Source organism: Desertimonas flava, assembly GCF_003426815.1.
GTDB classification, from domain to species: domain Bacteria; phylum Actinomycetota; class Acidimicrobiia; order Acidimicrobiales; family Ilumatobacteraceae; genus Desertimonas; species Desertimonas flava.
In genome coordinates this window covers 1-52,565 of the sequence record NZ_QKYK01000038.1, presented here as the reverse complement: position 1 = coordinate 52,565, position 52,565 = coordinate 1, and the positions used below count along the sequence as shown (strand labels likewise).

General features: G+C 70.8%; 53 protein-coding genes, 1 tRNA gene and 1 pseudogene. 19 read left to right on the top strand and 36 right to left on the bottom strand.

Annotated features, from left to right (window positions below; genetic code table 11):
- The 15 genes from DN771_RS29860 to DN771_RS26090 all read right to left on the bottom strand — a co-directional run.
- Positions 1–538: hypothetical protein (locus DN771_RS29860; RefSeq protein ID WP_162942429.1), on the bottom strand; the 538-nt coding region annotated here is incomplete at its 3' end.
- 85 nt (positions 539–623) lie between these two features.
- Positions 624–1,502, bottom strand: coding sequence for an NAD(P)-dependent oxidoreductase (locus DN771_RS26155; protein ID WP_162942428.1), 879 nt, complete (start codon positions 1,500–1,502; stop codon positions 624–626).
- A 15-nt stretch (positions 1,503–1,517) separates the two neighbouring features.
- Complete coding sequence (locus DN771_RS26150) at positions 1,518–3,188, bottom strand: hypothetical protein (protein ID WP_117000516.1); 1,671 nt, start codon at positions 3,186–3,188, stop codon at positions 1,518–1,520.
- Positions 3,185–3,463 carry a hypothetical protein gene (locus DN771_RS26145; protein WP_117000515.1) on the bottom strand — a complete coding sequence of 93 codons (279 nt, stop codon included), beginning with the start codon at positions 3,461–3,463 and terminating at the stop codon, positions 3,185–3,187. The genes DN771_RS26150 and DN771_RS26145 overlap by 4 nt, the downstream gene beginning before the upstream one ends.
- A gap of 84 nt (positions 3,464–3,547) precedes the next feature.
- Positions 3,548–4,639 carry a GNAT family N-acetyltransferase gene (locus tag DN771_RS29855; RefSeq protein WP_162942427.1) on the bottom strand — a complete coding sequence of 364 codons (1,092 nt, stop codon included), beginning with the start codon at positions 4,637–4,639 and terminating at the stop codon, positions 3,548–3,550.
- Positions 4,636–6,225 carry an ABC transporter permease gene (locus tag DN771_RS26135; protein WP_117000514.1) on the bottom strand — a complete coding sequence of 530 codons (1,590 nt, stop codon included), beginning with the start codon at positions 6,223–6,225 and terminating at the stop codon, positions 4,636–4,638. The genes DN771_RS29855 and DN771_RS26135 overlap by 4 nt, the downstream gene beginning before the upstream one ends.
- Complete coding sequence (locus tag DN771_RS26130) at positions 6,222–7,304, bottom strand: thiamine ABC transporter substrate-binding protein (RefSeq protein WP_117000513.1); 1,083 nt, start codon at positions 7,302–7,304, stop codon at positions 6,222–6,224. The genes DN771_RS26135 and DN771_RS26130 overlap by 4 nt, the downstream gene beginning before the upstream one ends.
- Positions 7,304–7,969 (bottom strand): thiamine diphosphokinase, encoded by a 666-nt coding sequence (locus DN771_RS26125; protein WP_117000512.1) that lies wholly within the window; start codon positions 7,967–7,969, stop codon positions 7,304–7,306. Before DN771_RS26125 ends, DN771_RS26130 begins: the two co-directional genes overlap by 1 nt.
- Positions 7,970–8,112: 143 nt before the next feature.
- Positions 8,113–9,090, bottom strand: a complete 978-nt coding sequence (locus DN771_RS26120; RefSeq protein WP_162942426.1) for a DMT family transporter — start codon at positions 9,088–9,090, stop codon at positions 8,113–8,115.
- 43 nt (positions 9,091–9,133) lie between these two features.
- Positions 9,134–10,051, bottom strand: coding sequence for a cation diffusion facilitator family transporter (locus DN771_RS26115; protein ID WP_117000510.1), 918 nt, complete (start codon positions 10,049–10,051; stop codon positions 9,134–9,136).
- A 122-nt stretch (positions 10,052–10,173) separates the two neighbouring features.
- The gene (locus DN771_RS26110; protein WP_162942425.1) at positions 10,174–10,827 is read right to left on the bottom strand and encodes a NifU family protein; all 654 of its coding nucleotides are present in this window, start codon (positions 10,825–10,827) and stop codon (positions 10,174–10,176) included.
- A 47-nt stretch (positions 10,828–10,874) separates the two neighbouring features.
- A complete protein-coding gene (locus tag DN771_RS26105) occupies positions 10,875–11,540 on the bottom strand; it encodes a hypothetical protein (RefSeq protein WP_117000508.1) in 666 nt (221 codons plus the stop codon).
- 81 nt (positions 11,541–11,621) lie between these two features.
- Entirely contained in the window at positions 11,622–12,695 is a 1,074-nt protein-coding gene (locus DN771_RS26100) for an LLM class flavin-dependent oxidoreductase (protein ID WP_117000507.1), read from the bottom strand.
- A gap of 16 nt (positions 12,696–12,711) precedes the next feature.
- On the bottom strand, positions 12,712–14,691 hold the full coding sequence (locus DN771_RS26095; protein ID WP_117000506.1) for a 1-deoxy-D-xylulose-5-phosphate synthase: 1,980 nt from the start codon (positions 14,689–14,691) through the stop codon (positions 12,712–12,714).
- Entirely contained in the window at positions 14,669–15,643 is a 975-nt protein-coding gene (locus DN771_RS26090) for a phosphatase PAP2 family protein (protein ID WP_117000505.1), read from the bottom strand. The genes DN771_RS26095 and DN771_RS26090 overlap by 23 nt, the downstream gene beginning before the upstream one ends.
- 131 nt (positions 15,644–15,774) lie before the next feature.
- On the opposite strand from DN771_RS26090, the gene DN771_RS26085 reads away from it, so the two are divergent.
- The gene (locus DN771_RS26085) at positions 15,775–16,230 is read left to right on the top strand and encodes an SRPBCC family protein (protein ID WP_117000504.1); all 456 of its coding nucleotides are present in this window, start codon (positions 15,775–15,777) and stop codon (positions 16,228–16,230) included.
- Positions 16,231–16,246: 16 nt separating this feature from the next.
- Here the strand turns inward: DN771_RS26085 and DN771_RS26080 are convergent, their stop codons facing one another.
- Both DN771_RS26080 and DN771_RS26075 read right to left on the bottom strand, forming a co-directional pair.
- Positions 16,247–16,867 carry a mycothiol-dependent nitroreductase Rv2466c family protein gene (locus tag DN771_RS26080; protein ID WP_117000503.1) on the bottom strand — a complete coding sequence of 207 codons (621 nt, stop codon included), beginning with the start codon at positions 16,865–16,867 and terminating at the stop codon, positions 16,247–16,249.
- A 46-nt stretch (positions 16,868–16,913) separates the two neighbouring features.
- Complete coding sequence (locus DN771_RS26075; protein ID WP_205528783.1) at positions 16,914–17,303, bottom strand: thioesterase family protein; 390 nt, start codon at positions 17,301–17,303, stop codon at positions 16,914–16,916.
- 246 nt (positions 17,304–17,549) lie between these two features.
- Here DN771_RS26075 and DN771_RS26070 point away from each other — a divergent pair, with 246 nt between their 5' ends.
- From DN771_RS26070 to DN771_RS26055, 4 genes are all read left to right on the top strand, one after another.
- Positions 17,550–18,965 (top strand): TldD/PmbA family protein, encoded by a 1,416-nt coding sequence (locus tag DN771_RS26070; protein WP_117000501.1) that lies wholly within the window; start codon positions 17,550–17,552, stop codon positions 18,963–18,965.
- Positions 18,966–19,053: 88 nt separating this feature from the next.
- On the top strand, positions 19,054–20,394 hold the full coding sequence (locus DN771_RS26065) for a TldD/PmbA family protein (RefSeq protein WP_117000500.1): 1,341 nt from the start codon (positions 19,054–19,056) through the stop codon (positions 20,392–20,394).
- Between the two features lie 28 nt (positions 20,395–20,422).
- Positions 20,423–21,256, top strand: a complete 834-nt coding sequence (locus DN771_RS26060; RefSeq protein WP_117000499.1) for an undecaprenyl-diphosphate phosphatase — start codon at positions 20,423–20,425, stop codon at positions 21,254–21,256.
- 49 nt (positions 21,257–21,305) lie between these two features.
- A complete protein-coding gene (locus DN771_RS26055; protein WP_117000498.1) occupies positions 21,306–21,884 on the top strand; it encodes a CpaB family protein in 579 nt (192 codons plus the stop codon).
- A 10-nt stretch (positions 21,885–21,894) separates the two neighbouring features.
- Here DN771_RS26055 and DN771_RS26050 read toward each other — a convergent pair whose 3' ends face one another.
- Positions 21,895–22,236: an FmdB family zinc ribbon protein gene (locus DN771_RS26050; protein ID WP_117000521.1), complete on the bottom strand. Its 342-nt coding sequence runs from the start codon at positions 22,234–22,236 to the stop codon at positions 21,895–21,897.
- Between the two features lie 77 nt (positions 22,237–22,313).
- Here DN771_RS26050 and DN771_RS26045 point away from each other — a divergent pair, with 77 nt between their 5' ends.
- A complete protein-coding gene (locus DN771_RS26045; RefSeq protein ID WP_162942424.1) occupies positions 22,314–23,195 on the top strand; it encodes a UTP--glucose-1-phosphate uridylyltransferase in 882 nt (293 codons plus the stop codon).
- Here DN771_RS26045 and DN771_RS26040 read toward each other — a convergent pair.
- Positions 23,158–23,742, bottom strand: a complete 585-nt coding sequence (locus DN771_RS26040; protein ID WP_117000520.1) for a putative glycolipid-binding domain-containing protein — start codon at positions 23,740–23,742, stop codon at positions 23,158–23,160. The two genes, DN771_RS26045 and DN771_RS26040, sit on opposite strands and share 38 nt — an antisense overlap.
- A gap of 41 nt (positions 23,743–23,783) precedes the next feature.
- Here DN771_RS26040 and DN771_RS26035 point away from each other — a divergent pair, with 41 nt between their 5' ends.
- The 6 genes from DN771_RS26035 to DN771_RS26010 all read left to right on the top strand — a co-directional run bounded on the left by DN771_RS26035 (position 23,784) and on the right by DN771_RS26010 (position 28,630).
- Positions 23,784–25,004, top strand: a complete 1,221-nt coding sequence (locus tag DN771_RS26035) for a molybdopterin molybdotransferase MoeA (RefSeq protein WP_117000496.1) — start codon at positions 23,784–23,786, stop codon at positions 25,002–25,004.
- A 10-nt stretch (positions 25,005–25,014) separates the two neighbouring features.
- A complete protein-coding gene (gene moaA / locus DN771_RS26030) occupies positions 25,015–26,013 on the top strand; it encodes a GTP 3',8-cyclase MoaA (RefSeq protein WP_193615417.1) in 999 nt (332 codons plus the stop codon).
- A gap of 47 nt (positions 26,014–26,060) precedes the next feature.
- Positions 26,061–26,600 (top strand): cyclic pyranopterin monophosphate synthase MoaC, encoded by a 540-nt coding sequence (gene moaC / locus DN771_RS26025; RefSeq protein ID WP_117000519.1) that lies wholly within the window; start codon positions 26,061–26,063, stop codon positions 26,598–26,600.
- Between the two features lie 248 nt (positions 26,601–26,848).
- Positions 26,849–27,946, top strand: coding sequence for a hypothetical protein (locus tag DN771_RS26020; protein ID WP_117000494.1), 1,098 nt, complete (start codon positions 26,849–26,851; stop codon positions 27,944–27,946).
- A gap of 70 nt (positions 27,947–28,016) precedes the next feature.
- Positions 28,017–28,089 (top strand) — tRNA-Ala (locus DN771_RS26015).
- A 121-nt stretch (positions 28,090–28,210) separates the two neighbouring features.
- Positions 28,211–28,630 carry a TroA family protein gene (locus DN771_RS26010; protein WP_162942423.1) on the top strand — a complete coding sequence of 140 codons (420 nt, stop codon included), beginning with the start codon at positions 28,211–28,213 and terminating at the stop codon, positions 28,628–28,630.
- 183 nt (positions 28,631–28,813) lie between these two features.
- On the opposite strand, the gene DN771_RS29850 is transcribed toward DN771_RS26010, so the two are convergent.
- Positions 28,814–29,110, bottom strand: coding sequence for a hypothetical protein (locus tag DN771_RS29850; RefSeq protein ID WP_162942422.1), 297 nt, complete (start codon positions 29,108–29,110; stop codon positions 28,814–28,816).
- A gap of 100 nt (positions 29,111–29,210) precedes the next feature.
- Here DN771_RS29850 and DN771_RS26000 point away from each other — a divergent pair, with 100 nt between their 5' ends.
- Positions 29,211–29,438, top strand: coding sequence for a hypothetical protein (locus tag DN771_RS26000; protein WP_117000492.1), 228 nt, complete (start codon positions 29,211–29,213; stop codon positions 29,436–29,438).
- A gap of 36 nt (positions 29,439–29,474) precedes the next feature.
- Here the strand turns inward: DN771_RS26000 and DN771_RS25995 are convergent, their stop codons facing one another.
- Positions 29,475–29,738, bottom strand: a complete 264-nt coding sequence (locus DN771_RS25995) for a DUF2510 domain-containing protein (RefSeq protein WP_162942421.1) — start codon at positions 29,736–29,738, stop codon at positions 29,475–29,477.
- Positions 29,739–29,800: 62 nt separating this feature from the next.
- Here DN771_RS25995 and DN771_RS25990 point away from each other — a divergent pair, with 62 nt between their 5' ends.
- Entirely contained in the window at positions 29,801–30,490 is a 690-nt protein-coding gene (locus tag DN771_RS25990) for an alpha/beta fold hydrolase (protein WP_117000490.1), read from the top strand.
- On the opposite strand, the gene DN771_RS25985 is transcribed toward DN771_RS25990, so the two are convergent.
- The 3 genes from DN771_RS25985 to DN771_RS25975 form a co-directional block, all read right to left on the bottom strand.
- A complete protein-coding gene (locus DN771_RS25985) occupies positions 30,487–31,605 on the bottom strand; it encodes a peptidoglycan-binding domain-containing protein (protein WP_117000489.1) in 1,119 nt (372 codons plus the stop codon). The genes DN771_RS25990 and DN771_RS25985 overlap by 4 nt on opposite strands.
- A gap of 70 nt (positions 31,606–31,675) precedes the next feature.
- Complete coding sequence (locus DN771_RS25980) at positions 31,676–32,626, bottom strand: hypothetical protein (protein ID WP_162942420.1); 951 nt, start codon at positions 32,624–32,626, stop codon at positions 31,676–31,678.
- Positions 32,627–32,669: 43 nt separating this feature from the next.
- Positions 32,670–35,219 carry a M1 family metallopeptidase gene (locus DN771_RS25975; RefSeq protein ID WP_117000487.1) on the bottom strand — a complete coding sequence of 850 codons (2,550 nt, stop codon included), beginning with the start codon at positions 35,217–35,219 and terminating at the stop codon, positions 32,670–32,672.
- A gap of 79 nt (positions 35,220–35,298) precedes the next feature.
- Between DN771_RS25975 and DN771_RS25970 the strand changes: the two genes are divergently transcribed.
- Positions 35,299–36,291, top strand: a complete 993-nt coding sequence (locus DN771_RS25970) for an adenosine kinase (RefSeq protein ID WP_193615419.1) — start codon at positions 35,299–35,301, stop codon at positions 36,289–36,291.
- Positions 36,288–37,886 carry a phospho-sugar mutase gene (locus DN771_RS25965; RefSeq protein ID WP_117000486.1) on the top strand — a complete coding sequence of 533 codons (1,599 nt, stop codon included), beginning with the start codon at positions 36,288–36,290 and terminating at the stop codon, positions 37,884–37,886. Before DN771_RS25970 ends, DN771_RS25965 begins: the two co-directional genes overlap by 4 nt.
- Here DN771_RS25965 and upp read toward each other — a convergent pair.
- The 6 genes from upp to DN771_RS25935 form a co-directional block, all read right to left on the bottom strand.
- Positions 37,883–38,518: a uracil phosphoribosyltransferase gene (upp, locus tag DN771_RS25960; protein ID WP_117000485.1), complete on the bottom strand. Its 636-nt coding sequence runs from the start codon at positions 38,516–38,518 to the stop codon at positions 37,883–37,885. The two genes, DN771_RS25965 and upp, sit on opposite strands and share 4 nt — an antisense overlap.
- Positions 38,519–39,574: an adenosine deaminase gene (locus tag DN771_RS25955; protein WP_193615418.1), complete on the bottom strand. Its 1,056-nt coding sequence runs from the start codon at positions 39,572–39,574 to the stop codon at positions 38,519–38,521.
- Between the two features lie 82 nt (positions 39,575–39,656).
- On the bottom strand, positions 39,657–40,997 hold the full coding sequence (locus DN771_RS25950; protein ID WP_117000483.1) for an ABC transporter permease: 1,341 nt from the start codon (positions 40,995–40,997) through the stop codon (positions 39,657–39,659).
- On the bottom strand, positions 40,994–42,148 hold the full coding sequence (locus tag DN771_RS25945; RefSeq protein WP_117000482.1) for an ABC transporter permease: 1,155 nt from the start codon (positions 42,146–42,148) through the stop codon (positions 40,994–40,996). Before DN771_RS25945 ends, DN771_RS25950 begins: the two co-directional genes overlap by 4 nt.
- Positions 42,145–43,719 (bottom strand): ABC transporter ATP-binding protein, encoded by a 1,575-nt coding sequence (locus tag DN771_RS25940; RefSeq protein ID WP_117000481.1) that lies wholly within the window; start codon positions 43,717–43,719, stop codon positions 42,145–42,147. The genes DN771_RS25945 and DN771_RS25940 overlap by 4 nt, the downstream gene beginning before the upstream one ends.
- Positions 43,720–43,850: 131 nt before the next feature.
- The gene (locus DN771_RS25935) at positions 43,851–45,077 is read right to left on the bottom strand and encodes a BMP family ABC transporter substrate-binding protein (protein ID WP_117000480.1); all 1,227 of its coding nucleotides are present in this window, start codon (positions 45,075–45,077) and stop codon (positions 43,851–43,853) included.
- 121 nt (positions 45,078–45,198) lie between these two features.
- On the opposite strand from DN771_RS25935, the gene DN771_RS25930 reads away from it, so the two are divergent.
- Together DN771_RS25930 and DN771_RS25925 are read left to right on the top strand one after the other, a co-directional pair.
- Complete coding sequence (locus tag DN771_RS25930) at positions 45,199–46,206, top strand: SGNH/GDSL hydrolase family protein (RefSeq protein ID WP_162942419.1); 1,008 nt, start codon at positions 45,199–45,201, stop codon at positions 46,204–46,206.
- A 6-nt stretch (positions 46,207–46,212) separates the two neighbouring features.
- Positions 46,213–47,169, top strand: coding sequence for a lysophospholipid acyltransferase family protein (locus DN771_RS25925; protein WP_117000478.1), 957 nt, complete (start codon positions 46,213–46,215; stop codon positions 47,167–47,169).
- Positions 47,170–47,199: 30 nt separating this feature from the next.
- Here DN771_RS25925 and DN771_RS25920 read toward each other — a convergent pair whose 3' ends face one another.
- From DN771_RS25920 to DN771_RS25910, 3 genes are read right to left on the bottom strand one after another with little or no spacing between them, the layout of a single operon-like run.
- Positions 47,200–48,150 carry a fasciclin domain-containing protein gene (locus DN771_RS25920; protein ID WP_117000477.1) on the bottom strand — a complete coding sequence of 317 codons (951 nt, stop codon included), beginning with the start codon at positions 48,148–48,150 and terminating at the stop codon, positions 47,200–47,202.
- A gap of 25 nt (positions 48,151–48,175) precedes the next feature.
- Positions 48,176–49,147, bottom strand: coding sequence for a heme/hemin ABC transporter substrate-binding protein (locus DN771_RS25915; RefSeq protein WP_162942418.1), 972 nt, complete (start codon positions 49,145–49,147; stop codon positions 48,176–48,178).
- A 14-nt stretch (positions 49,148–49,161) separates the two neighbouring features.
- On the bottom strand, positions 49,162–49,704 hold the full coding sequence (locus DN771_RS25910) for a YbaK/EbsC family protein (protein WP_227462486.1): 543 nt from the start codon (positions 49,702–49,704) through the stop codon (positions 49,162–49,164).
- A gap of 52 nt (positions 49,705–49,756) precedes the next feature.
- Between DN771_RS25910 and DN771_RS25905 the strand changes: the two genes are divergently transcribed.
- Positions 49,757–51,115 carry a M20/M25/M40 family metallo-hydrolase gene (locus tag DN771_RS25905; RefSeq protein ID WP_227462485.1) on the top strand — a complete coding sequence of 453 codons (1,359 nt, stop codon included), beginning with the start codon at positions 49,757–49,759 and terminating at the stop codon, positions 51,113–51,115.
- Between the two features lies 1 nt (position 51,116).
- On the opposite strand, the gene DN771_RS25900 is transcribed toward DN771_RS25905, so the two are convergent.
- The 3 genes and pseudogenes from DN771_RS25900 to DN771_RS25890 form a co-directional block, all read right to left on the bottom strand.
- Positions 51,117–51,629 carry an NUDIX domain-containing protein gene (locus tag DN771_RS25900; RefSeq protein WP_117000473.1) on the bottom strand — a complete coding sequence of 171 codons (513 nt, stop codon included), beginning with the start codon at positions 51,627–51,629 and terminating at the stop codon, positions 51,117–51,119.
- Entirely contained in the window at positions 51,622–51,909 is a 288-nt protein-coding gene (locus tag DN771_RS25895; protein ID WP_162942417.1) for a DUF3039 domain-containing protein, read from the bottom strand. The genes DN771_RS25900 and DN771_RS25895 overlap by 8 nt, the downstream gene beginning before the upstream one ends.
- A 315-nt stretch (positions 51,910–52,224) precedes the next feature.
- Positions 52,225–52,565, bottom strand: a pseudogene (locus DN771_RS25890) (HNH endonuclease signature motif containing protein); the annotation flags it as partial.

Genomic DNA, 52,565 nt, shown 5'->3' with positions numbered 1-52,565 from the left:
CGTCGACGAGGCCGCGGACGTGGACCCGGAAGCTGTGCAGATCGTTGCCCAGGGCGTGGGTGGTGAGGTCGTTGCGGTAGCGCTGGTAGAACGCGGTTCGTTCGTCGGGTGAGAGGCGACTGGTGGCGTTGCTGACGGTGTCGGCGTAGGCGCCGGAGAGGTCACCGCGGCGGGTGGCGTCGCCGAGTGCGGGTAGCTGGTCGAACAGGTCGGAGCGTGATGAATCGCGTTCGGGTTGGCGGTTGGGGCGTTGTCCTCGGGGGTCGAGGGAGCGGCTGGGTGGGGGTGGGATGGTGCCGGCGGGTGGGCGGAGGTCGCGTTCTTTGCGGGCGAGGTCGGCGCGGATGCCGTCGATCATGTTGGCCGCGCGTGTCACTTCGAGGCTGGCGTGTTTGAGGGTGTCGGTGGTGAACGTTTCGACGGCGAGGTCGGCGAACGCGGTGCCGAGGGCGTCGACGGCAGCGTGGAGCTGGTCGAGGTCTGGGCGGTCGCCGGGAGGCCATGACGAAACGCTAGTCGACTGCGCTCCGCTGTGCAACAGGTGTTCGGCTATTTTCTCGTGATTGTTCTGTCTGTCCGCACAAATCGGCAGGATCGGCACGATGTGCGCGGACAGGATGACGTCAGTCCGGCGCGTCGCTGGCGATCGCCAATCCGTGACGTGCCATCCGGTCCAGTGTCCGCGGGAACGAGACCCCCGCCGCCGCGGCGACGGCATCCATGTGTGCGACGTCCTTCGACAGCAGTTCGGCCCCACGTCTGCGGCCGTCCGAGTGGCGGGGGAAGGGGTGCGCGCATCCGCCGGCGACGAACATCTCGGTCGCACGGGAGCCGCCCGTCGATGCGGCCAGTGCGGTGGCCGCCTGCTCCACGTCGAGCTCCAGCGCCGCGCACAACTCGACCAGGTCGGCGAGGACCCCGACCTGGGCGGTGAACGCGTAGTTGTTGACCAACTTCAGAATCTGCCCGGTGCCGATGCCGCCGGCGTGGACGACGAGGGCGCTGAACGCGTCGATCACGGGTCGAGCGGCGTCGACTGCCGGAGTCTCGCCGCCCACCATCGTGGTCAGTGTGCCCGTCGCTGCTCGAGCTCGACCCCCCGAGACCGGCGCGTCGACCACGGCGACCCCCGAGCGAGCGGCTGAGGCTCCGATTCGCCGGCAGGTCTCGGGGTGCACCGTGCTGTGGAGGGCCAGGATCGATCCCGGCCGGAGGTGGGGCAGTGCGGCGTCGGCGACCTCCACGACGTCCGCATCGTTGCCGACGCAAACGCCGACGAGGTCGCTCCGGGCCGCGAGCTCGGCGACCGACTCGACGACGGTGGCTCCGGCGGCACGTGCCGTGTCCGTCTGGGCGATCCGTCTGGCGAAGACGGCCAGATCGAAGCCGGCTCGTGCGATGCGCACGGCCATCGGCTCGCCCTGATCGCCGAGGCCGATGAAACCGACTGTCGTGACCGGCGAGACGGTGATCGGACTCGCGATGCTCGAAAGTGTCGCCATGCCTAGCGACATTAGTTAATTGGGCGAGGTGTCGTCCCACGACACGGTGCCGCCGCCGGCTTCACCGCTCCCGGAACCGTCGACGGGCAGGCCGGACGCCCCCCGCACGCTGTCGATCACGGCGTCGAGATCGTTCTGCGAGTACATCTCACCATGAGGGCTCTTGTGGAACGTCGCGACGTTCCGGCCCTGGCTCACGGAGTAGCTGGACTCCACCTCGACGGCCCCGCCGTCGGTGGTCTCGCCCACCGTCTCGGACGAGACCACGTCGATGGTGATCGTGATGTCGGCGTCGTCGTACAGCGCCTCGATCGCGTTCACCGGCAGCTCGCCCGAGAGCACGCCCTCGATCATCTCGCCGGCGTTGCCGGCGGTGTCGTGGTCGATCGGCACGGTGACGGTGGTGGTGACCACGGTCGATCGCGTCGCGCTGGACGACACGTCGACCCCGCTCCCCGTCACCGGCGCGATGCTCGACGACACGCCACCTCCGCCCCGGGCGGCGATGGTGACCGTCACGAACTCCTCACCGGTCGACAGCTCGCGGTGCACATCGACGACGGCGGATGCGCTCCCCGTGGCGGTCGACCCGTCCTCGGTGACCGACCCGCTGATGGAGCCGGCGACCCTCACACCCTGCCGCGTGGCGTTGCCGTCGGCATCGGTCGAGGTGTACACGCCGGCTTCGAGGGCGGCGTCCCCGCTGATCGCGAGCGCGCCGCTGATCTCGCCGTGGGCGCTGACGTACACACCCACCTCGTCGGTGTCCTCCACACCGTGGTCGTCCCACAGCTGGTCGACCTTCTTCTGCACGTCGGTCCTCCAGTCGTCGAAGAGCATGCCGTTCGCGATCCGTCGGCCCTGGTCGGCCAACGAGACGTTGGAGGCGGCGATCAGGGTGTCCACGGCCTGCTGTGCCTCCTCCTCGTCGGCGAACACCAGCCGTTGGCCGGCGACGACGTAGACGCCGGCACCGATCTCGATCTCGCCGGCGTCGACGACCAACCCGAGCGAGTCCTTCTGGGTCACGACCGCCTCCACCGTGCCGTCGCTCATGTAGGAGAGGCGTAGCTCGGAGCTCGAACCGAGGTCGATGGCGATCCATCGGACCCCGACCTCCACGCCGAACGTGGCCAGGAACGTCTCGCTGAACTCGGCGAAGCCGTTGGCCCGCTCGAGCTCGTCCAGCTGCTCGGCGGTGAGCACGTTGCCGTGCCGGAGCATGTAGGCCATCACCACGTCGGGTTGGTTGACGAGCAGCCATTCCTGCTGCCACGGGGACAGGGCACCCCACTCGGTCCCGGTGGTCGTCGCCGGCATGTCGGGACGAAGGGTGGCGGTCAGGTCGCTGTGATCCTCGTCGAGGTACCCCTCCGACGGCGGATCGTCGGTCGCCGGCCTGTCGCTCTCGGCGCTCGCCGATGCCACGAGCTGGTCCCACGGCGTCGGGGGCGGCCCTGGCTCGGCAGCACTCCACCCGATCATCGACTGGTCGCCCGTGACGCGAGCGATCGCCGGCATCCACAGCGTCTCCAACTCGAAGCGGACGTGGCCGATCCTCGTCAGGGCAGCAAGCGCAGCGAGGTCGGCGGTGCGGACGCCTCGGAGATGCTCCACCGCCGCGGCGGTGTGGATCGACAGCGTCGTGACGCGGGCCGGGTCGAAGCCGACGAAGCGACCACTCACGGCACGACCTCGGCCGCGGCGGCGATCAGATCGGCTTCCCTGGCGTCGGCCCGCCGCTCCAGCAGGAGCGCCTGATCACGCAGGTCCGCGGCGGCGCGGTCGAGGTCGTGTTCGAACTCGACCAGCCGTTCCCGGTAGGCGTCGGCGGCGTCGCACACCCACGTGTCGGTTCCCGCCATCGACCGGAGCGACCGGAGGGGCGCGGTATCGAGCTCGGTGGCCAGGCGTCGCAGGTCGGCGGCACGCGCTCTCAGGTTGTGCACGATCGGGTCCACGAGTCCCTCTCCACGTCCGGCGGGTCCAACGGAGCCGCTCACACCCCAAGAGCGCGGCGGCGGACCGAAAACGGAAAGGAAAGTTCAGCGCTCGTGCAGGACGCGGTGGTGGGGAAGACCGGTGTCGGAGGTGACGAAGCCGTCGCCGACGACGGCGAAGCCGTGCCCCGTGTAGAAGCCGAGGGCGCCGTCCCGCGCGTTGGCCCACACCAGATCGATCTGCCGGGCCGCGGCGAGATCGAGCCCGGCCTCCAGCAGCACCACTCCGAGGCCGCGGCCCTGCCAGGCGTCGTCGACGGCCATGCCGCGCAGTTGCAGGGCGCGCCGGCCGGGACGGTCGGGGCACTCCTGCTCGCTCCACGTGGACGTGGCGATCACCTCGCCCGACCGGTCACGCACGGCAAGATGCCGGGTGCGCGGATCGTCGTCTCCTGCGAAGTCGACATTGTCGCTCGGTGTGCCCCGACGAAGCACGCGCCGCCTCAGGTTGTGGACGTCGGCGACGGGGACCGGCGCGGCGACGAACTCGTGGGCCGCGCCCGTGACGTCGCCGATCGTCACGATGCGGTCGGCGATCGTGGCCGCCTCGTCGCGGTCGTGCGTGACGAGCAGCGACGACGTGTGCTCCTCGCGCAGGATCCGCGCGAGGTCGGTCGCCAACCGGTCGTGGAGCTCGCGATCGAGGCCGGTGAGGGGCTCGTCGAGCAGCAGCACCCGTGGGCGGGGCGCGAGCGATCGGGCAAGGGCGACGCGTTTGGCCTCGCCACCGCTCAACGTGGTGACGTCCCGATGCCCGCTCCCGGCGAGGCCGACGAGCTCGAGCAGCTCGGCGACGCGCTCGCTCCGTGCCCGGGCCGGCATCCCTGCCATCTTCAGGCCGTAGCCGATGTTGGCCGCCACGTCGAGGTGGTCGAAGAGCTGCTCGTCCTGGAACACCATGCCCACGCCCCGCCGGTGCGTCGGCAGCCGCGTCACATCGGTGCCGTCGATCGAGACCGTCCCGCTGTCGGGGCGCAGCAGGCCGGCGATCACGCGCAGGAGCGTGCTCTTGCCGCTGCCCGACGGGCCGAGCAGGGCGACCACCTCGGCGGCGCCGAGTTCGAGGTCGGCGCCAGCCAGCACCTCGACGGCGTCGAAGGCGACCGACACGTCGACGACGGCGAGCCGGGGCGTCACGAGGCCCGCCGGGCGGTCACGTCGAGCGCCATCACCACGGCGATCGTGGCGACGGCGAGGATCACCGAGAGCGCATATCCCTGCGCCTGGAGCACCGCGCCGGGCCGTCCGAGCAACTGCTCGATGGCGATCGGCATCGTCTGCCGACCGGTGCGGGACAGGAAGCTGGTGGCGCCGAACTCGCCGAGCGAGATCGCCGCCGAGAGCCCGGCCGCGGCGATCACGGGCCGGCGCAGGTGCGACGAGACGACCGTCGCCCACGCGCGCAGCGGCGACGCCCCGAGCGTTGCCGCCGCCTCCAGGCGACGTTGGTCGATGCCACGCAGCACGGGCAGCACGGTACGCACCACGAACGGGATGGCGACGAGCGCGTGGCCCACCGGCACGAGCCACGGCTCGGCCCGCCAGTCGACCGGTGGGACGTCGAACGTGATCAGCATGCCGAAGCCGATCGTGATCGCCGAGGTCGCCACGGGCAGCATCATCGCCGTGTCCAACACCCGCGCGCCGCGCCGCGCCGTGGCGATGGCGACGGCCGCCAACGTCCCGACGACGACGGCGATGGCCGTCGCCGCCAGCATCGTGCGCAGCGAGACGCCGAGCGATGCCAGCGGATCGATGCCGAGCGAGATACCCGGCCGGATCTCCGTGGAGCCGAGCGTGCGCCACGCGTGCAACGAGTGACCGTCGCTCGTGCGCAGCGAGCGTTCGACCAGGGCGACGAGCGGCGTGACCACCACCGCCGCGGTGAGCAGCGCCGTCACGACGACCAGGGCCCGCTGGCGTGGGAAGGCGGGACGGCGGCGCGTCGCGTCGACGCGCAGGCCCAGCGACCGGCTTCCACGCCGCTGCAGGACGACGGTGACCCCCACGGCGCACGCCACGACGACGAGCTGGATCACGGTGAGCGTGGCCGCCGAGCCGATGTCGCCGAACTGCGTCGCCTGCCGCCAGATCTCCACCTCGATCGTCGATCGGTGGACGCCGCCGAGCAGGCGCACCACGCCGAACGACGTGAACGTGAAGACGAACACGATGGCTGCGGCGGCGAGGAGCGCCGGGCGGATCGCCGGCAGCGTCACGGTGACGAAGACGCGCCATGGAGCAGCGCCGAGCGTGGCCGCCGCGGCCTCGCGATCACGCGGCACCGTCGCCAGCACAGCCCCGACCGTCCGCACGACGACCGCGAGGTTGAACGTCACGTGGGCGGCGAGGATCGCCACGACCCCTCTGTCGAGCGACGTGGGCAGCACGGCCATCATCGCCGCCGCCATCACGACGGTCGGCAGGACGAAGACAGCCGCGAGCAGGCCGTCCAGTGCCCGTCGCCCGACGAAGTGGTAGCGGGCCATCACGTAGGCCGGGGCGATCCCGACGAGCAGGGTCAGCACCGTCGACGCCACCGCCTGCCACAACGTGAACCAGGCGACCCGCCAGGTGAGGCCGTCGGCCATCGTGTCGGCGAGCGCCGCTGCCGACAGGCCGCGAGCCAGCAGCGTGGCGAACGGCCAGGCGTAGAAGACGACGAGGACCACGGCGGGGCCGGCGGCGAGCGCCGGCACGAACCACCGGGGGAGACGGTTCACCGCTGCACGGTGTCGGTCCACACCTCGATCCACTCTTCACGATTGGCCGTGATCTCGTCGGGTTCGAGCGTGTACGGCTCGTCGGGCACGACCGAGAACTCCTCGATCTCCGCCGGCAGGGCGACGGCGTCGTTGACCGGGTAGACGAACAGGTTGAGGGCGATCTCGGCCTGGAAGTCGGCCCCGATCATCCAGTCGACGAGCTGGCGGGCTTCGGCCGGCGCGTCCGTCCCGGCCAGGACCCCGGCGAACTCGATCTGGCGGAAGCACGTGTCGGCGAGCACGCCCGTCGAGGGCTGCTCGACCGGCTCCTCGGCGTAGATCACCTCGAAGGGCGGGCTGCTGCCATAGCTGACCACGAGCGGCTTGGGGCCGTCGCTGGCGCCGCTGAACCGCTCGTAGTAGGCGCCCGTCCAGTCGTCCACGACCTCGACGCCGTTGGCGTCGAGGTCGGCCCAGAACTCGGGCCAGTCGCCACCGAACTCGGCGACCGTCGCCATCAGGAACGCCAGGCCTGGCGACGACGTCGCCGGGTTCTCGACGACGAGCAGGTCCTCGTACGCCGGGTCGGTCAGCGATCGCAGGTCGGCGGGAGGTTCCAGGTCGTGCTCGTCGAACCAGTCGATGTCGTAGTTGACGCACACGTCGCCGTAGTCGACCGGGGTGACGAGCGGGCCGTCGGCGTCGCTGGGTGCCGCCTCGAGGAACTCGGCGAGAACGGCCTCGAGCCCGGAAGCCTCGTAGGGCTCGAACACACCACCTTCGACGGCTCGTGAGACGTACGTGTTGTCGACGCCGAAGAGCACGTCGCCCTCGGGGTTGCCGGCCGTGAGGATCGCCTTCGACACCATCGTGCCGGTGTCGCCGGCGACGAGGATCTCGACCTCGATGCCGGTCTCGGCGGTGAACCGATCGAGCGACTGGTTGAGGGTCGTGTCAGCGGTGGGGAACGAGTCGTACGTCAGGAGCGTGACCGTGGCCTGCTCGTCGGCCGTGACGGCGGTGGCGGCCGCCGTGGCGGCGAACGGCGCCACCCCGGCGAGGGCGGCGATCGGGACGAGAACGGAGCGGGGCTTCATCAACGGGGACCTCTCGAGATCGTGACGGTGAGCACACCGTCGGCGACGGCGATGGAGACGGGGGATGTGGCGACCTCGTTGGACACGCCGAGGCCGACGACCGGGCCGAGGTCGGCGCCGGCGAGCGGCCAGCGGGCACCGCTGACGTCGACGCCGGTGCACGGTCCGTGCAGGGCGAGCACCGAGAACGTCGTACCCGGCGCGGCGTCGAACGACACCGGGCGGTCCGGGCGCACCACGAGGAGCTCTTGCCCGCCCCACCACCCGCCCACGCGGGGTACGGCGGAGGTCGTCGGGCTCCCGAGGGCCCCGATGGCGGCGATCGTGTGGTCGACCCGATCGCCCGATCCGGCGAGCATCAGCAGGCGCCGCGGCCGTCTCGATGCCGCGTGGGCGACGGCGAGCTCGGTGTCGGTGGCGGCTTTGTCGGCGGGGTGGGTGACGATCTCGGCGTTGGCTTCGGCCCAGGCCCGCCCCTCCGCCGACACCGAGTCGAGGTCGCCGATCAGGACGTCGGGGGTCAGGCCGGCGGCGAGCGCGTGGTCGAGGCCGCCGTCGGCGGCGACGACGATCGCGTCGACCGGGATCGCGTCGATGGCGGCGCGAGCGAGGCGGGCCGCGCCGGTGACGATCACCACGCAGTCTTCGTCGCGCTCGTCGTCCACGGCTTCCTCCGCCGGCATTACCCGGATCAGGTTCTCGGGTCGGCGCTCGGCGATCGCCCTCTCAGCCCACCGTTCCCGTGAGCTCCCCGTCGTTCCCCACCGACTCTACTGCCGGACGAGCCGGAAGCAGCCCTCGCCGGTGGTCAGTCGGCCGCGCTGGGCACGGCGGCGATGCCGTTCGGCGGAGTGTCGGCCGGCTCGCACAGCGACGCCGGCGGCGCCGGTGCCGTGCGTCGCTGGAGCACCGTGAAGCCCACGAGCCCAGCGATCACGAGGAACATGCCGGGAATCTGGGCGGCCACGATCGTCTCGCCGAGCACGAAGTACGCCCAGCAGACAGCGGCGGCCGGTTGGGCGACCTGCATCACCGAGATCGTGCCCACCTCGAGCAGGCGCTGGGCCGTGGCGATGAGGGCGTGGCCGACCATCCCGGTGGTGACCGACAAGATGGCCACGGCGACCCACGCCCGGCCGTCGAGGGGCCAGAGCTTCCCGCCGGCATCGAGCATCGCCGCGGGGGTGGCGACGAGCAACCCGATCGGCATCACCGTCGACATGAAGTCGACGACACCGACGGTCGCTCGGGCCCGGCGGCTGAAGACGAGGTAGCCGACCCAGCAGCACACCGCCATGCCGGCCATCAGATCGCCGCGCACGGTGGCGGTGCCACTGCTGCTGCCGGCGAAGATCACGATGCCGAGCCCGGCGAGGGTGACGAGCCCGAACGGGAGGGCCCTGGGGTTGGGGCGTTCGCGGAAGGCGACGACCGCGATCGGCAGGAGGACGAGCGGTGTGAGCGCACCGATGAACTCGGCGTGGGCCACGCTCGTCTCGTTGACCGCGGCGAAGAAGATCGCCAGGTCGAGCCCGAAGAACACGCCGGCCGGGCCGACCGCCCGCCACGTTTCCTTGGACGGAAACGGCGTGCCGCGCCGGCGTCGGCGGACGAGCAACACCACCCACCACGCGAGGCTGGCACCGACGAGCCGCCAGGCGGCGATCACCGTGCCCGGAGCCTCGCCCCACTTGACCACCGTCGAGCCCGACGACAGCGTGACGATCGAGGCGACCATCACGGCGATACCTCTCCCGTGGCGATGCTGGGGCGCGGGGGAGGTCACCAAGGGATCAAAGCAGACGTCACCTGTCGGCTCCTCGTCGGAATCAATCGATGCTGTGACGGACGTCGGGCTCGATGAACACGAGGCGCGCCGCGGGCACCGCCGCCCGCAGCCGGGCCTCGGCACCGTCGATGCGCTCGGCGAGCGTCGCCAGGGTGGCGCCGGGGTCGAACTCGAGCTTGGCGGCGACGAGGAGATCCTCCGGGGAGATGTGTTCGGTCCGCATGTGGATCACGCTCCGGACGCCGGGCGCGGCGGCCAGCGCAGCGGTGATGTCGGCCAACGTGTCCTCGTCGGCGGCCTCGCCGATGAGCAGCCCCTTCATCTCGACGGCGAGTGTCATGGCGATCACGACGAGCAGCATGCCGATGGCGATCGAGCCCACGGCGTCCCAGCGGGGCTCGCCGGTGACGTGGGCCATCAGCACGCCGAACAGGGCGAGCAGGAGACCGATCTCGGCCCCGACGTCCTCGAGCAGGACGACGGGGAGCTCGGGCGTCTTCTCCTTGCGGATGAACCGCAGCCACGAGTCGCCGGGCTTCTTGTGGGCGCGGGCCTCGCGCACCGCCGTGCGCAACGACATGCCCTCGAGGCACGCGGCGAACACGAGGATGCCGATGGCAACCGGAAGGTTGTCCACCTCGTGGGGGTTCCTGAGCTTGGAGATGCCCTCGTAGAGGGCGAAGAGCCCACCCATGGAGAACAGCACGAGCGCCACGACGAAGGCCCAGAAGAACCGCTCGCGCCCGTAGCCGAACGGATGCTCCGCGTCGGGCTGTCGGCGGGCTCGGCGGTTTCCGAGCATCAGCAGGCCCTGGTTGCCCGTGTCGGCCAGGGAGTGGATCGACTCGGCCAGTAGGCCGGCCGATCGCGTGATGAGGAAACCGACGAACTTGGCGATGGCGATGCCGAGGTTGGCGAGGAACGCGGCGAGTATCGCCCGCTTGGATCCCTCGGTCACGCGACGAAACTAGCTCGGCAGTTCAGCGAGCGCAGCGAGCGTCCCGAGGTCCGAGGGGATAGGCACCCGGAACGCTAGCGGAGGGTGCCGGCGCGTCGGCCTGCGTGGCCGGGGAACGCAGACTATTGGTAGTAGGGGTTGGCGCCGGTGGTGTGGTCGGTGAGGTCCTTCACGGCGGTGACACCGGGAACGGCCTCGACGAGCATCGTCTGGACCCCGTCGAGCATCGTCATGCGGCTCATGGAGCAGCCGTGGCACCCGCCGCCCATGGTCATGAACGCCGTGCCGTCACTGTCGTGGCCCATGTACGTGACGAACCCGCCGTGCGACGACAGCGCGGGATTCACCTCGGCGGCGAGCACCGCTTCGATCTCGGCGGACAGCTCGTCGTCGGTGATCAACCCTTCGATCGTCGGCGCCGCGGGACGGTTCGGGTTGCGGATGACCAGACCCTGGGACTCGGTGAAGTCGAGGGTCGCGCCGCGGAGCTGGTCGAGATCCTTCGCCGGGACCATCACCTTGATCGACCGCTCGCCGGCCCCATGGGTGCGGACCTCGTCGGTGAGGGGCGCCGACACGAACTCCTCGAAGCCGAGCTCGTAGCGGAAGTCCTCGCCTGGAGCCGACGCGATCTCGAGACGGAGGCCGAGCTGATCGGCATCCGGTTCCTCGTTGCGGAGCTCGACGAGTTTCGCCAGCGCGGCGTCGGTGATGTCGATGATCGGCTCGCTCGTCCCCAGCGAGGTCGCCCCGGCAAGATCCTCCAGCGGGCTCATGTCGATCACGCTATCGCCACACGTCACGGGCCGGCCGGATCGGAGCGTCAGGCGACGGCGGCGACCGATTCCAGGAGCTCGGCGACCGCCGACGCGGCGACCAGCCGGCAGATGACCTCATCGAGCAGCACCATCAGCTGGGCCGGCGCGGTCTGTTGGGGATGGGCGGCCCGGTCCACTTCGACATGCACGACCGAGATGCCGAGCAGGTCGTCGCGCACGAGGCGAGCCTGCACGGACTCGAGCAGCGAGTCGGGGGCGTCGCCGGCGTCGGCGTCGACCTCCTCCAGCACGGCCCCGAGATCGGACGGGGCCAGCAGCGACGGCATGGCCCACACCAGGCGCCCGGCGCACTGGGTGCGAACCGCACCGAATCCGAGCAGGCGGCCGGGCCGGGCGATGGCCCAGTCGATCTCGAGGTCGCTGACGTGGTGCCCGGCGAGGGCGACGCGCTGGCCGCTCCGGTGGTCGTTCCACGCCTTGGCGACGGCGATGCGGAACCCGCAGCTGTCGAGCACGGGGCCAGCGGTCATGTCGGCGGTGGGCAGGCCGGTCGCCGGCTCGTGGTGCGCCCCTGCCGGGAGCACCGTCGCCAGGACCCTGCCCGCCGAGCGCAGGCGGATCGTGATGCCTCCGATCGTGTGGGCCATCGCCGCGGCTCGGCGGAGCGCGATGATGTCGGCCTCACGGAGGACTGCTGAGTCGGCTCCCATGCCGACGCATGTTAGGAAGCCCTAACGCTTGCTGCAAGTTCCCCCGCTCGCGGCAGGCGCTGGGGCGCAGGATGTGATCGGTCAGGCCACCCGCTCCGGCAACACCTCGCTCACGATGCGCAAGGTGTCGATGCGCTGGTCGAGGCCATAGGCCATCGTCGATACCATCAGCTCGTCGGCCTCGGTGCGGGCGGCGAGCTCCATCAGCTGCTGGGCCACGGTGTCGGGGCCGCCGACCACACGGTTGGACGGCATCGACCGGGCGGTCTCGACGTCGGGGTGGGCGGCGGCATCCTCGGGCGACAGCAACCCCATGCGGCGGCCGGTGCGCAGGGCGAGGATCGCCAGCTGGGCCGGGGCGGCGAGATAGCGGGCCCGCTCGTCGGACTCGGCAGCGAGCACTCCCGCCGTCACGATGGTGTACGGCTCGTCGAGCACCGCCGACGGACGGAACGACTCCCGATACAGAGCAACGGCGTCGAGGGTGCTGATCGCCGTGCCGACGTCGAAGTGGTGGGCGAAGGCGTAACGGAGGCCGAGCAGGCCGGCGAGTTGCCCCGAGTAGCCGCTCGAACCCAGGAGCACCACCTCCGGGGTCGAGCCGAGCACCGGCGTCGCCCGGAAGCGGTCCCACGCGCCGCGGTCGCGGCGCCGGTCACCCAGCATGCCCATCAGGTCGAGGAGCTCGCCCGGGAAGTCCTCGGCGCCGAGTCCGCTCGGATCGCGCCGCAGGGCCGCAGCGGTCGCTCCGTCGGTGCCGGGCGCTCGTCCGATGCCGAGATCGATGCGGCCGGGGTGCAGTGCCTCGAGCATGGCGAACTGCTCGGCCACCACGAGCGACGGGTGATTGGGCAGCATCACACCGCCCGACCCGATGCGGATCCGCGACGTCGACGCGGCGAGGTGGGCCATCAACACCGGGGGCGACGTGCTGGCGATCGTCGGCATGTTGTGGTGCTCGGCGACCCAGAACCGCTCGTAGCCGAGCTCCTCGGCGCGACGGGCCAGCTCGGTCGTCTCTCGCAGGGCGTCGCCCGACGACGAGCCGTCGGGCACCATCGACAGGTCGAGGACCGACCGGTGCAGCCGCCGCCCTCCGGTATGGGCGGAGGTCGTGGTGTCGTCGGCGGTCGTGTCGTTCGCGGTCGCAGTCATACGACCGGGGAAAACGTCAGGGCGCGCTCAACAATTCCCGGACGGCGGTGGCGAGGCCGGCGGCATCGAGCTCGAACTTGGCGAGCAGCTCGTCGGGAGTGCCGGCGTGGCTGATGAACTGGGTCGGCAGGCCGAGCACCGACACGCCAACGCCGGGCGACGCCGTCCCGACGCATTCGGCGATCGTCATCCCGATGCCCCCGGTGCGAACCCCGTCCTCCGCCGTCACCACGGCGCGGTGAGCCGCGGCGTCGGCGAGCATCTCGGGGTCGAGCGGACAGCAGCAGCGAGCGTCCCAGACGGTCACGTCGATGCCCTCGGCCGCCAGCTCCTCGGCCGCCTTCTGGGCGGTGGCGACGAGCTTGCCGATGGCGATGATGCACGCCGCCGAGGCCGGGTCGGCGGCGGTGCGGACCTTGCGGCCCGCCAGTCCGCTGCCGACCTCCAGCTCGTCCACCTGATGCGCCCGGCCGCGGGGGTAGCGAATGGCCACCGGGCCCGAGTCGGCGAGGACCATCGCGTCGCTCAGCATCACCTCGAGCTCCTGGGCACTGGACGGCGCGAGCACACGCATGCCCGGAACGCGGGCGAGCATCGCCATGTCGTAGACGCCGTGGTGGCTGGCGCCGTCGGGACCGGTGATGCCGGCGCGGTCGAGACAGAACACGACCGGAAGGCGGTGCAGGGCGACGTCGTACACCACTTGATCCCACGCCCGGTTGAGGAACGTCGAGTAGATGGCCACGAACGGGCGCATCCCGCCCATCGCCATGCCGGCGGCACCCGTGACGGCGTGCTGCTCGGCGATGCCGACGTCGAAGAAGCGGTCGGGGAACCGCTCCTGGAACGGCAGCAGGCCGGTGGGGCCGGGCATCGCCGCGGTGACCGCCACCACACGGGGGTCGGCCTCGGCCAGCTTGATGATCGACTCGGCGAACGTCTGCGTGTATCCCGTGGGCACCGCCTTCGGCGGGCCGACCATCGGGTCGAAGACCGGAGCGTCGTGGAGGTTCTTCTCGTCGTCATCCTCGGCCGGCGGATAGCCGCGGCCCTTCTGCGTGAGAACGTGGACGACGATCGGCCCTTCGGCCGAGAGCTCGACGGCGTTGCGCAGCGCCGGCTCGAGTTCGGCGATGTCGTGGCCGTCGACCGGGCCGACGTAGCGCACGCCGAGCGCTTCGAAGAACGCCGGAGGCTGCAGGAACTCACGGGCCGCCGCCTTGATGGCCTCGACGGCCTTCTCGGCCGGGGTGCCGACGAGGGGGACGTCGCGCACGAACTCCTCGAGCTTGCGCTGGCGCCGCACGTACGTCGGGTTGAGGCGGATCTCGGTGAGCGTGTGGGACAGCCAGTCGCCGATGCGGCTGACGAGCGGGGGTGTGTCGGACGCCTCGGACTCGTCGGTACGGAGCGTCCCGTGGGCCGTCGGCCGTTTCGCTGTCAGGTTGGAGATCGTCGGCGCGTAGCTGCGGCCGTTGTCGTTGAGGATGATGATGACGCGCTTGCCGCTGTGGCCGAGGTTGTTGAGCGCCTCGTACGCCATCCCGCCCGTCATCGACCCGTCGCCGATGACGGCGACGATGTGGCGGTGGTCGTCCACGCCGAGGTCGCGGGCCACCGCGAGGCCGTAGGCGTAGCTGAGGATCGTGGACGCGTGCGAGTTCTCGACGAAGTCGTGCCGGCTCTCCTCACGCGACGGATAGCCCGACAGTCCACCGGTCTGGCGCAGCTGCGAGAAGCCGGCGCGGCGCCCCGTGACCAGCTTGTGCACGTACGCCTGGTGACCGGTGTCCCAGAGCAGGGCATCGGTGGGGGAGTCGAAGACCCGGTGCAGGGCGAGCGTCAGCTCGACGGCGCCGAGGTTCGAGCCGAGATGCCCGGCGTTCTCGGCGACGGCGGCGACGATGAAGTCGCGGATCTCACCCGCGAGCGCGGCCAGGTCCTCGTAACTCAGGTCGTCGAGGTCACCCGGCTCACGGATCCGTTCCAGCCACATCCCTCGCGACGCTATCTGACGCGTCCCGGTGGCCGCCGACCGCGGCCGGTTCGGCGCCCCGCTCGGTGGCGTCGGTCAAGGCGGCGACGGGAGTACTCGCCGGTGGGACGACGGGGAGCGTCAGACCGTGCCGGCGAAGCTCACGGCGGTCGAGCCGGTCCTGGTTCCAGCGATGGAGCCCCCAGCCGGCCAGGAGCCCGAGGAAGAACACCAGCAGCCCGCCGGCGCCGTCGAGCCAGAAGTGATTCGCCGTGACGATGATGCAGAACAGCGTGAGCAGCGGATACGCCAGCACGGCGACGCGCTGCCAGCGCCGGCGCAGCAGCGGCCACATCGCAACGGCGCACCACGTGGACCACCCGATGTGCAGGCTCGGCATCGCCGCGTACTGGTTCGAGACCGCAGCCATGCCGCCCGAGTCGAACGACCAGAGGCCGCCGTGGACCTTGAGCGTGTCGACGAACCCGAACGAGCCATCGTGGAGGCACGCCGCTCCGAAGTCCTCGCACGGCACGTCGAGGAGCCGCGGTGGCATCAGCGGGAAGAGGGCGAAGCCGGCGATGGCCAGACCGGTCATCACCGCGAGGGTGTTGCGCCACTGGGGGAACACGGCCGGCCGCTTGATGAACAGGAGGGCGAACACGGCGATCGTCACCACGAAGTGGGCGGTGCCGTAATAGATGTTCATCGCCCGGATGAACGTCGGCCAGCGCAGGAAGAACTCCTGGATCCGCTGCTCGTGGAAGAGCCCGAGCAGCTCCTCGAGCCGGATGACCCGCTTGGCGTTGGTGAAGGCCTGTACCGCGCGGTCGGTCTCGTCCATGCCTGCGGAACCGAAGCGATTGCGGATCCACGAGTACACGACGTAGAAGGCAGCCGCGAACAGCGCCTCCTTCCACCAGTACAGGCGGGGCCGGCGTGTCGCGACGGCGGGGTCCGTCGCAGCCTGCATGTCCGCCAGGCTAGAGCCTCGCAGCAGTTGGGACGGGCTACGTAGTTGGACCGGGCAGCTCATGGCGACGTGATGAGACGTACGACGCGTCGCCGGCGTTCGCGATCAGCGCCGTCTGGGAGAGTTGACGGATGTCATCGAGTGACGAGCAACGTGTGGTGTCGGCATCCGCGGAGGTTCACGCGCCCGCCGCGACGATCTTCGAACTGATCGCCGATCCGGCCCGCCAGCCCGAGTGGGACGGCAACGACAACCTGGCCCGGGCCGAGGAGACGAGGCGGGTGACCGGCGTCGGCGACGTGTTCTCCATGCTGCTCACCATGGGCGCCGTCCGGGAGAACCACGTCGTGGAGTTCGAGGAGGGGCGGCGGATCGCCTGGAAGCCGGCCGAGCCGGGCACGCCGCCCGTCGGGCACCTGTGGCGCTGGGAGCTCGAGCCGCTCGACGATGCCCGGACGCTCGTGACTCACACCTACGACTGGAGCGACCTGCACGACGAGAACCGCTACCCGCGGGCGCGAGCCACCACGCCCGAACGCTTGAGCGCCTCGCTCGCCCGCCTCGCCGCCCTGGCGGAAGCCGGCTGACACGGCTCCAGCACCGTCAATCGAACGTCGGCTGGCGGGTGCGTGTGCGCTTGAGCTCGAAGAAGCTCGGGTTGCCGGCGACGGCGAGGACCCCGTCCCACAGCGATCCCGCCGCGTCGCCACGCGGGATCTCGGTCAACACCGGCCCGAAGAAGGCGACCGTCGCGCCGTCGGCGTCGGGCACGTGGATGACCGGTGTGCCGACCTCCTCGCCCACCGGGTCCATACCGGCGTGGTGGCTCGCCCGCAGCGCCTCGTCGTACGTGTCGACGTCGGCGGCGTCGGCCAGTTCGGTCGGCAGGCCGACCTCGGCCAGCGCCTCGACGTACAGCTCGTGGCTCCGATCGCGGCCCTGCTGGTGGATGCGAGTGCCGAGCGCTGTGTAGAGATCACGGAGCACGCCGTTGCCGTGGGCCTGCTCGGCAGCGATGGCCACCCGCACCGGGCCCCAGCCGGTGGTGAGGAAGTCCTGATATCGCTGCGGGAGGCCCTCGCGTCCGGCGTTGAGGACCGACAGGCTCATCACGTGGAACGACACCTCGACGTCACGGACCTGCTCGACCTCGAGCACCCAGCGGGACGTCACCCACGCGAACGGACAGATGGGATCGAACCAGAGGTCGGCGCGGGTCGTCACCGGGAGGACGGTACCGCGCCGGGTGGTGGCCGGCGGTCGGCCGGCGTCAGGAGCAGCCGCTACCGCAGCGACTCAAGAAGCGCTCGATGTCGACGATGACGCGCACGACCTTGCCGACGGCGACGAGTCCGCGATCGTCCGATGCCGACACGGTGAAGGTGAGCCGGCGCCCCTCGACCTTGGCCAGCACGGCCTCGGCGACGACCTCGGCGCCGATGGGGGAGGGCTGCAGGTGATCGAGCCGCACGTTGATCCCGACCGTGGTGGTGCCCTCGGCGAGATCGGGAGCGATCGCCCGGCAGCTGGCTTCCTCGCAGAGCGCGATCAGCCGAGGCGTTCCGAGCACGTCGACGGTTCCCGATCCGAGCGCCCGGGCGGTATCGACGTCGGCGACGACGAGCTTCGCCTCGCCCTTGTGCCCGGTAGCAACAGTCACAAACCTCCACACTAGGCCCATCTGTGCGGCAAACGTCGTGACGAGCGTCTCGCCACCTCACCTTCGGGCCCGCCGCTCGATTGTCTGGACGTCTCGGCGGCCGGATAACGCCGCTCGCTGCGTCCTCGATCCTCACAAGACGCTCCGCCCCTCCGAGTCTTGCTGCGGTCTCGTCCTTGCGAGCGGCGCCCCCGACTCGCCGACACGCGCGCAGACAATCGAGCGGCGGACCCTAGTCTGATCCGCGTGATCGATCACGACGTTCTCGAACGGGTGCTGGCGACGGCGATGCGGTCTGGCGGCGACTTCGCCGAGATCTACGCCGAGGACAAACGCTCCACGTCGGCGGGGCTCGACGACGGGCGCGTGGAACAGGTGACCAGCGGCCGGGACCGCGGGGCGGGCATCCGCGTCGTGGCCGGCGACACCACCGGTTTCGCCCACACCGCCGACCTCTCCGAGGCCGGCCTGGCCGCGGCCGCCGAGGCCGCGGCATCGGCGGCCCGCGGCGGAGGGGGCGGGGCCAAGATCGTCGCCCTCAGCCAGCGACAGCGCCAGGACGTCGGCCGGGTCGAGCGGCAACCCGACACGGTCGCCAAGGCCGACAAGGTGGCCGTGCTCACCCGCATGGACCAGTCGGCCCGCAGCGCCGGCGCGTCGGTCGTCCAGGTGTCGGCCGGCTACGCCGACAGCCGCAAGAGCGTGCTCGTCGCCAACACCGAGGGCGTGCTCGCCGAGGATTCGGTCGTGCGCACGATGGCCCGCATCAACGTCGTCGCCGACGGCGACACCGGCATGCAGACCGGCTACCAGTCCGTCGGCCACACGATCGGCTGGGAGCTGTTCGACCGCATCGACGTCGACGAGCTGGCGGCCACCGCCGCCCGCCAGGCGATCACCAAGCTCCGAGCCCGTCCGGCTCCGTCGGGCAGCATGCCCGTGGTCATCAAGGCGGGCAGCGGCGGCGTCCTGTTCCACGAGGCCGTCGGTCACGGCCTCGAGGCCGACCTCGTCTCCAAGAGCGCCAGCGTCTACGCCGGCAAGGTCGGCGAGCTGGTCGCCTCACCGCTCGTCACGGTCGTCGACGACGGCACGATGGATGGTGAATGGGGGACGCGGGCCTTCGACGACGAAGGCCACGCCACACAACGCAACGTGCTCATCGAGAACGGCGTGCTCACCGACTACATGTGGGACTACCTGCGCACCCGCCGCAACGGCACCGTGCCGTCCGGAGACCAGGCCCGTCGCGGCCGGGGCAACGGGCGCCGCGAGAGCTACGTGCACCTGCCGATGGTGCGGATGACCAACACGTTCGTGCTCGACGGCGCCGACGACCCCGACGACATCATCCGGGCGACCGATCACGGCGTGTACGTCGCCCAGCTCGGCGGCGGGTCGGTGAACACCGCCACCGGCGACTACGTGTTCGGCATGGTCGAGGCCTACCTCATCGAGAACGGCGAGATCACCGAGCCGATCCGCGAGGGCAACCTCATCGGCAACGGGCCGCAGACGCTGCTCGACATCGACATGCTCGGCAACGACTTCGGCATGGGCAACCCGGGCACGTGCGGCAAGGACGGCCAGGGCGTGCCCGTCGGCACCGGCCAGCCGACGCTCCGCGTCAAGGCTCTCACGGTGGGAGGAACGGCAGCGTGATCAGCGAGCGTCAGCGAGCGTCGCGAGGTCCGAGCGGTCTGGCACGCGGCCTGCGTGGCCGGGGAACGCAGCAGAGAGGAACCGCGGCGTGATCGACCTGGAAGCACTCGGATCGCGGATCGTCGACCAGGCGCTCCCCGGGGAGCAGGTCGAGGCCTACGTCGCCCGCGGGGGCGAGACCGAGGTCCGGGTGTACGAGGGCGACATCGAGCACTTCGTGTCGGCGCAGAGCGAGGGTGTGGGCGTGCGGATCATCCGCGACGGCCGCACCGGGTTCGCCTACGCGGGAACCCTCGACGCCGACGCCGTCGCCGACGTGATCGCCGAAGCGCGCGACAACGTCGAGTTCGGGACGGTCGACGAGTGGGCCGGGCTCGCCGAGCCCGACGGCGTCGCCGTGGTCGACCAGGAGCTCTGGAACGAGGAACTGGCCACGTTCGCCACCGACCGCAAGATCGAGCTTGCCCTCGAACTGGAGAAGCTGGCGCTCGCCGCCGACCCCCGCCTTCGCGTCGACGACGCCAACTACGCGGATTCGTGGAGTGAGCACGCCGTCGTCACCACCACCGGCATCCGTCGCAGCGGGCGGGGCAACGGCTGCTACGTGTCCGTGTCCACGCTGGCCACCGAAGACGACGAGACCCAGACCGGCTTCGGCTTCAGCGTCGGTCGCCGACCCGGCGACATCGACCTCGACGTGGCGGCGCGGGACGCCGCCGATCGGGCCACCCGCCTGCTCGGGGCCACGAAGCCGTCGAGCCGTCGGCTCACGGTCGTGCTCGATCCCTACGTCACCGCGCAGTTTCTCGGCATCATCGGCTCGACGCTGAACGGTGAGGCCGTGGTGAAGGGCCGCAGCCTGTTCCGCGACCGGCTCGGCGAGGCGGTCGCCAACCCGGTCGTGACACTCGTCGACGATCCGACGAATCCGCTCGCCTTCACGGCCACCGACGTCGACGGCGAGGGCTTGGCGGCCCGCCGCAACGTGCTCCTCGAGAACGGCGTGCTGCGCCAGTTCGTGCACTCCAGCTATTCGGCCCGCCGGGCGGGAACGTCCTCCACCGGCAATGGCGTGCGCGGCGGCTATTCGGGCGGCACCGGTGCCGGCTGCCTGGCGTTGCAGCTCGAGCCCGGATCGCGGTCGCAGGCCGAGATCATCGCCGGCATCGACGACGGTCTGCTGGTGCAGAGCGTGCAGGGTCTCCACTCGGGCGTCAACCCCGTGAGCGGCGACTTCTCCACCGGAGCGTCGGGGATGCTCATCGTCAACGGTGCCCTCGGGGCCCCGGTCCGGGAGTTCACCATCGCGTCGACGCTGCAGCGGATGCTGCTCGACGTCGCCGAGGTCGGCGCTGACGTCGACTGGCTCCCGATGCGCGCCGCGGGCGTGAGCCTCGTGATCCACGACGTCACGCTGTCCGGTTCCTGAGCCGCCGGCACCACGGTCACCACCACCCATGCCGATCTTTCACGCGATCGTCCTCGGCCTCGTCCAGGGACTGTCGGAGTTCCTCCCGATCTCGTCGAGCGGGCACCTCGAGCTGGTGCCCTGGCTGTTCGACTGGCACGACTTCGACGACGAGGGCACGCAGAAGGCGTTCGACGTCGCCCTGCACCTCGGCACGCTCGTCGCCGCGGTCGTGTACCTGCGCGCCGACGTCGCCCGCTACATCGGCGCGGGCGTGCGCCTCGTGGTGAAGCGCCAGTCGCCGGCGTCGGTGGACGGCCGCGTCGCGTGGCTGCTGCTCCTGTCGACGATCCCGGCGGCGGCCATCGGCGCGCTGTTCGAGGACACGATCGACGAGCACCTCGGGACACCGACCATCATCGCCGTGTCGTTGATCGGGTTCGGTCTGCTCCTGGGAGTCGTCGACCGCGCGCTCGGACGCCGAGAGGTCGAAGGCTTCTCGACCCGCGACGCGGTCATCGTGGGGGCGGCTCAGGCGCTGGCCCTCAACCCGGGCACCTCGCGGTCGGGCATCACGATGACGGCGGCGCGCAGCGTCGGGTTCTCGCGTGACGCGGCGGCCCGGCTCAGCTTCTTGATGATGATCCCGGTCACCGCCGGCGCCGTGGTGTTCAAGCTCGCCGGGCTGGTCGCCGACGACGGCATCCCGTCCGATCTGCGCGTGCCGATGCTCGTCGGCATCCTCACCAGCGGGGTGTCGGGCTGGTTCGCCGTGTGGGGGCTGCTGCGCATCGTGCGCACGAGGACGTTCACGCCGTTCGTCGTGTACCGGGTCGCGTTGGGCATCGTGGTGCTCGTCATCGTCGCCGCCGGCTGGCGGTAGCGTGGCGGCACCGACATCCCCCTGACGTCCCGTCGACGCAGGAGGGCCCATGTCCGTTCTCGCCACCGTGCGCCATCGCTTGGCGCGCTCGCCGTGGATCTATTGGGCGGTCGTCGCCGTCCTGGCCGTCGTCGCCGGGGTAGCCGTCGCCTCGGCGACGTCTGGCGTCGACGCCGCCCGCCGCGCGTGGGGCGACGTCCGCGCCGTGTACGTCGCGTCATCCGACATCGCACCTGGAGATCAGCTGGCCGGGCGTGTGGACCGGCGCGAACTCCCGGCGCCCCTCATCCCCGGCGATGCCCTCATCGACGTCTCGTCCGGAGCGGTCGCGCGGCAACACGTGGCGGCCGGCGAGGTGCTCGTCTCGGTCGACGTCGCCGCCAGCGGGTCACCCCGGTCGCTGATCCCCGCCGACTGGCTGGCCGTGGCCGTTGCCGAACGGGTGCCGAGCGGCGTCTCGGCCGGAGACGCGGTCCGGGTGGCCAGCGGCGGCATCGTCCTCGCCGACGAGGGCGTGGTGGTGGCGGCGTCGCCCGATGCCGTGCTCGTCGCCGTGCCCGCGGACGATGCGGCCCAGGTCGGTCAGGCCGCGTCCACAGGGGACGTCAGCCTGCTGCTCGAACCCTGATGCGACGGGCTCAGTCGGTGGCGGCGGGCGTCGACGCCTTCGACGAGGTGTCGGACTTGGACGCCTTGGACGGGGTGTCGGACTTGGACGAGCCCGAGTCGCTCGTGCTCGATTCCGACGACGATGACGTCGTGTCGCTGCTCGACGACGACTTCTTCGACGACGACCGGCTGTCGGTCTTGTAGAAGCCGTCGCCGCGGAACGTCACGCCGACGGGGGTGAACACCTTCTTCACGGCCATCGTGCGGCCGGTCCGCGGGTTGCGGGCCTGCGTGAGCGGCTCGTCGGTGAACGACTGCTGCACCTCGATGGTCTCACCGGTCTTGACGAACTTGTAGACGTACGTAGGCATCAGCGTCTGAAAGCTATCGGTGTCATCCGGAATCCCGGCGGCCACACGCGCCATCCCGCCTCGATAAGGTGCGGATCGTGAGTGTTCGTTGCGCGGTCATTCCCGCAGCGGGGATGGGCACACGGTTTCTCCCGGCAACCAAAGCGGTGCCCAAGGAGTTGCTACCGATCGGTGACACCCCTCTGCTGCAGCTGGTGATCGACGAGGCCCTCGGGGCCGGCGTCGATCACGTCGTCGTGGTGTCCAGCCGCTCCAAACCGGGGATCGAGGCATACTTCGAACCCAGCCCCGAGGTGCTGTCGGCGCTCGAGGCCCAGGGCCGCGTCGAGCTCGCCGACCGCATCCGCAGCATCGGGTCCGACTGGAAGGCGACGGTGGTCTACCAGGATCAACCGCGGGGCCTCGGCCATGCCGTGGGCTGCGCCCGCGAGGCGGTGGGCGACCAGCCCTTCGCCGTGATGCTGCCCGACGAGCTGATGGGCGACTCGTCGCTGCTCGCCCACATGAACGGCATCTGCGTTAGTTCGGGCGGCAGCGTGGTGGGCCTGAAGCGCGTGCCCCGGGAGGACGTGGGCGCCTACGGCGTGATCGAGCCGCTGGCGCCGGTCGATGCCGACGGCGTGGTCGCCATCGGAGGCATGGTCGAGAAGCCCGATTCGGCGGCCGCCCCGAGTGACCTCATCATCATCGGGCGTTACGTGCTCACGCCCGACGTCTTCGACGAGATCGCCGGGCTTCAGCCCGGGCGTGGTGGCGAGATCCAGCTCACCGACGCGCTGCGGGCGCAGGCCGCCCGGTCGCCCTTCCACGGTGTGCTCAGCGACATCGACCGCTTCGACACCGGCAACCCGCTCGGCTACCTGGAGGCGGCGATCGCGCTGTGCCTGCGCCGTTCCGACTTCGGCGACGAGCTCGCCGACTTCATCGCGTCGCTCCCGGTGCGGGTCGCCGACGCCTGAACCGCCCCGGTTCGACGGCCACCAGCCCGTGGTCGTCCAGTTCGAACTCGCGGACGCGGCCGTCACCCGCCGTCACCCGCCTCCACGACGACTCGCCGACGCGTTCGTAGCGCACGAGCACCGGGACCGCCGACAGCGTCTCCACGTTCACCTCGATGATCGGCAGCTCGGCGGCCTCGCCGACGCCGAGCCGGTCGAGGCCGAGCCGGCGGATCGGGATCGCCGGGGTGAACGGTGTGCAGTCGAGCTCGATGTCGACGCACCCGTGGAGGTCGGGGCGGTAGGCGCCGTTCATCTCGCCCCAGTGGTGCCTGGTGTCGAGGGCCAGCCACAGATCGGGCTCCTCGAGGTCGCGGAACAACAGGAACTGGCGGACGTGCCACGTGGCGGACAGGCGCATGACGTACTGGACGTCCTCCCGGCCCACGTGTCCGGTGGCCGTCCACGCCTCGTTCTCCCAGGTGAGCGTGAACGTCTCCCGGTGGGCGTCGTCCCACGTCGCCCACTCGACAGCGTGGCCGTCGGCGGAGAACGCGGTGAACGACATCGGGTCAGTCTGCCCCGGCATCGCTCGGTACAGTCGGACAGATGATCGATCTGGCCGAGGCGCAGCGTGTCGTGCTCGAATCCTGCCCGCCCGCAGCGCCGGTGACGGTCGGTCTCGACGACGCGTGCGGACTCGTGCTGGCCGCCGACGTGGTGGCCGCCGAGGACGTCCCGCCGTTCGCCAACAGCGCCGTCGACGGCTACGCCGTGGTGGCCGGCGACACGGCCGGCGCCGGTCCCGGCGCCGCCGTCGAGCTCGCCGTCGCCGGCGAGGTGGCTGCGGGGCAGGCGCCGCCGGACGAACCGCTCACGGCCGGTTCGGCGATCCGGATCATGACGGGCGCCCCGATCCCTCCCGGTGCCGACGCGGTGGTGATGGTGGAGGACTCAGAGCGCGTCGACGGCGGTGCGCGGGTGAAGTTGTCAGCGAGCGTCCAGGCCGGGTCCGGCGTGCGGTCGGCGGCGAGCGACGTGGCGGCCGGCACCGTCCTGTTCCACGTCGGCACCGTCGTCACCCCCGCCGTGCTCGGTGTGCTGGCCAGCGTGAACGCGCGGCGCGTCGAGGCCTACCCCGCGGCCAGGGTCGCGGTCCTGTCGACGGGCGACGAGCTCGTCACCGACGGGTCACCGCTGGCCCCCGGTCAGATCCGCGAGAGCAACCTCACGATGCTGGTGCCGATGCTGCAGGCGGCCAGGTGCCAGGTCACCTCCTACGGTGTCGTGCCCGACGACGAGGCCCGTCTGGAGGCCGTGCTCTGCGAGGCGGCGGCCGGTCACGACGCCATCGTCACCAGCGGCGGCGTGAGCATGGGGGACTACGACGTCGTCAAGGCCGTGCTCGGCCGGATCGCCGAGATGACCTGGATGCAGGTGGCGATCAAGCCGGCCAAGCCGTTCGCGTTCGGCCTGCTCGACGGCACGCCGGTGTTCGGGCTTCCCGGCAATCCCGTCAGCTCCCTCGTCAGCTTCGAGATGTTCGCCCGCCCGGCGCTGCGCCGGATGATGGGCCATCGCCGCCTCGCCCGCCCGAGCGTCGTGGCGGTGTGCGATGCCGAGCTGAGCCGGCGCCCCGACGGCAAGACCCACCTCGTCCGGGTCATCGGCGAGTGGGCCGACGACGGCCGGTTCCACGTCGTCCCGGTGTCGGCCCAGGGCAGCCACCAGCTGGCCGCGACGGCGCTGGCCAACGGCATCGCCGTCCTCTCCGACGGCGACAGCGTGCCCGCCGGCGGCGAGATCGCCGTGCTCCTCCTGGATAGGTAGTCTCCAGGGGGTGACGCGCGATCTTGTCGATCCGTTCGGGCGCGTGATCCGCGACCTGCGGATCTCCGTCACCGACCGGTGCAACTTCCGTTGCACCTACTGCATGGACGAGGAGATGACGTGGCTCCCTCGTTCCGAGGTGCTCACATTCGAGGAGATCGAGCGTCTCGCCCGCCTGCTGGTGGACCGCTACGGCTTGGAGTCGGTGCGCCTCACCGGAGGTGAGCCGACGGTGCGGGCCAACCTCGATCGCCTCGTGGGGTCGCTGGCGGCATTGTCCACCGAGGCCGGACCGATCGACGTGGCGATGACCACGAACGGTGCCACCTTGCGGCTCGTCGGTCAGCGCCTGTTCGACGCCGGTCTGCGCCGGGTGAACATCAGCCTCGACACCCTCGACCGCGATCGCTTCGAGGCGATGACACGCCGCGACGAGTTGACTCGCGTACTCGACGGGATCGCCGCCGCCGTCGAGATCGGGTTCGACCCGGTGAAGATCAACACGGTGGTGCAGCGCGGTGTGAACGACGACGAGCTGGTCGACCTCGCCGCCTTCGGGCGCGACCACGGCGTCGAGGTCCGTTTCATCGAGTGGATGCCGCTCGACGCGTCCGGCGGCTGGGACTCGGCTGCCGTCGTCGGTCAGGACGAGATCGTGGCTCGCATCGACGAGGTGTTCCCGCTCGAGCCGGTGCCGGCGAGGGGCGCCGCACCCGCCGACCGGTGGCGATACCGGGACGGGCGGGGGAGCGTCGGGGTGATCCCGAGCGTCACCAAGCCGTTCTGCGGCGACTGCGACCGCGTCCGCCTCACGGCTGACGGACAGTTCCGCACGTGCCTGTTCTCCACCGACGAGTCCGACCTCCGCGCTGCGATGCGCCGGGGTGAGACCGACGACGAACTGGCCGCCCGGATCGAGCGGGCGGTCGGAGCGAAGTGGGCGGGCCATCGGATCAACCAGGTGGACTTCGTCCGGCCTCGCCGCTCGATGTCGCAGATCGGTGGCTGACCGACCGTTCCCCGGCTCGAGGGTCCGGGTCTGAGAGACTGGTGGCGATGAGCGACCTCTCCTTCACGCACCTCGACCCCCTCGGCCGCGCGCGAATGGTGGACGTCACGCCGAAGGAGCCGACGCACCGGCGGGCGGTCGCCCGATGCAAGGTCTTCATGACGCCGGAGACCACGGCGGCGATCGCCAACCGCGAGGTGAAGAAAGGCGACGTGCTCGCAGTCGCCAGGGTCGCCGGCATCCAGGCCGCCAAGCGCACCGCCGACATGATCCCGCTCTGTCACCCGCTGCTCGTCGGGTCGGTGTCGGTGAACTTCGAGATCGGCGACGACTTCGTCGCCGTCGAGACCAACGTCGACACGGTCGACCGCACCGGCGTCGAGATGGAGGCGCTGCACGCGTGCGCCACTGCGGCGCTCACCATCTACGACATGTGCAAATCGGCCGACCGCTCCATGGTGATCGGCGAGCTGACGTTGTGGGAGAAGACGGGCGGTCGGTCGGGCGTCTACCGGCGGGCCGGCGGCGCCCCCGACGACTCCCTCGACGAGATCGACGCGGTGCTCGGCAGGGATTCCGCAGAGTGAGCGGCGGAATGAATGCAAGTCGGGCTGCGACGGCGCTGACCAGGGGCAACCTCCGCGATTGTTGCCTCTCCATGTCGAAACGTCGTAGAATCGTAACGATGGTTGCAGAACGACATGACTGCCGTCTGCCCCGCCGCACGCTGGGTGCGGTCGACAGGGCGGCGACAGCGGGTCCGGCAGCCGACACCACTCTCGTTCGCGAGGCGCAGCTGCGGACCTGCGCCATGACCAGCACAGGGCGTCACTAAATGGGACAGGTCATACTCATCGTTGTCGCAGCTGCCTGGGCGGCCGTTCTCCTGCCGCCGCTCCTGCGCAACCGAGCCGAGAACCGACCGAACTCGTCCGTCAGCGACTTCCGCGACCAGCTCTCCAGCCTGCAGCGAGCCATGCCCACGCGCGGCGTCGCCGTGCGCTCGATGGGTCGTTCGCTCGCTCCCTCGTCGCTGAGCCGGCCGGCAGCCGGCGGCCGTCCGGCGCAGCGGGGACCTGCCCGGTCCTCCAGCCCTCGCGGTCAGAACAGCTACGGCCCCTCCGCCCGTGGTTCTCGCGCCGACAACCAGCGCATGCAGGACGCCTCGCTGCGGTCCCGCACACACGGCACCCGATCCGGTCGCGACGCGTACGACCCGAGCGGCCCGATGCGCCGCCCGGCGACCGGCAGCGCCATGGGCGACGTGAAGCGGCGCCGGGCCAACGTGCTGTTCATGCTCATCCTCACCACGCTGTGCGGCGGCTTCCTCGCCGTCACCACCGACTCCAAGGCGATGGTGCTCCTGTTCGCCGCCGGCATGATCGCGCTCGGTGGCTACGTGTACCTGCTCGTGTCGCTGCAGCAGCGCGAGGCCGGGGCGGCGGGGATGCCCCGTCAGCGTGTCCAGCGCTACACGCCGCAGCAGCGCCGCCAGGCGGCGCCCCGTGATCCCCTGGTGCGTGACTGGCGCCCGGCCGAGGACTACTACGACGACGAGCCCCGCTACGACTACGACTACGACGACGGCGCCTACGAGGAGCCCCGCCGCCGGCCCGCCCCCCAGGCGGCGACGCGACCGGTGGCGCGGCCGACGCAGCCCCGCTCCGCGAGCGGCGGCTCCGCGCCCATTCCGGGTAGCGGCGAGTCGGGCCGGATCTCCTACGGCCGAGCGACCCGTCCGCAAGCGGCCCGCGATCCATACGCCATGCCCACGCCACGTGATCCTCGGGATCCGTTCGGTCGCGAGCAGCCCGGCCGTGAGATCACCCGCGGGACCGCGGTGCGCAACGGCCGTCACGCCACGGGTCAGCACCCCGTGCAGCGTCGGCGGCAGCAGAGCCGCGGTGGCTACGACTACTCGCAGGCCGGCTGACCGACGTCACGCACGGCCGGCGTTTCGCGCGTCGTGCGCCGGCGGGTGACCGGTACACTCACCGTCTCTCGGGGCTGTAGCTCAGTTGGTAGAGCGCGACAATCGCACTGTCGAGGCCAGGGGTTCGATTCCCCTCAGCTCCACAACCGAAAGACCTGATCAGGGGCCATTTCCGACCAGTTCGGAGCGGCCCCTGTTTCGCGTGGCGGACCCCTCGATGCCCCAGCGTTACGGTACGCCCCGGAGCGGGTGGTCTCGCTCGGGGTGACCGACGCCGACGTCGCCCTCGCCCTCGGCGTGACGCCGATCGCGCTGACCGGCTTCACGTTCTTCGAGACGCGGCTCGGCCCGTGGGCGATGTCGATGATCGACGGCGACGTGCCGGAGGTGTTGGAGGGAGAGCCGAACATCGAGTACATCGCCTCGCTGGATCCCGACCTGTTCCTCGGGGTGGAGCAGGCGACCCTCCTCGACGCCGACGTGATCATCATGCTCGCCGACCAGCCCGACGCGCGCGAGTTCGTCGCCAACGACCCCGTGCTCCAGGCCGTCCCGGCCGTCGCGGACGGGCGCATGGTGATCCCCGACACCGACACCCGTGGAGCACTCACCTACAACACCGTGCTCTCGGTGCCCTACCTGCTGGATCAGCTCGTCCCGCAGATCGCCGAGATCGTGAGCTGATCGATCGGCCTGGCGGGCGGGTGTTACGGTCGTCATTGGAGTCCGGTGATGGGTGCCGGATCGGTGGGAAGGGGCCGACGTGAATTGTCAGCTGCCGGTGACGGGCCAGAGCGGCCTCGCCATCCTGTTGGTCGCGGTCGCCTTGATCGTGGTGGGGTCGACGTTGGTCCTGGCGATGCGTCGTCACGCCCCTCGTGCTGCGGCCGTCATGGTGGCTGCCGTCTCGATCCCCGCGGTCCTGGTGCCGGGTGCGGTCGAGGCGGCGACAAACTGTTCGCCACCGACGACGGTCGCGCCGAGTACGTCGGCCGAACCGGCGACGGTTCCTGCCTCGACCGACCCGGCGACAACGGTCGGCGACACGACCGTGCCGACCACGTCCACATCCTCGACGACGACGTCCACGTCGACGACGACATCGACGACATCGACGACATCGACGACATCAACGACATCGTCGACATCGACGACATCGAGCACCTCGACAACGGTGGCGCCGCTGCCGCCCACACTCGTCCTGGAGTCACGTGCCGTGGGTGCGAGGGAGGGGCTCTGCCCGCTGGATGCGGTAGAGGGCTGCGTGGTCCTGGACGTCTTCGCGTCCGGGCTGCTGGGTGGCAGCATCGTGGAGATCAGCGCTCCCCGATACGTGTTGTTCTACGGACCGCTTCCGGGGTCCGGGTCGGTCTCCGACTCGGTCGTGATCGGCCGCTGCAACTTCACGGAGCCCGGTTGGATCTTCCGGGCCGTCGGAACGACGGCGGCCGGACAGCCGATCTCGAGCAACGGAGCGGCAACCCCCTGCTGACGGAGGACGCGGGAGGCGCAGTGCCGACTGCGGCGATCAGCCGTCGGCGGCGAGGGCGACGACGGCGATCGCCAGGATCGCCACGCCGATGTAGCCGAGTGGCGGGGCGCCCGCGTAGGTCGGGTAGGTGCCCGGCTGGCCGTACGCCCAGGGTTGGGACGGCGGAGGTGGCGGTGGGGCCCCGATCGGATCGATCGACGCCGGCCCGTCGTCGGTGACGAACTCCGTCCACGCGGTGCCGTCGTGCCATCGCTTGCGATAGCGCCTCGTCGGGTCGTCCAGCCACTGGCCTGGCATCACGGCCCGAATGATGCCACGCCCGCGGCTCGATCCTGGGCCAGCGCGACGGCCAGACTGACTCGATGGCTGATGATGTGGTGCTGGTACACGGATGGGGCGGCTCCTTCGCGACGACGTGGGAGTCCACCGGCTTCACGATGCTGCTCGAGGAGGCGGGCAAGCGGGTGATCGGCGTCGACCTGCTCGGCCACGGCACGGCACCGAAGCCCACCGATCCGGCCGCCTACGGGTCGCTCGGGGACCGCATCCTCGACGCCCTGCCGGAGGCGCCGTGCGCCGCGGTCGGGTTCTCGCTCGGGGCCATCACGCTCGCCCGCTTGGCTGCCGAGCACCCCGACCGCTTCGAACGCCTGGTGCTGGCCGGTATCGGCGGCGGCACGCTCACGCCCGATCCCGACGGTCACGAGCGGATCATCAGGGCGCTCGAGGCTCCCGCCGACGCCCTCGGAGACCTCGATGCCACGGGCCGCCTGTTCCGGCAGTACGCCGAGCAGCCCGGCAACGACCTCGCCGCGCTGACCGCCGTCATGCGCCGCCCTGCCGCGGCGCCGCTGGGCGAGGTCGACCTGTCGGTGGTCACCTGCCCGGTACTGATCGTCATCGGCGACCGTGACTTCTCCGGTCCCGCCGAGCCGCTCGCCGAGCGATTCCCGAACGCGACGGTCACGACGCTGCGCAACGTCGACCACTTCGCCACGACCGAGTCGTTCGACTTCGTCGACGCCGTGCTGAGGTTCGTCGGCGCGGCCTAGTCGGCGGTCGTCGTCTCGGGCGTGGTGTCGGGCGGCCAGGAACCGGGCCAGATCCCGAGCTTCGACGCCGTCTCGCGGCCGACGATGCCGTCGACCTTGAGCTCGAAGAACTCCTGGAAGGCCCGGACCGCCGCATCGGTCCGGTCGTCGAACACCCGGTCCACCTCGAGGTCGAGGGCATCGTCGGTGATCTGCATCAGCCGTTCCTCGAGACACTCGACGTCCTCGCCCCCCTGGTCGACCTTGGCCCCGCCCTGCATCTCGCAGTCGGGCTCGATGGTGAGGTCGTAGACGATCTCGACGGGCTCGGTGGTGGCCGGCGCCGATGATGCCGGGACATCGGTGGGCTCGGCGTCGGTCGCCTCGGGCTCGGTCGCCTCGGGCTCGGTCGCCTCGGGCTCGGTCGCCTCCGGCTCGGTCGCCTCCGGCTCGGTGACCTCGGGCTCGGTCGCCTCCGGCTCGGTGACCGCGGCCTCGGTCGCCTCGGGGTCGGTCGGATCGACCACTGCCGGCGCCACGGTGGTCGTCCGGGCGGGTCTCGTGGTTGCCGTCGTCGGCGGGACCGTCGTCGTGGACGCCGGTCGGGGCTTGGTGGACGTCGGCGCGGCCACCGGCTCGGTGACCTGGGCCGTGTCCGGGACCGACCCGGCGGTCTGGTCATCGCCGTCGCCGTCTCCCGACGCGAGCAGCACGATCGCCGTCACCGCCGCCCCGACGACGAGGAGCAGCGCGCCGACGACCATGATGCGCCGCATCACGTAGCGGCGATGCGACACCCGGCGCCGGGCGAGCTGCTGGGTGAGCGACAGGTCGGTCAACGAGGCGTCGTCGCCGTCGCCGTCGCCATCGCCATCGCCTCCATCGTCGCCGCCACCGGTCCCAGGAAGTACGTCGGTCGGCGGCAGCCCGCCGTCGTCGCCGCCGGTCGCCTCGACAGCGGCGGTCGGGACGTCGGCGGGATCGCTCGCGGCGTCATCCGGCGGCGGTGTCACCGGCTCGGAGTCGGGGAGGGGCGCGTCAGGAGGGACGATCGGCAGCTCGCTGGTCCGCTCCCAGGACGGCTCCTCGGGGTCGTCGGTGCCGCCAGGGGTGAGCGGCGGATCGGTGGGGCTCATCGAAGCGTCAGTCCGCGGCCGTGCATGGTCTCAGATCGTAACGATTCGTCACCGGGCGACGAGGGCGGGGTCAGCCGACGGCCGTCGAGTCGGGTTGGGACGCGAGCGGCCGCACGGTCCACGGGCCGTTGGCGTCGATGCCGACGTACCCCGGACCGGACGGCAGCACCGCCTCGCCGGTGAAGGGACCGGCCTCGTCGAGGACGACCTGGAGGCCGGCGGCCGTGAACGTGGAGATGACGATCGGCCCGCTGCCCTGGTACTCGACCGACACCGGCAGCTCGCCGCCGTCGGGGAGAGCGAGGACCACGGGTGCCTCACCGGTCGTGGTCACGTCGACAGGGAATGGCGCTGCGGTGGACGCCGCGGCAACCTCGATCGTCCAGGCGCCGTCGGCCGTGACCGCGAAGTCCGTCACCGGCGAGGTGAACACGACCAGGTGGTCGCCGCTGACCGCGCCGGTCGCCACGGCGAACGGCGAGCCGATCGGGGCGCCTGCGTTCTGCGGTTGGACGGCGAACCCGCCGGCGCCGTCGTGGGAGATCGTCACGATCGACGGTCCCGTTGGCGGCCTGACGGCCACCACGGCGCTGCCCGTTCCCGACGTGACCGTGGGGGCCGCCGTGGTGGTGGCGCCACCGGCATCGGCCGTTGCCGCGTCGAGCGGGTCGAACTCGATCCCGCCGTCGTCGTTCATCGTTGCGACCGCCGCGATCAGACTGCCGTCGCCGCCCACGGCGTAGCAGTTGAACAGCACACCGGGTTCGTCCGCGGGCGGGACGGCACACGCAACCTGAGTGGCGCCGCCGTTCGCGGCCAAGAACTGCGCCTCGGCCTCCCCCCGGAGGAAGGAGGTGTCGACGGCCTCGGTGGTCGGCGGAAGACCGGTCACCGGCACCGTCGTGGGCGCCGCGCTCGAGGGCGCGGGCGGAGGCGGAGTGGCGCCCACCGCGGCCGAGATCGTGGTGGTGCATGCGGCGAGGGCGATCGAGACCACGACCGCAGCAGTTCGGCGGTTCATGCACCGCGATGGTAGTGATCACCCGGGCGGCGCCGGGATCGCGTCAGAGCTCGGCGGCGAGGGCAGCCGACTCCCTGGCACGAAGGGCGGCGTTGACCCGCTGGCGCTCGAGGATCTGATCGAGCGTCTTGGCTCCTTGGGGAATCGGGTGCTCGGCAAAGAACGACTGGACGTCGGCGACCACCGTCTCCTCGGTGAGCAGCTTCACCGAGTCGACCATCCGCACGATGGTGTTGTTGGGGAATGCGGCGTTGGCGTCGCCCCAGTGCTGGCGCACGAATCGCCAGGCCGCGGCGCCGTGCCGGCGGTTGGCGATGCAGAAGCGCAGAACGAACGGGGCGTTCTGCGTCTTCACCTCGCCGCTCATGCAGAGCTCGCAGGTGCGCAGGACCAGTTCCTCGTCGTCGAACTCGGCCAGGGCGTAGAGGTGGCGCAGCGAGTCCTGCGGCGTCGCCGCGTTCTTGAAGCCGTCGAGGAGGCGCTCGTAGTCGTCGATGCCGCCGGACGCCGCCACGACCGACGTGGCGGCCGCGACGAGCTCGGGATCGACCCCGGCCGGGTCGGTGGTGCTGGCGTCGTAGATCGCCCGGGCGCGGGCGATCGTGTCGGCGTCGCCGCCGAGGATGGCGAGGGCGGCCACGAGCGAGCCCCGCAGCTTGCCGACGAGATCGGATTCGCCGTCGACCGGGTCGCCGAGGTCGGCCACCACGGGACGCAGGAGAGCGGCGACGCGCGCCTGGTAGCGGCCGAAGTCGTCGTCGCCGAGCAACCGGCCCGTGCCGCGCAGGCCGACGAGGATCGCCTGCCACACGGCAGCGTCGCGCTCGTCGGCGAAGCCTTCGACGAAGCGGAGGAAGTCGGCCGCGGCGAGGCGGCCGGCGACGACCGAGCTCCATGCGTCGTCCACGAGGTTGTAGCGCTCGAGCGTGTCGAGCTCGGCGAGGGCCCTTCCGGCCAGCCGCCCAAGCAACTCGTCCGAGTAGGCGACCCGGTAGAAACCGTGGCCCCCGGCGTTGACGACGATCGGCGCGGCCGGGTCGTCGAGTGTGACGCGGGTCGATTCGGCGTCGAGCAGCACCCATTGCGACGACGAACCGGTGCGGACGTTCACGGGGATCAGCCACGTGTTGGCGACGGAGCTGTCGTCCAGGGACTCGCCGAACGCGAAGCGCTGCTGGGTGAGGACCAGGTCGGCGCCGTCGAGTCGGGCCGACACCAGCGGGTAGCCGGGCTGCCAGATCCACGAGTCCATCAACTCCCGGACCGGTTTGTCACTCTGGCTCTCGATGGCGTCCCACAGATCGCCGGTCTCGGTGTTCCCGTAGGAGTGGATGCGCAGGTAGTGGGCGACCCCAGCGCGGAAGGTCTCGGCCCCGAGGTACTGCTCGAGCATGCGCAGCAGGGCGCCGCCCTTCTGGTACGTGAGCACGTCGAACATGCCGTCGGCGTCGGCGGGCGACTTGACCTCGAACTCGACGGGGCGGGTGCTCGTGAGCGAGTCGGTCTCGAACGCCATCGAGCGCTCGAGGCCGAACGTGGTCCAGCGCTTCCACTCCGGACGGAAGGCGTCGCACGCGGCGATCTCCATGAACGTGGCGAACGCCTCGTTGAGCCAGATGCCGTTCCACCAGCGCATCGTGACGAGGTCGCCGAACCACATGTGGGCCAGCTCGTGGGCCACGACGTCGGCGACGGTCTCCTGCTCGCTGTGGGTGGCCGTGTCGGGGTCGACCAGCAACACGCTCTCGCGGAAGGTGATGCAGCCGAGGTTCTCCATGGCGCCGGCGGCGAAGTCGGGGAGCGCCAAGAGATCGACCTTGTCGCTCGGGTACGGGACGCCGTAGTACTCCTGGAACCAGCGCAGGGCGAAGGCGCCGATCTGCAGACCGAAGCCGGTGAGGTGGGCCTTGCCGGGCACGTGGACGACGCGCAGCGGGACGCCGTCGACGTCGACGGGATCGGTGGCTTCGAGCGGGCCGACGACGAAGGCGACGAGGTACGTGCTCATCACCATCGTGTCGGCGAAGCGGATCTTCACCTTGCCGGCGTCCGGTCCGTCCTGCACCGCGCTGCGCTCGACCTCGGGTCCGTTGGACACGGCGAACAGGTCGGGATCGACGATCAGCGTGATGCCGAACACCGCCTTGAACTCGGGTTCGTCCCAGCACGGGAACGCCCGGCGGCAGTCGGTGGCCTGCATCTGGGTGGTGGCGATCACCCGTTCGTCGCCGTCGCCGTCGACGAACGTGCTGCGGTAGAAGCCGCGCAGCTTGTCGTTGAGGATGCCGTCGAAGGCGATGTCGATCGTGGCGGGGCCGGCCGGGACGGGTTCGGCGGCCACGAGGGTGAGGCGTTCGGTGGCCTCGTCGAGCGACCACTGCACAGGGGCGCCGCCGATCGTGGCGGATCGGATGTCGAGCTCGATCGCGTTGAGCACGATCGTGTCGGTCGGCTCGGCGACGGCCACCGTGATGGCGACGAAGCCGCTGAAGGTGGCCGCGTCCAGGTCGGGGGTGAGGACCACGTCGTACCGCTCGGGCACGACGTTCTTGTCGAGGCGATACGGGTCGGCGGGGGTGGCGACTTCACTCATCGCCCGAGGATCGTATTGGAACGAGGGCCCCGTGGCGGCCTGCGTAGCGGGGGAGTCCGACCAGATAGCGTCCCGGGACGTGTCTGACGGACGCGCGCCGGCGCGCTACCAAGTCGTTGGCATCGGCAACGCCCTCGTCGATGTCATCAGCCACGCGCCCGACGACTTCCTCGCCAAGTTCGAGTTGGTGAAGGGGTCGATGGCCCTCATCGAGACGGAGCGGGCCGTCGAGCTGTACCGAGCGCTCGGGACCGCCGTGGAGATGAGCGGCGGGTCGGCCGCCAACACGATGTGCGGCGTCGCCAGCCTCGGCGGCCGGGCGGCCTACATCGGCAAGGTCAGCGCCGACGAGCTCGGTGACGTGTTCGGTCACGACCTGCACGCCGTCGGCGTGGCGTTCCGCCCGGGTGAGCCCTCGGAGTCGGTGCCGACCGGCCGGTGCATCATCGTCGTGACGCCCGACGCCCAGCGCACGATGAACACGTATCTCGGCGTGTCGAGCCTGCTGCGCACCGAGGACCTCGACGAGGCGACGATCGCCGACGGCGAGGTGCTCTACATGGAGGGCTATCTGTTCGACCGTGACGATGCCAAGGCGGCGTTCCGGCGGGCGGCCGAGGTGGCCCACGCCAACGGCCGCAAGGTGTCGCTCACCCTGTCGGACTCGTTCTGTGTCGACCGCCATCGCGCCGACTTCCGGGCGTTGGTGCGCGACCAGGTCGACGTCCTGTTCGGCAACGACGACGAGATCGTGTCGCTGTACGAGGTCGACGACCTGCACGCGGCGATGGAGATCGTGCGCACCGAGTGCGACCTGGCGGCGATCACGGTCGGTGCCGAGGGTTCCTACGTGGTGACCCGCGACGACGTCGTGAAGGTGGCCGCCGAGCCCGTGGACCGGGTGCTCGACACCACCGGAGCGGGCGACCTCTACGCCGCCGGGTTCCTGTACGGCCTGACCACCGGCGAGTCGCTCGAGCGCTGTGCCGAGTTGGGGGCGATCGCTGCTTCGGAGGTGATCAGCCACGTCGGCCCGCGGCCACTCGTCGAGCTGCGTACGCTGATCCGATGAGCGCGTTGAGCCCGTTCGACACGGCGATCAAGTGGCTGGCGGCCGAGCCGGACGAGGACGTCCGCGCCGAGCTGCAGCGGCTCGTCGACGGGCCACGCGCCGAGCTGGAGCAACGCTTCGCCGGGCGCCTGCACTTCGGCACCGCCGGCCTGCGCGCCGCCATCGGCGCCGGCCCGCTGCGGATGAACCGCCTCGTGGTCCGGCAGGCCGCGGCGGGGCTCGCCGCCTACCTCCTGGCCACGGACAAGAGGGCGGTCGAGCGGGGTGTGGTCATCGGTTTCGACGCCCGGCACAAGAGCGACGTGTTCGCGCTCGACACGGCGAGGGTGATGGCGGCGGCCGGCATCCCGTCCAAGCTGCTGCCCGGGCCCCTCCCGACACCAGTCCTCGCCTGGTCGCTCACCGAGCTCGACGGCGCGGCGGGCGTGATGGTCACCGCGTCGCACAACCCGCCGGCCGACAACGGCTACAAGGTTTACCTCGGCGACGGCCCGCAGATCGTGCCGCCCCACGACACCGGCATCTCGGCCGAGATCGACCGCGTCGATCCGACCACCGTCGAGCTGTCAGCCGAGGACGACCCCCTCATCACGCGCCTGGGCCACGACGTCGTCGACGCCTACATCGCCGCCGTCCCAGCCGTCCGCAAGCGCCCCGAGGTGCCCGGCGTGGTCGTCGCTTACACCCCGATGCACGGCGTGGGCGGCGAGACCGTCGGCCGTGCCTTCGAAGCCGCCGGGTTCGCGCGGCCCCTGGTGGTGGCCGAGCAATACGATCCCGATCCCGACTTCCCCACCGTGGCGTTCCCGAATCCCGAGGAGCCGGGAGCGATGGACCTGCTGATGGCGCTCGCCGCGGCCAACGACGCCAAGGTGGCCATCGCCAACGATCCCGATGCCGATCGGCTGGGGGCGGCGATCCCCCAGCCCGACGGGTCGTGGCGCCGCCTCGGCGGTGACGAGATCGGCTGGCTGTTCGCCGACTACCTCCTCGAGCACACCGACGGCGACGACCGGTTGGTCATCACCACGCTGGTGTCCTCGGCGCTGCTCGGGAAGATGGCCGCAGCCGCCGGGGTGCACTTCGCCGAGACGTTCACCGGCTTCAAGTGGATCGGTCGGACGATCCTCGATCACCCGGAGTGGAACTTCGTGGTCGGCTATGAGCAGGCACTCGGCTACCTCGTCGCGCCGCGACCGCTCGACAAGGACGGCGTGTCCGCGGCCGTGCTGCTCGCCGAGATCGCGGCGGTCGCCGCATCGGAAGGGTCCACGCTGCAGGCTCGGCTCGACGCGATCGAGGAGCGTTTCGGTCGCCACGTGATCCGCGACCTGTCGGTCCGTATGGATCCGGCGGCCGCCGCGGCGGCGGTGAAGGCGCTGCAGGTCTCCCCGCCGTCGGAGATCGGCGGGGCCAAGGTCGAAGACGTTGCCTCGTTCCCCGACGCCGATCTCCTTCGCTTCGATCTGGCCGGCGGCATCCGCGTGCAGGTGCGCCCCAGCGGCACCGAGCCCAAGGTGAAGTTCTACGGCGAGGCCGTCGGGGCCGACCCCGGCCCGTACCTCGAGGCCCTCGCCGGACTGTTGACCCACTAGGCCGGCGGGCCGAACTGCCGGTCGCCGGCGTCGCCGAGACCGGGCACGATGAACGCCTGGTCGTTGAGCCGCTCGTCGACGGCGGCCGTGACGACGTGGACGTCGAGCGACGCCTGGTCGAGTCGCTCGATCCCTTCGGGTGCGCAGAGCGCACACACGGCCAGCAACGGCTGCGGGGCGCCGCGCTCGACGAGGATCTCGAGCGTGTGGACGAGGGAGCCGCCGGTGGCGAGCATCGGGTCGATCACGATGACGGGCCGGCCGTCGAGCGACTCGGGGAGCTTGTTGACGTAGGGCTTGGGCTGGAACGTCTCCTCGTCGCGGCTGATCCCGATGAAGCCGACGTCGGCGTCGGGAAGCAGTTCCTGGGCGGCGTGGACGAATCCCAGCCCGGCCCGCAGGATCGGGACGACCACGGGTTGCACGGCGAGCCGCCGCGCCGGAGCCGTGGTGAGGGGGGTCTGCACCTCGCCGGTCACGGTGGGGAGGTCCTCGGTGGCCCGCACCAGCAGCAGGCTGCCGATCCGCTCGAGGTTCTGGCGGAACAAGGCGTTCGGGGTGGAGACGTCGCGGATGCGGGCGAGGGCGTCGGCCACCACCGGGTGTTCGACAACGGTGACGGTGACGGCCATTTACAGCGCTCCTAGGGACTTCTCGGCGGACAGCAGGGCGTAGCGGGGCTTGACGAGGGCGTTGATGATGCGCAGTCGCTCGGGGAACGGGGCGAAGGCGCTCTTCACGGTGTTGATCGTGATCCACTCGAAGTCGTCGATGCCCCACCCGAACGCGTCGGCGAGCTGGGCGAACTCGTTCGACATCGAGGTGTCGCTCATCAGACGGTTGTCGGTGTTGACCGTGACCCGGAACCGCAGCCGCCGGAGCATGCCGATCGGGTGCTCGGCGATCGAGGCACACACGCCGGTGTTGACGTTCGACGTCGGGCACAGCTCGAGCGGGATGCGGGTGTCGCGGATGTAGGCGGCGAGGCGGCCGAGCTGTTCGGCCCCGGGCTCGCCGGTGATGTCGTCGACGATGCGCACACCGTGGCCGAGGCGCTCGGCGCCGCACCATTGAACGGCCTCCCAGATGCTCGGCAGCCCGAAGGCCTCACCGGCGTGGATCGTGGTGTGGAAGTTCTCCCGCATCACGTACTGGAAGGCGTCGAGATGGCGCGTGGGCGGGTAGCCGGCCTCGGCGCCGGCGATGTCGAAGCCGACCACACCGGCGTCGCGGAAGCGGACGGCGAGCTCGGCGATCTCAAGGCTGCGGGCCGCCGTGCGCATCGCCGTGGCGATGGCGTAGATCGTCAGGTCGGTGCCGGCCGACCCGCGCTCGAAACCGTCGAGGATCGCCTGCATCACCTCGTCGAGGGTCAGGCCGGCCTCGGTGCACAGCTCGGGAGCCATGCGGACCTCGGCGTAGACCACGCCGTCGGCCGCCAGGTCCTGGGCGCACTCGTAGGCGACCCGCTCGATGGCGTCGCGGTGCTGCATCACCCCGACGGTGTGGGCGAACGTCTCGAGGTAGAGCACGAGATCGTTGCGCTTGGCGCCGCGGTTGAACCACGCGGCCAACTCGCCGACGTCGGTCGTCGGCAGGTCGTGGTAGCCGAACTCGCTGGCCAGCTCGACCACCGTGGCCGGGCGCAGCCCACCGTCGAGGTGGTCGTGGAGCAGGGCCTTGGGCATGCGCCGGTAGAAGTCGAGCGGTTCGGGTGGCAGCACGGGCGACAGCGTAGAGGCGGGCGAGGGCGGGCGGCGCCGGCGCCCGCTACTTGGACGGACGGTACGGCTGACCCTCGGCGGCGGGGGCGATCGCCCGGCCGAGGGCGCCGGCGACGACGACGAGGGTCACCATGAACGGGAGCGCCTGGAAGAACTCGCTCGGGATCCCGAAGTCCCCGATGGACACCTTGAGGAACTGCAGGCGTGAGCCGAGGGCCCGGGTGAAGCCGAACAGGATCGACGCGGCGAGTGCTCCCCACGGGTTCCACTTGCCGATGATCAGGGCGGCGAGGGCGATGAACCCGGCGGAGTTCGTCATGTTGTCCTCGAAGCCGGACTGCGACTCCATCGAGAACCACGCTCCGCCGAGCCCGGCGATCAGACCGCCGACGACGACCGCCTGGTAACGCATCTTGACGACGTTGATGCCGACCGTTTCGGCGGCGTGGGGGTGCTCGCCACAGGCGCGGACGCGCAGACCCCACGGCGTGCGGTAGAGCACGAGCCACGTGAGGAACACGATCCCGTAGGCCATGAACCCGATCGGGCGGCCGGTGAAGAGTGTCGGCCCGACGATGGGGATGTGGGAGAGCTGGGGAATGGCGATGTCGGACGTCGACTGCCCGCTGCTGAACCCGCTCGGCACGATCACCTGGGAGCGGAGAAACCCGGTGAGGCCCAGCGCCAGCAGGTTGATCACCACGCCGGAGACGATCTGGTTGATCTGGAACGTCACGGTCAGCAGGGCGTGGAGGAGCGCCGTGACGCCGCCTGCGAGCACGGCGATCAGGATGCCGAGCCAGAGCCACGTCGTGCCGGAGGCTTCGGCGATGACCGCGTAGGACATGTAGCCGATGCCGGCCGCCGCGAGCATCTGACCCTCGATGCCGATGTTGACGATGCCCGAACGCTCGCACCACAGCCCGGTCATCGAGCCGAGGATGAACGGGGTGGCGAGGAACAGCGACTCGTCGAGGAGGTTGGTCACGTTCGTCATCGGCGACGACGACAGGGCGAGGCCGAGGGCGACCACGAGCGGCAGCGCCGTCAGGCCGGCCACCGACTGGACGATGGTGGTGAACCGGCGGGGGACGGTGATGCCGAGCGGCGCGAGCGACAGCACTCCGGCGGCGATCCAGATCCAGCCGATGACGGCCACGAAGGTCTGGGGCTGGAACGAGAACGTGAGGGGATCAGGCGGCGGTTCGAACGCGAACGTGCGCTGCTCGTCGATCAGGTTGGGGGCGATGGCGAAGGCGATCAGGGCGCCGATGACGACGAACACCAGGCCGAGCACCTGAGGGCGGCCGAACGCCAGGCGGACGCGAGTGTCGGACGACTCGTCGGGGGAGACGCTCGGGAGGGACGAGATGGCCAGATCGCTCATGCCGACCCCAGTCCCGACGTCGCCACTTCGGGAGCGCCACCGGTCGCCCGTTCCGACCGAACGCGGAACACCCACCGGACGATGGCGTCGGCGGCGACGAACAACAGCACCATCGCCTGGATGATGCGTACGACGTCGATGGACACGCCCGCCTCCTGTTGCATCAGCGGCGCCCCGGCGCGCAGGGCACCCCACAGGAACGCCGACGGGATGATGGCGAGCGGGTTGGCGCGGGCCAGCATGGCGATGGCGATGCCGTCGAAGCCCATGCCCGCGAACGTGCCGGGCTGGAAGAAGTGGTTGGTCCCGGCCACTTCCGACGCTCCGGAGAGGCCGGCGCAGCCACCGGCGATGACCATGGCCATGATCATCATGCGGTTGACGTTGATGCCGGCGTAGTGGGCAGCATTGGGGTTCGTCCCCGTCGTGATGGTCGAGAAGCCGAACGTCGTGCGACGGAGCACCCACCACACCACGATGGCGGCGATCACGAGGACGAAGATCCCGGCGTGGAGCGGCGGGTTGCTGGACACGAACCGGGGGAGGTAGGCGGTGGTGGAGATCGGTTTGGTGCGGGGCACCGACGCACCCGCGTCGAGCAGGACGACCGGGTCGCGCGACTCGGCGATCCAGCGCGACCCGAACAGGGCGATCCAGTTCAGCATGATCGTCGTGATCACCTCGTGGGCGCCGGTCTTGGCGCGCAGCACGCCTGGGACACTGCCCCATGCGGCGCCCCCGATGAACCCGGCCAGCACGATGATGGGCACGGCCACGATCGACGGCACGTCGTACATGAACGCCCACGTGCCGGCCCATGCGGCGGCGAGGCCGCCCACCAGGAGTTGACCCTCGGCGCCGATGTTGAACAGGCCCGCCCGCATGGCGAAGGCGAGGGCCAGGGCCGATCCGATGTAGGGCACCGACTTGGCCAGGGAGCCGGCGACGCGGGTGCCCGACCCGAACATGCCCCGCAGCAGCGCCCAGTAGGCGTCGAACGGGTTGACGCCGACGATGGCGATGAGCACGCCACCGACGACGAAGGAGAGCAAGACGGCCAGCAACGGGACGATGACGGGCTGGATGTCCCACCAGGTCCGCACGTGGCGCATGAGGTCGACGCGCTGCGTGCGCGGAGCGGGGCTGTTCACGACATCGCCTCCGAGGCGCCGGCAAGCGCGGTTCCCGACTCCGGTTCGTCGTCGGGCTGGTGTCCGGTGGCCATGAGATAGCCGAGCTCGTCGCGGGTCGCCGTGGCGCCGTCGAACTCGCCGACGATGCGGCCGCGGTACATCACGCCGATGCGGTCGGCCAGCGACATGATCTCGTCGAGCTCGGCCGAGACGAGGAACACGGCGGCGCCGCGGTCACGCAAGGCGATGATCTCGCGGTGGATGAACTCGATCGAGCCGACGTCCAACCCGCGGGTCGGCTGGGCGACGAAGAGGACCTCGACGTTGTCGGCGAGCTCGCGGCCGATGACCAGCTTCTGCTGGTTGCCACCCGAGAGCGTGCTGGCGGCGACGTCGATGCCCGGCGTGCGCACGTCGAAGGCGGCCACGACGCGGCGGGCCTCCTCGTCGATGGCGTCGCGGTCGCGGACCCCGCGGCGGGCGAACGGGGCCCTGTCGAAGCGGTTGAGCACGATGTTGTCGGCGATCGAGTAGGACCCGACGAGGCCGTGCTTGGCGCGGTCTTCGGGGATGTGGGCGGTGCCCAGCTCGGACACCTGCTTGGGCGACATCTTGGTGGCGTCGCGGCCGGCGATCGTGACCGTCCCGCCCGCCTTGACGCGCATCCCGGTGAGCGCCTCGACGAGCTCGCGCTGCCCGTTGCCCTCGACGCCCGCGATGCCGAACACCTCGCCGCGCTTCACGTCGACGGAGAAGTCGTTCACCGTCTGGACGCCGCGGTCGTCGAGCACTCGCAGCCCCCGCACCGACAGGGCGACGTCACCGGGTCGAGCGGGCGGCTTGTCGACGCGGAACACGACGTCGCGTCCCACCATCAAGTTGGCGAGCGACTGCTGGGTGGCCGTTTCCGGATCGGCCTCTCCGGCCACGCGGCCGTTGCGCAGCACGGTGATGTGGTCGGCGACGGCGAGCACCTCACGGAGCTTGTGGGTGATGAAGACGATCGACTTGCCCTGGTCGACGAGGCTGCGGACGACGCCGAAGAACTCGTCGACCTCGCCGGGGGTGAGCACGGCCGTCGGCTCGTCGAGGATGAGGATGTCGGCGCGCCGGTAGAGCGCCTTCACGAGCTCGACCCGCTGCTGCTCGCCGACGGACAGGTCGCCCACCTTGGCGTCGGGGTCGACGTGCAGGCCGTACCGGGTGCCGAGCTCGCGGATCTGCCGGCGCGCCGCCCGCATGTCGAGGAGGCCGGCCCGGCGGATCTCGCTGCCGAGCACGACGTTCTCGGCCACGGTGAACACCGGGATCAGCTGGAAGTGCTGGTGGACCATGCCGATGCCCCGGGCGATGGCGTCGTCGGCGCCATTGAACTGCACCGGCTCGCCGCGCACGAGCATCTCGCCCTCGGTCGGCTGGTAGAGGCCGAACACGACGTTCATCAGCGTGCTCTTGCCGGCGCCGTTCTCCCCGAGGAGGCAGTGGATCTCACCCTCACGGAGGATGAAGTCGACGTCCTTGTTGGCGACGACCCCGGGGAAGACCTTGGTGATCCCGCGGAGCTCCAACACGGGAGGTGCATGGTTCATGAGAGGTTCATGAGTGGCTCATGTCGTTGCGTTCCCACCCCTGGCCGCCTGCATCTGCGGCATCGTAGACGCGGCGGAGGGGGTCGGCCAGTGTGGCCGACCCCCTCCGGATCAGTGGGATAGGACCGGGGTCAGGCTCCGGTGGTGGCCGGGGCCTCGCTGCCCTCGGCCGGGGCCTCGCTCCCCTCAGCGGCGCCGCCGTCGCAGGCCGAGCCCTCGCCGATGAACAGGCCGTCGATGGCGCAGATGCCCGTGGTGATCGAGCCGTCGGCGAGACCGGCGAGCGCCGCCTCGGCCGCGGCCGTGACCTCGGCGGGGACGTCGGCGTCATGGGCCGGGGCGAAGGCGATCTGGTTGTTGGAGGCGTCGCCCACGTACAGGCCGCCCTCGAACTCGCCGGCGACGGCGGCGGCGATCAGCTGGAACGTCGACAGGTCGACGCGCTTGACGGCCGAGCTGGCGAGGTACTCCGAGCCCGCCGCGGTACCGCCGGCGAACGTCGTGAAGTACTCGTCCTGGTCGACGCCGATGCCCCAGACGCCCTGCTCAGCGGCCGCGGAGACGCCACCCGAGCCGGTCTGGCCGCCGGCGCCGAAGATGACGTCGGCGCCCTCACCGATGAACTGGTTGGCGGTGGACGCACCCGAGGCCGGGTCGGTGAAGCTGTCGCTGTACACCGACAGCACGGTGATGTCGGGATTGACCGACTGCGCGCCGACGGTGTAGCCGTTGACGAGCTTGACGACGGGCGGGACGGTCTCGAGACCGCCGACGACGCCGATGACGCCGCTCTGGCTCAGCGAGGCGGCGATGACGCCGGCGAGGTAGCCGGCCTGGTCCTCGGCGAACTGCTCGCCGGCCATGTTCGCCGGGTATTCGTCGAGGTATTGGTCGACGCCGATGAAGCTGACGTCGGGGTTGGCCTCGGCGGCCGCCTTGGTGTCGTCGGTGAGCAAGAAGCCGACGGTGACGACGACGTTCGGGTTGCTCTCGAGCGACGTGGCGATGTTCGACGCGTAGTCGGACTGGGCCACGGTCTCGATGAAGCTCGTGTCCTCGATACCGAAGCACTCGTTGGCCGCGGTCATGCCGTCGTACGCGAACTGGTTGAACGTGCCGTCGTCGACCTTGCCGATGTCGGTGACGAGATTCACGCGGAAGCCGTCGGGGGCCTGGAGGCCCTCGTAGCTGGCGCAGGCGTCCTCGAGCGTGATGTAGGAGCTGCTGCCCTCGGCAGCAGCCGAGCCCTCGGCCGCCTCGGAGCCGGGGGGCGCGGTCGTCGCCGACACCGCAGCGCTGGTGGTGAGGCCGGCGGTCACAACCGTCGCGGCCAAGGCAAGCGCAGGCTTGCTCCTCATGGGTCCCCCTTTTGGGTTCGTGTGGTCGTTCGGTCAGGGCAGGATTGGAGCGGACGTTCCAGCCAGTGCCCGCGTGCGGTGCATTCGCTCGGCGCACAGCACTGCGTACCATACAGCGGCGATGGGCACGTCTGCTGCGGGGTGGGAGGATGATGAGCGGGGCAGGCGGTCCGGACCGGTCCGCCGCCCGGTGAGCGAGCGGCGGTATCTCGTTCGCCGCTTCGCCGTGCTCGCGGCGTTCGGCCTGCTGATCTACGGCGGCATCCGCGTGGTGGGCACGCTGACCGATGGTGAGGCCTCGGGCGGTGAGCCCGAGCTGTCGACGGCCCCGGCGTCGTCCACCAGCGTGGCGGTGGCCTTGGCGCCGACCGTGGCGCCGACCACGTTGCCAGTGACCGTGGCCGACGAGCCGGTCGGCACCCCGACCGACGAGGACCCGGCGCGGATCCTCGTGGTCGGCGACTCGGATGCCGGCACGTTCGGTCCGTACCTGCGGAACATCCTCGACGCCGACGACACGCTCGGCGACCTGACCGAGGTCACGCTCGAGTTCAAGGCCGCCACCGGTCTCGCCCGTCCCGACCACTACGACTGGGTGGCCCACCTCGGCGACGCCCTCGCCGCCCACGATCCCGACATCGTGATCGCCAGCTGGGGCGGCAACGACGGTCAGGGACTGTCGGAGCGCTGCGAGAGCGGCCGCGAGGGCTGCTCGATCGACTGGGTCGTCGGCGACCCGGTGAACAACACGGAGGAGTGGACCGAGGAGTACTCGCGGCGCGTGAACGAGGTGCTCGACATGATGCTCGAGGGTGGGCGCCGCGTGATCTGGGTCGGCATCCCGAACTCGTCGAACCCCGACCAGACGGCGGCGATGAAGGTGCAGGACCAGGCGGTCCGCGCCGTCGTGGCCGAGCGCGACGGGGTCGTGTTCGTCGACACGTGGGACATGTTCGCGGGAGCCAACGGCAACTGGGCCGAGTACGTGCCCGACCCGCGCGACGGCAAGGCCAAGGACATCCGCGCCGCCGACGGGTTCCACCTCAACGAGGTCGGTGCCGAGATCCTCGCCCTGGCGATCTTCGACGAGGTCGAGGTCGCCCTACGCGACCTCGGGGCCGAGGTCTAGGCGGGGATGCTCGGCGCGTCCGGCCGCTTGGCCCGTCTCCGGCTCGCGCCGGACGGCCGGCCCCGACCCGACGCACCATTCGGCCGAGGTCCGGTCGCCGCCCGGGTGCTGGCCAAGGTGATCAGCGGGGCCGTCTGGGCCGGGTCCCGAACGCCCTCGCCGGTGGCCCACGGTCTGGCGACGGTCGGCGGTCATCTGGAATGGGCGGCGCGTCCGGCCAAGCGCCGCCGCCTCGCGGCCAACCTCTCCCACGCCATCGGGCTGCCGGCCGGTGATCGCCGGGTCCGCCGGGCCGTGCGGCGTGAGCTGGTCAACGAGGCCCATCGGTCGGCCGACCTGCTGTGGGCGCTCGGACGGCCGGACGAGTTTCTCGCCGCGGTCGAGTTGGACGGGATCGAACACGCCCAGGCCGCCGCGGCCACGGGGCGTGGTGTCGTGCTCGCCGGCCTCCACGTCGGCGGCTGGGAGCTGGCGACGGTGATCCCCAAGGCGGTGCTGCCGGTGCCGGCCACCGCCATCGTCGCCGACGACTGGCTGGCGTGGGCGATCCAGCACATGCGCAACGGGGTCGGCCTGCACATCGTCTACCGGTCGGCGCCCGTGAGCCGCCTCGGCGCCCTGCTCAAGGCGGGGGAGGCCCTCGTCGTGCTCAGCGACGACGCCAACGGCGACCAGCCGCGACTCCACAAGGTGGAGTTCTGCGACACCGTGGCCGAACTGCCGGCTGGGGCGGTGACGCTCGCCCGGCTCTACCAGTCGCCGATCGTCGGATTCGCCATCGTCCGCCTCGGCCCCCGCAAGTGGCGGGCGATCGTCGACCCTCCCCTCGAGCCGCCGGCGCGACGCTCCGGTGCCGCCGGTGACCTCGAGACCCTGCAGGTCCTCGCCCATCGCTGGACCGCACTGGTCCGGGAGTACCCGGACCAGTGGTCGGCCAGCTACGACATCGCCTGGCTCGAGTAGCGCCCGACTCCCAAGCGGCGCCCCAGGGGGTCAGGCCGGGCAGTCGTTGCGTGCCTGGCTCTGGAACCCGCAGTACTCGTCCTGGGGCACGATCCAGCTGCCGTCGACGTTGATCAGCGTGGCCGGAAGCTCGCCATAGGGCTGCTCGGTGCCGTTGAACGCGAGCGTGTACGTGATCGACGCGGTGTCGCCGTCGATCGTCACGCTCTTGACCGAGGACGCGATCCCGCCGACCACCTCGGCGGCGGCCGGATAGCCCTCGATGGTGGCCCGCAGCGCCTCGGCGTTCTCGATGAACGGGGCCTGCTCGTCGAACGTCCGCGACGAGTCGGTCACGGTCTCCCACGCCGTCGCGACCGCCTGTTGGTCGGCATCGAAGGCGGCGCCGGCCGGCACGCTGCTGCCCGGCGTGGAGCTGCCGGGCACGCTGCTGCTGCTCCCGCCACCGCCGCCGGCCAACGACGGAGGTTGCAGGATGCTGTCGATCACCTGCACGGAGGCGTCGTCGAGGACGATGTCGGGACAGATGACGCTGGCCTGCCCCCCGTTGAGCACGAGGGTCTCACCGTCGAGGGCGAATTCGATGGCGTCCCCGCCGATCGTCGCCACCGATCCCGCCTCGGCGAGGTCGGCGGTGGTCAGCGACTGGCCCGGCACCAGGTGATAGTCGAGCAGGGTGGTGAGCATCGCTTCGTCGGCGAGGATCGCGTCGAGCACACCGTCGGGAAGGACGTCGAACGCCGTGTTCACCGGGATGAAGAGCGTGAGCGGCGGCTCGGCCTCGAGCAGCTGCGCCGACGAGGAGTCGACGGCCTCGACGAAGGTGGTGATGTCGGGCGCTTCGAGGCCGGCGGCGATCGCCGCGCAGTCGACGGCTGCCGCCTCGTCGGGCGCGGTGCCGGCCGACGCCGGTGCGGCGGAGGCGGCGACGCCGACGATGCCGGCGATACCGGCGATGGCGTAGGTGAGGCGGGTGCGCATGGTGAGCTCCTGTGGGGGTTGACGGTCAGGATTCGGTGGGACGGTGGATGGCCGTGGCCAGCTCGGCGACGAGCTGTCCGGTGCGGGGTCCGAGGCCGTAGAGGTACTGGGTCTCGAACTGCAGGATCCGGTGATCGGGATCGGCGCCGGCAGGGGTCTCGGCGATTCCGGGGACGGCGAGTAGTCCCTCGAGTCCGCCGACGGACTCGAGCCCGTTCGACGGGACGATGATGAAGTCGGGGGCGATCTCGATGATCGCCTCGGTCGAGAGCTCGCCGAAGTCGTCGACGCCGAGCTCGGTGCCGACGTCGAGGCCGCCGGCCGCCTCGATCACGGCGTCGATCCCGCTGCCCCGCCCGAACACGTACTGCACGCGTTCGCCGCGCAGGTAGAGGGCGAGGACGAGCGGTCGACCGTTCTCGGCCACGCCCTCGGTCGCGGTGGCGACGCCGGCCTCGAGCTCGCGCTCGAAGTCGGCGACGAGTCGTTCCCCGTCGTCGGGAACGCCGAGCGTTGAGGCGACCGCCCGCACCTTGTACGCCGGCGCCTGCAGGTCGGCGTGGTGCTCGATGGTCACGACGTCGACGCCGGCCGCCTCGAGTGCCGTGAACACCTCGAGCGGTCCGGCCCGATCGTCGGTGAGCACCAGGGTCGGCTCGTAGGCGAGGATCGTCTCGGCGTCGAGCGCACGCTGGTAGCCGATCTTCGGCGTGTCCTGAGCCTCGTCCGGATAGGTGGCCGAGAGATCGGTGGCGACCACGTGCTCCCCGAACCCGAGCGCGTACACGACCTCGGTGAGGTCGCCGGTGACCGACACGATGCGGCTGGGGTCGTCGACGGGAGGAAAGGACTCGGCGATGTCGTCGGGTGAGATCCCCGGCACGTCGGTCGGTGGGCTGGAGGCGGCCGCTGCGCCCTGGACGAGGACGAGCCCGGCGACCGCTGCGATCGTGGCGAGCCGGCGGCCGGCGGAGGAGGTAATGGCTGCCTTCAGCACAATGTTCGGGGAGCTTACTGCACGCCGGCGGGGGTGGCCAGGCTGTCGACCACCTCGACATCGGGTAGCTCGAGCAGCATCTGGGGAGGGCCGACCACCTTGCACGAGCGGCTGCCGCCGCCGACGACGATGCGCTCACGGTGCATGACGGCGGCGTCGATCCACAGCGGTAGCCCGGGCGGCAGGCCGAACGGTGTGACGCCCCCGACCGTCATCCCGGTGAGGGCTTCGGTGTCGCCGGCCCCGGCGAACGACGCCTTCTTCGTACCGAGGCGCTTGCGCACCACGCGGTTCACGTCGAGCCGCGTCGTGGCGAGCACGACGCACACCGCGTACGTCGGCGGGTCCGACTTGCCGATCACGACGATGGCATTGGCCGAGTCCTCCGGCGAGTAGCCGTAGGCCTCACAGAAGGCGGCCGTGTCGGCGAGGTCGGGGTCGCACTCGATGACCTCGACGCCCGCGGTCCGAGACGCGGCTGCTGCCGAACGGACCCGCTGCTCGATGTCGGCCGTGTCCGTCATGTCGGTCGTATCGGTCGTGTCGTCGTGGCTCACCGGCCCATCCTGCCCTCCATCCGGTCGTCACGTGGGCATCTACCCTGGCGACGTGCCGGACGATGCCCTCACCGCCGAGACCGTCGAACTGCTCCAGGCGTTGATCCGCAATCGATGCGTCAACGACGGTGCCCCGGATTCGGGGGGCGAGTCGCGCAACGCCGACGCGCTGCTCAGCATCGTCGAGCTTCCCGGCGTGGACATCGAGCGATGGGAACCGGTCCCCGGCCGGGCCTCGTTCGTCGCTCGGCTGGCAGGCCGTGATCCGGACGCGCCGAGCCTGTGCCTGATGGGCCACACGGACGTCGTCCCCGTCGACCCCGACGGTTGGGATCGCGATCCGTTCGGTGGCGAACTGGTCACCAACGCGGACGGCGTCGACGAGGTGTGGGGGCGCGGCGCCGTCGACATGCTCAACCTGACCGCATCGATGGCCGTCGCCTTCCGCGACACGGTCCGCCGTGGTATGCGTCCTCGCGGCGATCTCGTCTACTTCGCCGTCGCCGACGAGGAGGCCGGCAGCACGTACGGCGCCCGCTGGGTGGCCGAGCACCATCGTGACGCCATCGCCGTCGACAACGTGCTCACCGAGAACGGTGGCATCCACGATGGCGGCGACGATGCGCCCGTCGTCAGCGTCACCGTTGCCGAGAAGGGCGTCGCCTGGAGACGGCTGCGGATCACCGGGACGCCGGGCCACGGCTCGATGCCGTTCCGCTCGGACAACGCTCTCGTCAAGACGGCGGCCATCGTGCAGCGTCTCGCCGACTATCGCCCGGCGCCGCGGTTCCACGAACTGTGGCGCGACCGGGTTCGCCACATGGACGTGCCCGACGACATCCGGACGGCGCTGCTCGACGAGCACGCCATCGACGACCTGCTCGACATCGTCCCCAACCGTGCCGCGGCCGCCCATCTCCACGCCTGCACCCACACGACGTTCTCGCCCAACATGGTCGGGGGCAGTGTGATGAAGACCAACGTCATCCCCGGTCGGGTCGACCTCGACGTCGACGTGCGCACGATGCCCGGCGAGTCGGCCGACGAGGTGGACGCCCACCTCCGTGCCGCGCTCGGCGATCTCTACGACGACGTCGAGGTGACCGTGCTGATGAACGACCCGGCGTCGGCGAGCCGCACCGACACGCCGCTGTGGGACTCGATGCAGCGGGCCGTCTCCGTGCCGTTCCCCGGCGCCCAGCTCCATCCGTCCTTCGCCGTCGGCTTCACCGACGCCCGCGTGTTCCGCGACCTCGGCTCCATCGCCTACGGCGCCGGCCTCTTCAGCCGCACGCTCGACGCCGCCGAGTACGGGCGCCGCTTCCACGGCCACAACGAGCGCGTCGACGTCGAATCGCTCGCCCTCACCACCCAGTTCTGGCGCCGGGTCATCGACGACTTCGGCGCGTGATTCAGGTGCCGGTGTCGATGACCGTCGGCGGCGGGCCGTTCGTGACGAGGTCGGCGACGAGCTCCGGCAGGCGGCGGGGCGCGAAGAACTCCGTGTCGGACGTGGGGTAGGCGGCCAGCTCGTCGGGCGTCCACCACTGCATGTGCATCAGGTTCTCGGCCTCCAGCTGTTCGCGGGTGAGCTGTGGTGCCGGATCGAACGGTGGCGTGCGGACGAGGAAGAATCGATCGTGCTGCCCGTCCCACTGCCCGTCGATGAACGGGACGATGTGCGTGCGCTCCCAGATCTGCGGACCGATCGTCGCCGTCGCGCCGATCCCGAGCTCCTCGTCGAGCTCGCGGCGTAGCGCGACCTCGGTCGGCTCACCAGGTTCCATCCCGCCGCCGGGCGTGCCCCAGAGGTTGATCTCCCGCAGCAGCCACCGAACGAGCAGCACGTTGTCGTCGGTGTCGATCACCACGGCCCGGACGGCCTCACGGATTCGCAGGCCCTCGACCTGCACCGGCTCAGTCACCGGGCGTGTCGCGCAAGCCGTCGTTGAACGACTTGTAGAGGTCGTACACCGACTTGCACTCCTGGCACATCGGCAGCTGCTTGGGGTCGCGCGACGGGATCCACACGTAACCGCACAGCGCCTCGACCGGCGTGCCGTAGATGCGCGCCTCCATCACCTTGGCGGTCGCCGACTCGCCCGGTTTCACCTTCACGATGTGCGCGTGATGGGGCTGATCGGTGTCGGGTGTGACGTCGACATCGGGACGGGTCTCGACGGGGGAGGTCACCAACTCAGGCACCCCTCCAGTCAATCATTTCTGTTGCGTTCCCCGGCCACGCAGGCCGGCGCGCCGGCCGGCTCCGCTAGCGCTCCGCCGGCCTACCCCGGAGCACCTCGGGACGCTCGCTGCGCTCGCTGAACCCGATCGCGTTGTTGGCGGCTGCGTTCCCCGGCCACGCAGGCCGGCGCGCCGGCCGGCTCCGCTAGCGCTCCGCCGGCCTACCCCGGAGCACCTCGGGACGCTCGCTGCGCTCGCTGAACCCGATCGCGTTGTTCGCGGTTGCGTTCCCCGGCCACGCAGGCCGGCGCGCCGGCCGGCTCCGCGTGGGCGCCGTCAGGCGGCGCGGATTTCGGTGTGGTCGGGGCGGTAGGTGTGCCAGTGGCCGTGGGGGTCGCGCCGCGTCGAGAAGCCGGAGGTGGATTTGACGCGGTTGTGGTGGCCGCATCCGATCCCGGCGTTGACGAGATCGGTGCTGCCTCCGTGTTGCCATTCGGTGAGGTGGTCGATCTGGCAGTGCGAGTCCCGGCCACAACCGGGATGGGTACATCGTCCGTTGCGATCCAACACACCTTGGAGGATGGCGGCGTCTCGGGCGGTGCCGGTGAACAGCCGGCTGCGCCGGCCCAAGTCGATGACGACCCCGGCGGCGTCGACGACGACGCGGCGCACGTGCC

Bases quoted from the DNA above. Each gene is read 5' to 3' on its own strand.
- DN771_RS25975 (WP_117000487.1), bottom strand. From the start codon at position 35,219: ATGAGTGAAGTCGCCACCCCCGCCGACCCGTATCGCCTCGACAAGAAC.
- DN771_RS26085 (WP_117000504.1), top strand. From the start codon at position 15,775: ATGTCATCGAGTGACGAGCAACGTGTGGTGTCGGCATCCGCGGAGGTT.
- DN771_RS25920 (WP_117000477.1), bottom strand. From the start codon at position 48,150: ATGCGCACCCGCCTCACCTACGCCATCGCCGGTATCGCCGGCATCGTC.
- DN771_RS26155 (WP_162942428.1), bottom strand. From the start codon at position 1,502: ATGGCGACACTTTCGAGCATCGCGAGTCCGATCACCGTCTCGCCGGTC.
- moaC (WP_117000519.1), top strand. From the start codon at position 26,061: ATGAGCGACCTCTCCTTCACGCACCTCGACCCCCTCGGCCGCGCGCGA.
- DN771_RS25925 (WP_117000478.1), top strand. From the start codon at position 46,213: ATGCTCGGCGCGTCCGGCCGCTTGGCCCGTCTCCGGCTCGCGCCGGAC.
- DN771_RS25950 (WP_117000483.1), bottom strand. From the start codon at position 40,997: ATGAGCGATCTGGCCATCTCGTCCCTCCCGAGCGTCTCCCCCGACGAG.
- DN771_RS25930 (WP_162942419.1), top strand. From the start codon at position 45,199: ATGGGCACGTCTGCTGCGGGGTGGGAGGATGATGAGCGGGGCAGGCGG.
- DN771_RS25990 (WP_117000490.1), top strand. From the start codon at position 29,801: ATGGCTGATGATGTGGTGCTGGTACACGGATGGGGCGGCTCCTTCGCG.
- DN771_RS26020 (WP_117000494.1), top strand. From the start codon at position 26,849: ATGGGACAGGTCATACTCATCGTTGTCGCAGCTGCCTGGGCGGCCGTT.
- DN771_RS25980 (WP_162942420.1), bottom strand. From the start codon at position 32,626: ATGAACCGCCGAACTGCTGCGGTCGTGGTCTCGATCGCCCTCGCCGCA.
- DN771_RS26035 (WP_117000496.1), top strand. From the start codon at position 23,784: ATGATCGATCTGGCCGAGGCGCAGCGTGTCGTGCTCGAATCCTGCCCG.
- DN771_RS26055 (WP_117000498.1), top strand. From the start codon at position 21,306: ATGTCCGTTCTCGCCACCGTGCGCCATCGCTTGGCGCGCTCGCCGTGG.
- DN771_RS25965 (WP_117000486.1), top strand. From the start codon at position 36,288: ATGAGCGCGTTGAGCCCGTTCGACACGGCGATCAAGTGGCTGGCGGCC.
- DN771_RS26095 (WP_117000506.1), bottom strand. From the start codon at position 14,691: ATGTGGCTGGAACGGATCCGTGAGCCGGGTGACCTCGACGACCTGAGT.
- DN771_RS26050 (WP_117000521.1), bottom strand. From the start codon at position 22,236: ATGCCTACGTACGTCTACAAGTTCGTCAAGACCGGTGAGACCATCGAG.
- upp (WP_117000485.1), bottom strand. From the start codon at position 38,518: ATGGCCGTCACCGTCACCGTTGTCGAACACCCGGTGGTGGCCGACGCC.
- DN771_RS26100 (WP_117000507.1), bottom strand. From the start codon at position 12,695: ATGACTGCGACCGCGAACGACACGACCGCCGACGACACCACGACCTCC.
- DN771_RS26130 (WP_117000513.1), bottom strand. From the start codon at position 7,304: ATGAAGCCCCGCTCCGTTCTCGTCCCGATCGCCGCCCTCGCCGGGGTG.
- DN771_RS25935 (WP_117000480.1), bottom strand. From the start codon at position 45,077: ATGAGGAGCAAGCCTGCGCTTGCCTTGGCCGCGACGGTTGTGACCGCC.
- DN771_RS26105 (WP_117000508.1), bottom strand. From the start codon at position 11,540: ATGGGAGCCGACTCAGCAGTCCTCCGTGAGGCCGACATCATCGCGCTC.
- DN771_RS25955 (WP_193615418.1), bottom strand. From the start codon at position 39,574: ATGCCCAAGGCCCTGCTCCACGACCACCTCGACGGTGGGCTGCGCCCG.
- DN771_RS26090 (WP_117000505.1), bottom strand. From the start codon at position 15,643: ATGCAGGCTGCGACGGACCCCGCCGTCGCGACACGCCGGCCCCGCCTG.
- DN771_RS25940 (WP_117000481.1), bottom strand. From the start codon at position 43,719: ATGAACCATGCACCTCCCGTGTTGGAGCTCCGCGGGATCACCAAGGTC.
- DN771_RS26060 (WP_117000499.1), top strand. From the start codon at position 20,423: ATGCCGATCTTTCACGCGATCGTCCTCGGCCTCGTCCAGGGACTGTCG.
- DN771_RS26040 (WP_117000520.1), bottom strand. From the start codon at position 23,742: ATGTCGTTCACCGCGTTCTCCGCCGACGGCCACGCTGTCGAGTGGGCG.
- DN771_RS26110 (WP_162942425.1), bottom strand. From the start codon at position 10,827: ATGAGCCCGCTGGAGGATCTTGCCGGGGCGACCTCGCTGGGGACGAGC.
- DN771_RS25985 (WP_117000489.1), bottom strand. From the start codon at position 31,605: ATGAGCCCCACCGATCCGCCGCTCACCCCTGGCGGCACCGACGACCCC.